This is a genomic window from Streptomyces sp. NPDC059957 (assembly GCF_042730015.1).
Classification (GTDB): Bacteria; Actinomycetota; Actinomycetes; order Streptomycetales; family Streptomycetaceae; genus Streptomyces.
In genome coordinates, this window is the sequence record NZ_JBHWMB010000062.1 from 1 (window position 1) to 51,866 (window position 51,866).

Genomic DNA, 51,866 nt, shown 5'->3' on the forward strand with positions numbered 1-51,866 from the left:
GGCTGGGAGATGCCGCTGCGCGGCAAAATCCAGCCTCGCCGGCGTTTGAGGCGCGGGGTCCGGGGCGGAGCCCCAGGGGGTCCGGGCCCGGCCCGGGGAACGGCGGAAGGGCGGGTAGGGGACAGCCCCCGCAGGGCCGCTCCGGCACGCACCGCGGCGGAGGTCATACGGTGGGGGCGTGGAACATCAGCCTTCGCTCCAGCCCCTCGCACACGAGATCCTCGCTCTGCCGCCCTCCCTCGGTCCCGTCCGGCTCGTCGGGATCGACGGGCACGCCGGGTCCGGGAAGACGACGTTCGCCAAGGCGCTCGCCGAGGCGCTGGGCGGGGTTCCCGTGCTGCGGCTGGACGATGTGGCCACGCACGAGGAGCTGTTCGGCTGGGTGGGGCGGCTGCGGGCTCAGGTGCTGGAGCCGCTCGCCGGGGGGCGGGCCGCGCACTGGGCGCCGTACGACTGGGTCGAGCGGCGGTTCGGGCCGGAGCGGGTGCTGGAGCCGGGCCCGGTGCTGCTCGTGGAGGGGGTCGGCGCCGGACGGCGCGCCCTGCGTCCGCACCTCGCGCGGCTGCTGTGGATGGAGACCCCGCGTGCGAAGTCGTGGGGGCGCGGGCGCGACCGGGACGGGCGTGAACTTTCCGACTTCTGGGACGGATGGGAGCGCGCGGAGCTCGCGCACTTCTCGGATGACCCTTCGCGCCCCTTCGCGGACACCCTGGTGCGGCAGAGCGGTACGGGATACGAGTGGACTTCCGGGGCGGCTGGGGCGGCTGGAATCACCGGTTGGGTGACAGAGGGTGATGAGGGCCCCCAGGGCTGAAGGGCCTCGGAAAGTCCCTCTTTCCGGGCGCCTCCGGGCTGCTTGACCCGGGGGCGCGGACGGCCTTACGTTCTGAAGAAGCGGCCCTCACCGGCCGCCGCGACATGGAGCCCCCGATTGTTCCCCCGTGATCGGGGGCTTCGTGCCGTCCCCGATCACGGGGAAAGTCCCGCCCGGCACTCCTCCGTCGCGGCGTCGCACGGGGCACATCCCGGCCGATTTCTCACCCTGCGTCACCGTGGACCACCCTGATACGCACCCGGCCCGTCTTCACCGCACCCTACGTAAGGTGCGTAACCGCAGGTACGATGCACCCCTGATTTCATCGGCGCAGCGACAACTCGCGTATGCATCGCGGGGGTTGCTGGGCACCACGGGGGCACGCTTGTGGGGGATGTGATGGACTTCGCCGCGCACGGCAGCAGCGCGCACGCCCCGGCCGAACTCGCCTGGCTGCGAGGAGTGGACGCCTGCACGATGGGCGCCTACCCGCAGGCCGAGGAGGAGTTCCGGACGGCCGTACGACTCGATCCCGGGATGGCGGATGCCTGGCTGGGCCTGCACGCGCTCCGCGTCGACACCACGAACGCGTTACTGCGCATGTACGCCCACCGGGACCGCTTCGGGGAACAGCGGGCCCGCCACCGGCGGACGCTGAACTCCTGGTACTGGCTGGGCTGGTGGGTGCAGCCGGTACTGGAGACCAGGCGGGACCTGCTCCTGGCCCACGCCTCGCACTGGCTGGACGGGCGCCACGTCCCCGAGCTGGACCAGGCGCTCGCGGCCCTGCCGCCCGTGGACACCGACCCGCACGTCCGGTTCCTGCACGCCTGCCGGGCCTATCTGGTCAAGGACTGGGAGCAGTTGGTCCGCTCCACCGAATCGCTGGTCGACGATCCGCTCCTGGGCATCGAGGCGGGCCTGTTCGGCGGGATGGCCCGGGTCCGGCTTGAGATGTACGGGCAGGCCGAGCCGCTGCTGTCGGCCTCGCTGATGCGCTGCCGCAGCGAGCAGCCCCAGCGCAAGGAGCTGCGGTACTGGCTGGCGCGGGCGCACGAGGGGACCGGGCGCAGTGCGGCGGCGCTGCCGCTGTACCGGGCGGTGCACCGGGTGGACCCGGCGTTCATGGACACGGCGGCCCGGCTGACGGCGATCGAGGACAGCGAGGACGCCGACGGCCTGGCCGGGTACGCGAGCGGCGCCGGCTACGAGGCCCTCGGCGGGCACGGACCGGCCCCGTCGGGCGGGGACTTCGCGGCGGTGGCGCTGGGCGGCGGCGGTCCGGTCCAGGGCATCGCCGCCGACGGGCAGCCCGACGCGGACCCGCTGACGGCGTCCGACCCGCCGGAGCCGCGGCACGGCCCGGGGGCACCGGGGCCCGGTGCGGAGCTGCCGGCCGGCGTACGGCGCAAGGCCTCGCTGCCCGCGCAGCCGGGACCGGTGGGGCTGCCGGCCGGGCCGGCGGATCCGGCGGCGCTGGCCGACGCGCTCGCGGAGCTCGAGCGGATGGTGGGCCTGGAGCCGGTCAAACGGCAGGTGAAGGCGCTCTCCGCACAGCTGCACATGGCCAGGCTGCGGACGGGTCAGGGACTGCCGGTGCAGCCGCCGAAGCGGCACTTCGTCTTCTCCGGCCCCTCGGGCACGGGCAAGACCACGGTGGCGCGGATCCTGGGCCGGGTCTTCTACGCGCTGGGCCTGCTCGGCGGCGACCACCTCGTGGAGGCCGGGCGCGCGGACCTGGTCGGCGAGTTCCTCGGGCAGACCGCCGTGAAGGCGAACGAGCTGATCGACTCGGCGATCGGCGGGGTGCTGTTCGTGGACGAGGCGTACAGCCTCTCCAACTCCGGCTACAGCAAGGGCGACGCGTACGGCGACGAGGCCCTGCAGGTGCTGCTGAAGCGGGCGGAGGACAACCGCGACCACCTGGTCGTGATCCTCGCGGGCTATCCGGCGGGGATGGACCGGCTGCTCGCCACGAATCCGGGGCTGTCCTCGCGGTTCACCACGCGGGTGGACTTCCCCAGCTACCGGCCGCTCGAACTCACCTCGATCGGCGGGGTCCTGGCGGACGCCAACGGCGACCGGTGGGACGAGGAGGCACTGGAGGAGCTGCGGAGCATCAGCGGGCACGTGGTGGAGCAGGGGTGGATCGACGAACTGGGCAACGGCCGGTTCCTGCGCACGCTGTACGAGAAGAGCTGCGCGTACCGGGACTTGCGGCTGGCCGGCTTCGCGGGTGATCCCTCGCGGGACGATCTGTCCACCCTGCGGCTGGCGGACCTGATGCAGGCGTACGGGGAGGTCCTGTCCGGCCGCGGGCCGCAGGAACGGCCGGAGCCGCCGCCGCTGTGAGCGCCTCCGGCGCCCGTCCCGCGCCGGCATCCCGCAACCCCGTGCTACGGAATGTCCGGCGGCGGGCCGGCGCAGGCCGCGAAGGCGTTGAGGACGAAGAGCGCGACGACGGCGGCGATCAGGAACCAGACCGCGGAGAGGGGCCGTCCGCCGTACCGCTCGGCCCACTGCTCGTCCGCCTCACCGGCGCCGAGCCCGCCTCGCAGCAGGACCCGGACCCGGACCGCGAACTCCGGGTCCGCCGCCGCGCGTTCCCTCAGGGCCGATTCGAGGGCCAGGGCCGCGGCCGGTGCGTGGGGTTCGCGCTCGAAGGCGGCGACGGCGCCCACCCGTTCGGCCGGCAGCCCGTCGAGGAGCACCTCGCGCAGGCGGCGCGCCACCGGGGAGGGCGCGTCGGGGTCCTCCCTCAGCAGATCCAGCACCTCGCGGGCCATGTCCCGGAGGTCCGGGTCCCGGTGCCCGACAGACCCCTCAGGCTCACCTGGCTCACCAGGCCCGTCAGACCCGTCAGACCCGTCAGGCCCACCGTGATCCTCGCGCTCGCCGTGCTCGTCCCGTTCGTCGGACCGCATGACCCCGCCCCTCCCGCGCCGCACCCCGATTATGGGGGCCCGGCACGGCCGCCGGACCCGTCGTGCACGGGTCCGGCGACGGCGTCAGCCGGTGAGTGCCCCCTCCGAGCGGAGTTCGGGCCGGCGGACGGCCGGAGCCGTGCGGTGCGCGGGGTCGCGGACCTCTCCCACCAGGGTTTCCAGTACGTCCTCCATGGCGACCAGGCCGAGCACCCGTCCGGCCGGGTCGGCGACCTGGGCGAGGTGGGTGGCGTCCCGGCGCATGACGCTGAGGGCGTCGTCCAGCGGGAGCGTGGAGCAGATCGTGGTCATGCGGCGCCAGACCCGCTGGGGGACGGCCCGCTCCCGGTCCTCCAGGTCGAGGACGTCCTTCACGTGCAGGTAGCCCATGAAGGCGCCGCTGTCGGTGCGGACGGGGAAGCGGGAGTACCCGGTGCGGACCGTGAGCTGCTCGATCTGGCGCGGGGTGACGGCCGGTCCGACCGTGACCAGCCGGTCCGGGGCGAGGAGGACGTCGGTGACCGGGCGGCTGCCCAGTTCCAGCGCGTCCTCCAGGCGCTCCTGTTCGACCGGCTCCAGAAGACCGGCCTGCCGGGAGTCCATGAGCAGGCGGCCGAGCTGAGCGGAGGTGTAGACGGCCTCGACCTCGTCCTTCGGCTCCACCTTGAAGAGCCTCAGGATCAGCGTGGCGCAGGCGCCCAGCGCCGTGGTGACCGGTCCGCAGACCCGGGCGAAGGCGACCAGACCGGGGCTGAACCACAGGGCCGTCTTCTCGGGGGCGGCCATGGCGAGGTTCTTGGGGACCATCTCGCCGATGACCAGGTGCAGGAAGATCACCGCGGTGAGGGCCACCGCGTAGCCCAGCGGGTGGATCAGGCCTTCGGGCACGTGTGCGGCGTGGAAGACGGGCTCCAGGAGCCGGGCCACGGTGGGCTCGGCCACGGCTCCCAGGGTGAGCGAGCACATGGTGATGCCGAACTGCGCGGCGGCCATCATGCGCGGCAGGTTCTCCAGGCCGTAGAGCACCTGACGGGCCCGCTTGGAGCCGGCCGCCAGAGGTTCGATCTGGCTGCGGCGCACGGAGACGAGGGCGAACTCGGCGCCGACGAAGAAGCCGTTGGCCAGGACGAGGAGCAGGGCGAACAGCAGTTGGAGCGCGTTCACCGGCCACCCACCCGTGCCAGCTCCGCAGGGGCGGCGGACGGCGAACCGAGCCGGTCGAAGCCGCGCCCGCCGAAGCCCTGTCCGCCGAAGCCCTGTCCGTCGGAGCCCGGTGCGCCGGAGCCCGCGGGAGCGGTGCGCACGAGGCGGACCCGCTCGGCGCGGTAGCGCCGGACCTGGCGCACGGAGAGCTTCCAGCCGGGCAGTTCGGCGCGGTCCCCGGGGGCGGGGATCCGGCCGAGCAGGTCGGCGACGAGCCCGGCGACGGTCTCGTACGGGCCTTCGGGGACCTCCAGGCCTATCCGGCGCAGGGTCTGCACGCGGCAGCTCCCGTCGGCCTCCCAGGAGGGGCGGCCGTCCTCGGCGGGTACGGCGGCCAGTTCGGGGCTGCCGTCCTCCGCGAGGTCGTGCTCGTCGCGGACTTCGCCGACGAGCTCCTCCACGATGTCCTCCAGGGTGACGACGCCGGCGGTGCCGCCGTACTCGTCGACGACCACGGCCATGGGCTGTTCGCTGCGCAGCCGTTCCAGCAGCGGCTGCACCGGCAGGGAGCCGGGCACCAGCATCGGGGCCACGCAGATCCCGCTGACGCTGGTGCGGGCGCGCTCGGACTCGGGCACGGCGAGGGCGTCCTTGAGGTGGACGACCCCGGTGATCTCGTCGATGCGCTCGCGGTAGACGGGGAAGCGGGACAGGCCCGTGGCGCGGGTCAGGTTGAGCACGTCGGCCGCGGTGGCCGTGTGCTGGAGGGCGCTGACCTTGACCCGGGGGGTCATGACCAGCTGCGCCGTGAGCTCGCCCAGCGAGAGGGTCCGTACGAAGAGGTCGGCGGTGTCCTGTTCCAGGGCGCCGGCCTGGGCCGAATGGCGGACCAGGGAGACCAGTTCGCCGGGGGTGCGGGCGGAGGCCATCTCTTCGGTGGGCTCCACGCCGAGCGCCCGGACGAGCCGGTTGGCGACGGCGTTGAGGCCCGCGATGACCGGCCGGAAGACCCGGGAGAAGACGTGCTGCGGGCCGGCCACGAAACGGGCCACCTGGAGCGGCCGGGAGACGGCCCAGTTCTTCGGGACGAGCTCGCCGACGACCATCTGGACGGCGGAGGCGAGCAGCATGCCGATGACGACGGCCACGCCGGGTACGGCGCCCTTGGGGAGGCCGGTCGCTTCGAGCGGCCCGGCCAGCAGGGCTGCGAGGGCGGGCTCGGCGAGCATGCCGACCACGAGGGAGGTGATGGTGATGCCGAGCTGGGTGCCGGAGAGCTGGAAGGACAGCTCCCGCAGGGCTGCGACGACCGTGCGGGCACGGCGGTCGCCCTCGGCCGCGGCGCGTTCGGCCTCGGGTCTCTCGACGGTGACGAGGCCGAATTCGGCTGCCACGAAGAAACCGTTGGCGAGGATCAGGGCGAAAGCCGCCACGAGCAGGAGTAGCGGGATGGTCATGCCGCCGCCTCCGTGGGGAGGGCGGCGCGTGTACTACCGGACGATCCGTCCATTGCTGGAGGGAGTCACTCCTCGAGTCGCAGGTGCCCACGGGCCTCGGGGTCCCGGGGCCGGTGGGAGGGCGCACGGTCGCGCCCCCACACCAGGTTAGTCATTGAGATCGCCGCCGCAATGGGACGCAGCGACGAGGTCGGCCGGGCTCAGTCGTTCTTTGAGCCGGTTCCGTGGGCTTCGGCCAGGGCGCGCAGGGCGCGGGCGTCGCCGATCGCCTGGGCCTTGGCGACCCCGGGCTGGATGCCCAGGGCGGGCAGGCTGGTGCCGTCGCTCAGGTCGAGGAACACCCAGGCGTCGCCGGGGCGGAGGTTGACGCGCAGGATCTGCGCCCACTCCAGGCGGCGGGTGGTGGTGAGGTTGACGACCGTGACCCCGGTCTCGTCGGCGACCACCTTGGGGCGGCTGAGCAGGACGAGCACGGAGGAGAGCAGGGCCGCGGTGAAGACGAAGGCGATCCGCTCACCGGGGTGCAGGGTTTCGAGGCCCAGCGCGATCGCGGTGATCGTCACGAACATGGCGGCGCCCACGCCCAGCAGGACGGCCCGGGTACGGGTCGGCCGGAAGGTGACCGGCAGGGCGGGCGGTGCGGGCTGGGCGGTGGCGTCGGCCATGTTCGTCAGGTGCCTTCGGGTGGTGCCGGATGGTGAGCCGAATCGTGTGCCGGATCGTGAGGGGCGCGCCGCGCGGCGGAGCGCCGGCGGACCCGTCAGAGGCGGCAGGCGTGGATCGAGGTGGTGAGGATCGCGCGCGCGCCGAGCTCGTACAGGTCGTCCATGATCCGCTGGGCCTCCTTGGCGGGGACCATGGCGCGGACGGCGACCCAGCCCTCGTTGTGCAGCGGGGAGACCGTCGGCGACTCCAGGCCCGGGGTGAGGGCGACCGCGCGCTCCAGGTGCTCGGCGCGGCAGTCGTAGTCCATCATCACGTAGCTGCGGGCGACGAGGACGCCCTGGAGGCGGCGCAGGAACTGCTGGGCCCGGGGGTCCTCGGGGTCGGTGTTGCTGCCGCGGATGACGACGGCCTCGGAGGTCATGATCGGCTCGCCGATGACCTCGAGTCCGGCGTTGCGCAGGCTGGTGCCGGTCTCGACGACGTCGGCGATGATCTGGGCGACGCCGAGCTGGATGGCGGTCTCGACCGCGCCGTCGAGGTGGACGACGGAGGCTTCGATGCCCTTGTCGGCGAGGTGCTTCGCGACGATTCCCTCGTACGAGGTCGCGATGGTCATCCCGTGGAAGTCCTCGGGGCCCTTCGCGGTGCCGGGGATGGTGGCGTAGCGGAAGGTGGAGCGGCCGAAGTTCAGCGGCAGGATCTCCTCGGCGCTGGCGCCGGAGTCGAGCAGCAGGTCGCGGCCGGTGATGCCGATGTCGAGCTTCCCGGAGGACACGTAGATCGCGATGTCCTTGGGGCGGAGGTAGAAGAACTCCACCTCGTTGTCGGGGTCGACGACCACGAGCTCCTTGGACTCCTTGCGCATCCGGTAGCCGGCCTCATGGAGCATCGCCGACGCCGGTCCGGAGAGTGAACCCTTGTTGGGGACGGCGATGCGCAGCATGGGGCTTCCTTTGGTGCGTAGGTGCGAAAGGGTGTGCTGGTACGGGTGGTGAACGCGCGGACGCCCCGGCAGTGTGTGCCGGGGCCCGCGCGGAACTGCTGCGGTCTGAGGACCGGTGCGGCCTAGAGGTGCGCGTAGACGTCTTCGAGGGTGATCCCGCGCGCCACCATCATCACCTGGACGTGGTAGAGCAGCTGGGAGATCTCCTCGGCGGCGGCTTCCTTGCCCTCGTACTCGGCGGCCATCCAGACCTCGGCGGCCTCTTCTACGACCTTCTTGCCGATGGCATGGACACCCTTGCCGACCAGCTCGGCGGTACGGGAGGTGCTGGGGTCACCGGTGGCCTTGAGCTGGAGCTCGGTGAAGAGCTCTTCGAAGCTCTTGGGGGTTTTGTTCGCCATGATGGTCCTCAGAATACGGGGTCGGCGGCTGCCTACTGGCGCCAGGGTTCGCTGACGGTCCGCAGGGTCATGGCGGTGGAGACGGCGGCGGTGACCGCTTCGTGCCCCTTGTCCTCGTTCGACCCCTCGAGTCCGGCGCGGTCCAGCGCCTGCTCGTCGTTGTCGCAGGTCAGTACGCCGAAGCCGACGGGGACTCCGGTGTCGATCGACACCTGCACCAGGCCCTGGGTGACGCCCTGGCAGACGTAGTCGAAGTGCGGGGTGCCGCCGCGGATGACCACGCCGAGGGCGACGATGGCATCGTAACCGCGACCGGCCAGTACCTTCGCCACGACCGGGAGCTCGAAGCTGCCCGGGACGCGCAGCACGGTGGGCTCGTCGATCCCCAGCTCGTGCAGGGCCCGCAGGGCGCCGTCCACCAGGCCGTCCATGACCTTCTCGTGCCACTGGGCCGCGATCACGGCGACGCGCAGGTCTCCGCAGTTCTTCACGCTCAGTTCGGGTGCGCCCTTGCCGCTCACAGCTCTGCTCCTCGTTGCGATTCGTGTGGTGTGTACTGCGTGTGGTGTTAGTGCGTTTGGTGTTACTGCGTGTGGTGCTGGGGGGTCTGTTACTGGTTGCCGCAGGCGGACGTGGTCGTGGGCCCGTCCAGCCAGGGCAGGTCGTGGCCCATCCGGTCCCGCTTGGTGCGCAGGTAGCGCAGGTTGTGCTCGCCCGCCTCCATGGGCATCGGCTCCCGGTCGGAAACCTTGATGCCGTGGCTGGTGAGGGCCGCCGACTTCTCGGGGTTGTTGGTCAGCAGCCGGACGCTGTGGACGCCGAGGTCGGCGAGCATCTGCGCGCCGGCCCCGTAGTCGCGGGCGTCGGCGGGCAGGCCCAGCTCCAGGTTGGCGTCGAGGGTGTCGCGGCCGCGCTCCTGGAGCTCGTAGGCGCGCAGCTTCGACAGCAGGCCGATGCCGCGGCCCTCGTGGCCGCGCAGGTAGACGATCACACCGCGGCCGGCCGCCTGGACGCGTTCCATGGCGGTGTGCAGCTGGGGGCCGCAGTCGCAGCGCTGCGACTGGAAGATGTCCCCGGTCAGGCACTCGGAGTGCATCCGGACCAGGACGTCCTCGCCGTCGCCGATCTCACCGTGGACGAGGGCCACGTGCTCGACGCCGTCGACGGTGGAGCGGAACCCGTACGCGGTGAAGTGGCCGAAGGAGGTCGGCAGGCTGACCTGGGCCTCGCGGCGCACGGTCGGCTCGGCGGAGCGGCGGTAGGCGATCAGGTCCTCGATGGAGATGATCGTCAGGCCGTGCTTGCGGGCGAAGGGGATCAGCTCGGGCAGCCGCAGCATCACCCCGTCCTCGCCGGCGATCTCCACGATGGCGCCGGCCGGGCGCAGGCCCGCGAGGCGGGCGAGGTCGACGGCGGCCTCGGTGTGGCCGTTGCGGACCAGGACGCCGCCGGGCTTGGCGCGCAGTGGGAAGACGTGTCCGGGGCGGACGAAGTCCGCGGGGCCCGAGACCCCGTCGGCCAGCAGCCGCAGGGTGGTGGCGCGGTCGGCGGCCGAGATGCCGGTGGTGACTCCGTGGGCGCCGCCGGCGTCGACGGAGACCGTGAAGGCGGTCTGCATCGACTCGGTGTTGTGCTGGACCATCTGCGGGAGTTCGAGCCGCTCCAGCTCGTCGCCCTCCAGGGGGGCGCAGATCAGGCCGCGGCACTCGCTCATCATGAACGCGATGATCTCGGGGGTGGCCTTCTCGGCCGCGATGACGAGGTCGCCCTCGTTCTCGCGGTCCTCGTCGTCGACGACGACCACCGGACGGCCGGCCGCGATGTCGCGGATGGCCTGCTCGACGGGGTCGAGCCGGAAGGTCTCTTCGGTCTCGACGCCGGGCACGGGCTTCAGGACGGGGTTCGGGGAGGTCATGCCGTTGCTCCTTCCAGAGCCGGGGCGGTGGTGGTGCGCGAACGCTGGTACCAGTCGTACGCGCCCCAGACGACGAGGGCGAAGTACACGACGTAGACGAGGCCGGAGAAGGCCAGTCCGCTGTTGAAGGCGAGGGGGACGCCGACCAGGTCGACGAGGAGCCAGGCGAACCAGAACTCGACCAGGCCGCGGGCCTGGGCGACCATCGCGACGATGGTGCCGACGAAGATGTAGGCGTCGGCCCACGGGCTCCACGACAGGCTCGGGTAGAGGGTGAACAGTCCGCCGACGGCCAGGGTCCCGGCGGCCGCGCCGGCCAGCAGCAGCCCGCGCTCCTTCCAGGAGGCGGTGCGGACGGCGATGGAGCCGTCCTGGGCGTCCTGCTTGCCGCGCTGCCAGGCGCGCCAGCCCCAGGCGGCCACGCCGATGACGAGGAGCTGCTTTCCGACCCCGCCTGCGAGATGGGCGGAGGCGTAGGCGCCGACGAGGATCAGGCCGGAGAGGAGCTGGGCGGGCCAGGTCCATATGGAGCGCCGCCAGCCGAGCGCGAGGGCGCCCAGGCCGATCAGGTTGCCGATCATGTCGGACCAGATGACCTTCTGGCCGAAGACCTCGAAGGCCTCTGTGTTGAGCCAGGTCAGGGCGCTCACCGGGGGTCCTCCGCACGGTGCAGGGGGTCGACGCCGGCGGCCAGCAGCCGCTCCACGTACTTGGCCAGGACGTCGACCTCGAGGTTGACCGGGTCGCCGGGCTTCTTGATGCCCAGGGTGGTCAGCGCGAGGGTGGTGGGGATGAGGCTGATGGTGAACCAGTCGGCGGCGGCCTCGACCACGGTGAGGCTGACGCCGTCGACCGTGATGGAGCCCTTCTCGACGACGTAGCGGGAGAGGTTCCCCGGGAGGGCGACCTTGACGATCTCCCAGTGCTCGGAGGGGGTCCGCGAGATGATCTCGCCGGTTCCGTCCACGTGCCCCTGGACCAGGTGGCCGCCGAGCCGTCCGCCGAGCTCCATCGGGCGCTCCAGGTTGACCCGGGAGCCCTGGGTGAGGGCGCCGAGGCTGGAGCGGTTCAGGGTCTCCTGCATGACGTCGGCTGTGAACTCGCCGTCACCGGTCTCCACGACCGTCAGGCAGACGCCGTTGACGGCGATGGAGTCGCCGTGCTTGGCGTCCTCGGTGACGACCGGGCCGCGCAGGCGGAAGCGGGAGGCTTCGGCGAGCTCCTCGACGGCGACGACCTCGCCCAGTTCTTCGACGATTCCGGTGAACACTCAGTGCTCCTTGAGGGCTGTGGGGGCGGAAGGGGCCGGCGCGGGGACGGCGGTGACGCGGATGTCCGTGCCGATGCGGACGGTTTCGGTGATGCGGAGCCGGAGCGCGTCGGCGAGGGTGCCGATGCCGGCGTCGGCGAGGGCGAGGGGGCCCGCGCCGAGGAGGACGGGGGCGAGGTAGCCGACGACCTTGTCCACGGCCCCGGCGGCGACGAAGGCGCCGGCCAGGGTGGGGCCGCCTTCGAGGAGGACGGAGCGGATGCCGCGCCCGTACAGCTCGCGCAGCAGGGCGTCCACGGAGATCCCGTACTTGTCGTACGGGAGCCGGGCCAGCTCCACTCCGGCGAGGTGGCGGGTGTCGGCGTCCTCGGCGACGGCGATCAGGGTGGGCGCGGCCTCGTCCAGCACCCGGGCGGTGGGCCGGATGGTGGCGTGGGTGTCCAGGACCACGCGCAGGGGCTGGTCGGCGGCGGTGAAGCCGTCGATCCCCCGGACCGCGAGGTGCGGGTCGTCGGCGCGCAGGGTGCCGGAGCCGACGACTACGGCGTCGGACTCGGCACGCAGCCGGTGGACGTCGGCGCGGGACTCGGGGGAGCTGATCCAGCGGCTGGTGCCGTCGGCGGCCGCGATGCGGCCGTCGAGGGTCGCGGCGTACTTCCACAGGATGTACGGGCGGCCCAGGCGTACGGAGGTCAGCCAGGCGGCGTTGCCCGCCTCGGCCTCCTCGGCGAGCAGTCCGGCGGCGGTGTCGATCCCGGCGGCGCGCAGGGTGGCGCCGCCGCCACTGGCCTGCGGGTTCGGGTCGGAGACCGCGTAGACCACGCGGGCGATCCCGGCGGCGATGAGGGCGCGGGCGCAGGGTCCCGTACGGCCGGTGTGGTTACAGGGTTCGAGGGTGACGTAGGCGGTGCCGCCGTGGGCCGCCGGGCCCGCCGCGTTCAGGGCGTGGATCTCGGCGTGCGGGCCGCCGGCCCGCTCGTGCCAGCCTTCGCCCACGACGGCGCCCGAGGCGTCGGTGATGACGCAGCCGACGACCGGGTTGGGGCTGGTGGAGCCGAGTCCGCGGGCGGCGAGCTCGATGGCTCGGCGCATGGCGCGGGTCCCCGCGTCGGGTGCTGCGTGCGCGGCGTGTGTCGCCACCGGGTCCTCCTGCCTCATCGGGCACGGACTCCGGGGCCTGTCGGGATACGACAGATGAAGCGGGTAGCACACGCGGGGACGCCGAGGCCGGAAACACGGTCCGTTCGACGGCACGTCCCGAGGGATGTGCCGGTGGACCGCCGACGGCGGCGTACCGGTGACTGGCCCGCCGCGCACTGCCTCCCATCCGGACTTTAACCGTCGGTCCAGGAATTTCACCTGGTCAACCGGCCGCTGGCTGCGGACGGGTCGCGGACTATAACCGCCGGTTCGGAATTACACCGACCCCGGAGTGCGCTGCTACTGGTACTGAAGCCAGTGTGCCACGGGTGATCGGCGGCCATGCGGGTGAGTCAATGTGGCCTGGGTCACACATTCGGTCGTTCTTTGGCGCGTCTATTGCGCCGTTCGGCCCACTTCGCCCCTCGGCCCCCCGCCGACGCACACACACGCACCGAACCTTGCCGGATCGCGCACTTTGGTCCAGACCTATTGACGGGTTGGTCTAGTCCTCTTAACGTTCCCTTCATCTTCCCCGGGAGACAGCCCGTCAGATGTGCGCACGTCACGGGCCAACACGCACCACGTTTCAGCCTGTTGTGTCCTGCCATCCTCCCCTCCCCAGGAGGCACAATGCTGTCCCCCACCAAGACGAGAGCCATGCTCCTGACGTCCGGCGCCGCAATCGCCGGCCTGCTGGTGGCCGGGCTCTCGGCGGGCGTCTCGCACGCCGCCGACAACGAGTCCTGTCGCCCCGACGGCCTGTACAAGACCGCGGGCGTGGACGTCCCGTACTGCTCGGTCTACGACACCGAGGGCCGCGAGAAGATGGGCGCCGACCACCAGCGCCGCGTCATCGGCTACTTCACGGGCTGGCGCACGGGCAAGGACGGCACGCCCGCCTACCTGCCCCACAACATCCCGTGGTCCAAGGTCACGCACCTGAACTACGCCTTCGCCCACGTGGGCAGCGACAACAAGATCTCCGTCGGCGCCGACAACGCGAACAACTCCGCGACCGGGATGACCTGGCCGGGCGTCGCGGGCGCCGAGATGGACCCCGCCCTCCCTTACAAGGGCAATTTCAATCTGCTGAACAAATTCAAGAAGCAGAACCCGAACGTCAAGACGCTGATCTCGGTCGGCGGCTGGGCGGAGACCGGCGGCTACTTCGGCGACGACGGCAACCGCGTCGCGTCGGGCGGCTTCTACTCGATGGCCACCAACGCCGACGGCTCGGTCAACCAGGCCGGCATCGACACCTTCGCGGCCTCCTCTGTCGACTTCATCCGCAAGTACGGGTTCAACGGCGTCGACATCGACTACGAGTACCCGACCACCATGAAGGACGCGGGCAACCCGCTGGACTGGCAGCTGGCCAACGCCCGCCGTGCCGGTCTGGTCAAGGGCTACGACGCCCTCATGAAGAGCCTGCGCGAGAAGCTGGACCGGGCCGGCGCCGCCGACGGCAAGCACTACCTGCTGACCGTCGCCGCCCCCTCCTCCGGCTACCTGCTGCGCGGCATGGAGACCTTCCAGATGCAGAAGTATCTGGACTACGTCAACATCATGTCCTACGACCTGCACGGTGCGTGGAACGAGTACGTCGGCCCCAACGCCTCGCTCTTCGACGACGGCAAGGACGCCGAGCTCGCCGCCGCGAACGTGTACGGCAGCTCCCAGTACGGGAACATCGGCTACCTCAACACCGACTGGGCCTACCACTACTTCCGCGGCTCCATGCCGGCCGGCCGCATCAACATCGGCCTGCCGTACTACACCCGCGGCCACAAGAACGTCCAGGGCGGCACCGACGGTCTGTGGGGCAAGGCCTCCGCGACCACCTGCCCGGCCGGCGCGGGCCTGACCAAGTGCGGTGACGGCGCGACCGGCATCGACAACCTGTGGCACGACAAGGACACCAACGGCGTCGAGTCGCCGGCCGGTTCCAACCCGATGTGGCACGCCAAGAACCTGGAGAAGGGGATCGTCGGCGACTACGTCACCAAGTACGGCTTCCCCGCGAACACCACGCTGACCGGCACCTACGCCCGCAAGTACGACTCGACCCTGGTCGCGCCGTGGCTGTGGAACGCGCAGAAGAAGGTCTTCCTCTCCACGGAGGACGAGCAGTCGGTGGCGGCCAAGGCCGACTACGTGATCGACCGCGGCATCGGCGGCACCATGGTCTGGGAGATGGCGGGCGACTACGGCTGGAACGCCGCCAAGGGCCAGTACGAGATGGGCGACACGCTCACCTCCCTGATGTACGACAAGTTCAAGGCCGCCTCCCCGTACGGCGCCAAGAAGTCCAACACCGCACTGCCGACGCAGGCCGTGGACATCAGGACCGAGTTCACCGAGTTCAAGCTCGGCGACTCGAACTACCCGATCACCCCGAAGCTCAAGATCACCAACAACACCACGGCCACCCTGCCGGGCGGCACGGAGTTCCAGTTCGACTACGCGACCGCGTCCCCGGCCAACGCCTCGGACCAGTCGGGCTTCGGCACCAAGGTGATCAAGAGCGACCACACCGGCAGCAACGTCGGCGGTCTGAAGGGCGACTTCCACCGGGTCTCGCTGAAGCTCCCGGCCTGGCAGACGCTCGCCCCGGGCGCCTCGGTCGACCTGGCCTTCAACTACTACCTGCCGGTCTCCACGCCCTCCAACTGGACGGTGAACATCTCCGGCACGACGTACTCGCTCGCCGGTGACCTGGCGCGCGGTGTCACCGTGGTCCAGCCGGGCGGCACCACCACACCGCCGACCACGCCGCCCACCACACCGCCGACGACACCCCCGACCACGCCGCCGACCACCCCGCCCACGACTCCTCCGGGCGGCACGTGCACCAACCCCGCGTACGTGGCGGGCACGGTCTACAACAGCGGCAACGTCGTCTCGCACCAGGGCCGCAACTGGAAGGCCCAGTGGTGGACGCAGAACGAGACTCCCGGCACCACCGGTGAGTGGGGCGTCTGGAAGGACCAGGGCGCCTGCTGACACCCCACGGGGTGACCGCACAGGTGAAGTGACGTGAGGACCCGGTGGCCCGGCGGCCACCGGGTTCTCGCGTTCCCCGGACCGGCCGGTGATCTCGTGGAGATCCTCCGACTCCCTCGGCTCAGAGGGCTGGACGGACCCGGGTGGCGGGCCACAGGGACGTCCGCCCGGCCGATCAGGCCGTGAAGAGGACGGACTGCGCCGACTCGCGGGCGGCGAGCCGCGCCCCGGTGAGTACCGCCGGGTCGCCGAGGGTGCTGGCGCGGACCTCGGTCGGGACCGGGCTCAGGGCGGTGAGGCGGCGGGCGACCCCGGCCGCCAGCGCCGGTCCGCCCGCGTGGCCGAGTTCCCCGCCGAGCACGACGCAGCCGGGGTCCAGGATCGCCGCCACGGCCGCCGCCCCGAGGGCCAGCCGGTCGGCCAGGGCATCGAGGAAGGCCGGTCCGGCGGCGCCCGCGACGGCCTCCTCGACCGGCCCGTCGAAGCCGTGGGCCGCGGCGAGCGCGGCCACCCCGGCGCGCCCCGCCAGCTCGTGGAAGCCGCCCTCGCAGTTCGTGGCCGAGGGGAGGCCGCCCGTCCCGGGCACCGGCAGGAAGCCGATCTCCCCGGCTCCGCCCGAGGCGCCCCGGCGCAGCCGCCCGTCGAGCACCACCGCGGCGCCGGCCCCGTCGCCGAGCCAGAGCAGCACGAAGGACTCCAGGTCCCGGGCCGCCCCGACGCGCTGCTCGGCCAGGGCCGCCAGGTTGGTCTCGTTCTCCACCACGACCACGGCCGGCAGCCGCCGCTGCAGCGCCGCCACCAGGTCCCGGTGCCAGGCGGGCAGTCCGGCGCTGTCGCGGAGCTCTCCGGTGCCCGGGGCCACCAGCCCCGGCGCTCCGATCACCACCGTGTGGAGCCGGTCGGCGCCCGCCTCCCGGGCCAGCTCCTCCAGCCGGTCCACCGCTTCCTCCACGGCGTCCACCGGCAGGGCCGCCTGCGCCAGCGGCCGGCCGAGGAGGTCGGCGACGACCGCCGTCGCGCTGTCCGTCCGTACGTCGAGCGCCGCGAGGTAGGCCCGCCGCGCCACGATCCCGTAGAGCTTGGCGTTGGGTCCGCGCCGCTGTTTGCCGGATTCCCCGACGACCTCGATCAGCCCGGCTCCGGCGAGGCGTCCCACCAGGTCGGCGACGGAGGGGCGGGACAGCCCGGTCAGTTCCTTGAGCTGGGGGGCCGTCAGGGGGCCCTCCTCCTGGAGGAGCTGGAGGGCGAGACGGTCGTTGATGGCCCGTGCCGTGCTCGGCGAGGCGGGGGACGGAGCCGGGGACGCGGCGCGGGCGGTGGCGGTCAGGGCCTTGGCAGGAGTCACGGCGCCCATCCTAGGAGTTCCGGGGGCTAACTATCAGGCAGGGTACCTGATAGTTTACGGGTCATGAACGGGGAATCCGACCTCAGCCCGGCGCGACTGCGCCATGCCCGCTTCGCCATCGCCGGCGTCTTCTGCGTACACGGCGCAGTCACCGGCTCCTTCGCCACCCGCATCCCCTGGATCCAGGACCACGCGCAGCTCGGCGCGGGCACCCTGGGACTGGCCCTCGCCTTCCCCGCGCTCGGCGCGGCGCTGACGATGCCGCTGGCCGGACGCATCAACCACCGGCTCGGCGCGCGCACCGCCCTGCGCGTGCTGCTGAGCCTGTGGACGCTCGCCCTCATCCTGCCGAGCCTCGCCCCGAACCTGTGGACGCTCTGCTTCGTGCTCTTCGTCTACGGGGCCACCGCCGGAATGTCGGACGTGGCGATGAACGCCCTGGGCGTGGAGACCGAGAACCGGCTGAAGCGCTCGATCATGTCCTCGCTGCACGGCATGTGGAGCGTGGGCGCCCTGATCGGCTCGGCCGCCGGCACCGTCGCCGCGCACGCCGGCGCGGACGGCCGCCTGCACCACCTGATCGCCGCGCTCGCCCTGACGCTGGCCGGGCTGATCGCCGTACGGGGCGTACTGGACCTGCGCACCGACACCGCCGGGGAAGAGGCGCCGCCGCACTTCGCACTGCCCCCGAAGTCCGCGCTGCTCATCGGCGCGATCGGCTTCTGCGCCGTCTTCGCGGAGGGCGCCAGCCTGGACTGGTCCGCGGTGTACCTGCGGGACGTGCTGCACACGGACGCCGGCCTCGCGGCCGCCTCGACCACCGCCTTCGCGCTGACGATGGCGCTCGCCCGGCTGGTCGGGGACAAGGTCGTGGACCGGTTCGGGGCCGTCCGCACGGTCCGCGTGGGCGGCGCACTGGCCACCGCGGGCGGGCTGCTCGTGGTCACGGTCCACCACCCGGCCGCGGCCCTGGCCGGGTTCGGGCTGATCGGGCTCGGCATCGCGGTGGTGGTCCCACTGGCCTTCGCGGCGGCCGCGCGCAGCGGTCCGGCCCCGGCGCAGGCCATCGCCGGTGTCGCGACGATCACGTACACCTCGGGGCTGATCGCCCCGTCGGCGATCGGCGCGGTGGCCGACGCGACCTCGCTGGTGGTGTCGTTCGGGCTGGTCACGCTGCTGTCGTTCGCACTGATCGTGGGGGCGACCGTACTGCGGCAGCGGCCGGTGGCGGCAGGGACCTCGGCCGCCAACCGGGACGAACCTGCACCTATCCGGCCGTAATATGTCGCCTGGTCACCTACGGCCTCGTAGCGTGGCCACGCTCTCGGTGCACGACGAATAACGAAGAACGAACGAAAAGCGGTGGAACATGGGCCTCGGCGTGCGCTGGACCCTGCACGGAGACGGGCGGACCCCCGCCCCCGGCGCGGTGGTGCGGCCGGACGAGCGGCTGTCGTGGCCGCGGACCGCCGGGCTGGGCGCCCAGCACGTCGTGGCGATGTTCGGAGCCAGCTTCGTGGCGCCGGTCCTGATGGGGCTGGACCCGAACCTCGCCATCATGATGTCCGGTGTAGCCACCGTCATCTTCCTGCTGGCGACCCGCGGCCGGGTCCCCTCGTACCTGGGCTGCTCGCTCTCCTTCGTGGGCGTGGCGGCGGCGATCCGGGCGGGCGGCGGGGACAGCGCGGTCGTCACGGGCGCGGTCTTCGTGGTCGGCGCGGCCCTGTTCCTGGCGGGGGTGGCGGTCCAGCGGTTCGGGGCGCGGATCATCCACGCGGCGATGCCGCCGGTGGTGACGGGCGCCGTCGTGATGCTGATCGGCTTCAACCTGGCGCCCGTGACGGCCTCCACGTACTGGCCGCAGGACCAGTGGACGGCCCTGCTGACGATGCTGTTCACCGGGCTGGCCGTGGTCTGCCTGCGGGGCTTCTGGTCGCGGATCGCGATCTTCCTCGGCCTGATCTTCGGGTACGGCATCTCCTGGGTCTTCGACCTCGTCTTCGGCAAGATCCACTCGACGGTGGGCGGGCCCGAGGCCGTGGACCACTGGCGGCTGGACCTGTCCGGGGTCGCCAAGGCCGACTGGGTCGGGCTGCCGACCTTCCACGCGCCGGCCTTCGAGTGGTCGGCGATCCTGATCGCGCTGCCGGTCGTCATCGCGCTGATCGCGGAGAACGCCGGGCACATCAAGGCCGTCGGCGAGATGACCGGCGATTCGCTCGACGACAAGCTCGGCACGGCCATCGCCGCCGACGGCGCCGCGTCGATGCTGTCCACGGCGGTCGGCGGCCCGCCGAACACCACGTACTCCGAGAACATCGGCGTCATGGCCGCCACCCGCGTCTACTCCACGGCGGCCTACTGGGCGGCGGCCGGCTTCGCCCTGCTCTTCGGCCTGTGCCCGAAGTTCGGCGCGGTCGTCGCCGCGATCCCCGGCGGGGTGCTGGGCGGGATCACCGTGATCCTGTACGGCATGATCGGCCTGCTCGGCGCGCAGATCTGGATCAACGGCCGGGTGGACCTGCGCAATCCGCTGAACCTGGTGCCAGCCGCGGCGGGCATCATCATCGGCGTCGGCGGGGTCCGGCTGAACATCAGCGACAGCTTCGAGCTGGGCGGGATCGCGCTCGGCACGATCGTCGTGATCACGGGCTACCACGCGCTGCGGTACTTCGCTCCGGCGCACCTGAAGCAGCAGGAGCCGCTGCTGGACTCGGGTACCTCCGCGTACGACGGGACGGCCGCCGAGGAGCCCGGGGACAAGCGGGGTTGACGGAGTTTCGCCCGAACCGGGGAAGCGTACGGCCAAGTTCCCCTGATCCCGGCCCGCGGCTGCGACGCTGCCTCCCATGGTCCCCATGGAAGCGGTGCTGGCGCGGATGCGCGCCCTGGACGAGCGGCTCCCCGAGCGGGACGGCGTCGCCGTCTTCAACCGGGTGTACCTCACGGTGACGCAGACCGTGCACGAGGGGATCGCGCACGGCGCGTTCCCCTCGCCCCGCCGGGCGGAAGCCCTCAGCGTCCGCTTCGCCGAGCGCTACCTGACGGCGGTGGAGGCCGACCGGGCCCCGGCGTGCTGGCGGCCGCTCCTCCAGTACCGCCGCCACCCCGGGATCCGGCCGCTCCAGCACGCGCTGGCCGGCATCAACGCGCACATCGGCCACGACCTGGCGCTGGCGGTGGTCGCCACCTGTCGCTCGCTCGGCTGCGAACCGGCCGCGCTCGAAGCGGACTTCGACCGGGTCGGTGACACCCTGGTCTCCCTGGAGGAGCACATCCGGGAGGACCTGATGCCGGGCCCGGACCTGCTGGAGGTCGCGGACCCGCTCACGCATCTGCTCGGCGCCTGGAGCCTGGAGCGGGCCCGTGCGGGGGCGTGGGCGTCGGCGCGCCTGCTGTGGTCGCTGCGCCGCTCCCCCGACCTCGCGGAGGAGTTCACCGAGTCCCTCGACGCGGGCGTCGGCCTGGTCGGCCGCTGCCTGCTGACGCCTACGGGCTGACCCCGGCGCCCTGCGGGGCTGTCCCCTACCCGCCCTTCCACCGTTCCCCGGGCTCCGCCCGGACCCCTGCCGCGTGCGGCGCCGATCCCGGGGGCCAGCCCCCGGACCCCCGCTCCTCAAACGCCGGAGGGGCTGGATTAAAGGTCAGTCCTCCGGGAGTTCTACCGGGGCTATGTCGTCGTAGACGTCGCCCGGGCCGGGGTTGGTGGAGTCCGTGGCGCCGCCGAGGTGGTGCATGACGCCCCAGACGGCGTTGAGGGCCGTCTGGACCGCGCCCTCCGCCCAGCCCGCCGTCCAGGAGATGTCGTCGCCCGCGAGGAAGATGCCGCGCTTGTCCTCGGGGAGGCGGTCCTGCATGAAGTGGGTGAACAGGCGGCGCTGGTAACGGTAGTGGCCCGGCAGGTTGGCCTTGAACGCGCCCATGAAGTAGGGCTCGTTCTCCCAGGACACGGTCACCGGGTTGCCGATGATGTGGCGGCGGATGTCGACCTTCGGGTAGATCTCGCCGAGGGACTTCAGCATGACCTCCATCCGCTCGTTCGCGGACAGCGGCAGCCACTTCAGGCTGTCGTCGCACCAGGTGTAGGACAGGCAGATGACGGCCGGCTTGTCGGGGCCGTTGTCCAGGAGGTACGTCCCGCGGGTCATCCGGTCGGTCAGGGTCATCGACATGACGTCGCGGCCCGTTTCCTCGTCCTTGTCCAGCCAGAAGGGGCGGTCGACCGGGATGAAGAGCTTGGAGCTCTCCATGTAGTGGGTGCGCTCGATCGCCGTCCAGTGGTCGATCGGGAAGAGCGTGTCGTCGCACGCGATCTTCGACAGCAGCATCCAGGACTGCGCCGTGAAGATCGCGGCGCGGTAGGTGCGGATGTCGCCGGAGGCGTCCGTGACCGTGATGCGGTTGCCCGCCGTGCGGTGCAGGCGGGTGACCGCCGGGCGCGGGGTGCCGCCGTGCAGGGAGGAGAGGGAGGTGCCCTGTGCCCAGTGCACGATCTTCTCGGGCTCGCGGTCCCACATGCGCAGCGGGAGCTGCTGCGAGCCGCCCACGATGCCGCGGTGGTGGTCGTCGGCCTCGGTGTAGACGACGCGCAGGATCTCCAGGATGGAGTTCGGGAAGTCGGTGTCCCAGCCGCCCGTGCCGAAGCCGACCTGGCCGAAGATCTCGCGCTTGCGGAAGGACTTGAAGGCCTCGGACTTGCAGAGGAACCCGTAGAAGGTCTCGTCGTCGAGCTTCTCGACGAGCTTCGCCCAGATCTCGCGGATGCGCGGGACGTCCCGCTCGCGCATCGCGGTGTTCATGTCGGAGAAGTCGGCGCCCTCCTCCAGACAGGCGTTCCACGCGGCGGACACGTCGCGGTAGACCTGCGGGAGGTCGGCGATGGTCTCGGCGTAGTGGGTCTCGCCCTTGAGGTCGACCACCGTCGAGGGGGTGGCCTCGGCGAGCGGGTTCGGGAAGGGCTCGGTGACCAGCCCGACGAGGTCGATGTAGTGCTGGAGGGCCGTGGAGGACGGCGGGAAGCGCATGGCGCCCATCTCCGCGGTCAGTTCCTCGGTGCCCGCGCCCTCGAAGCCCACCGTGCGCAGCCGGCCGCCGATCTGGTCGGCCTCGTAGACGACGGGCTTGAGGCCCATCTTCATCAGCTCGTACGCGGAGATGATGCCCGACAGCCCGCCGCCGATGACGGCGACCTCGGTGCCGTGCTCGGTCGCCGGTATCTGCCCGAGGCCCGCCGGGTGGGCGAGGAAGTCGTCGTACGCGTAGGGGAAGTCCGGTCCGAACATCGTGATCGGCATCTGGCCGTCGCTGTGCGGGACGGCGGTGGTGGGCACCGTGGACGTCATGGGGTACGACTCCTAGCGGGGTGTGGCAGGGGGGAAGGGCAAGCCGGGGGGCGGGGTGGGCGGCGGCGGTGCGTGGACCGCGGTCAGACGAGCGAGGCGTACAGGCCGGGCCGCCGGTCGCGCAGGTACGGGTTGGTCTCGCGCGAGACGCGCAGCAGTTCGGGGTCGGCCTCGCCGAACACCAGCTCCTCGCCGCGGCCGGCCCGGGTCCGGGTGGTCCCGTCGGGGCTCGCCAGGCAGCTGAGGCCGACGAACTCGAACTCGCCCTCCGGGCCCGTGCGGTTGACGTACGCGATGTACATCTGGTTCTCGAAGGCCCGTACGGGGACCAGCTGTTCGGCGACGAACTGGAACGGGTGCATCTGCGCGGTCGGCACCAGGAGGAGGTCGGTGCCGGCGAGCGCGTGCGCCCGGACGTTCTCGGGGAACTCCACGTCGTAGCAGATCATGACGCCGACGCGGAGGCCGCCGAGGTCCGCCTGGACCACCGGGGTGTCGCCGGGGGTGAAGGCCGCCTGCTCGAAGCCGCCGAAGAGGTGGGTCTTGCGGTAGTTCGCGAGCCGTTCCCCGTCGGGGCCGACGAGCTGCGCCGCGTTGTAGACGGCGTCCCCGTCCCGCTCGGGGTAGCCGTAGAGCACGGCCAGTCCGTGGCGGCGGGCGATCTCGCCGATGGCGCGGGCGGACATGCCGTCGGCCGGTTCGGCGAGCCGCGCGATGTCCTCGATCTCCAGCGCGTAGCCGGTCAGGAACATCTCCGAGGTCACGAGGAGCCCGGCCCCCGCCTGTGCGGCGCGCGTCGCGGCCTCTTCGAGCGCCTTCAGGTTGTCGGCGGTGTCGCCGAGCCGTCCGGAACTCTGGAGGAGGGCGGTGCGCAGCGGGGGCATGGGCGTACCTCTGTGGCAGGAGGGGTGGGGGTCCTTAAACGGTACGTTCGCGCGTTCGACCGGGACAAGGCGTGACCGTTGCGCGCCGCGCATCGATTCGTTGCGCATGGGCGGGCGAAGGCGGCGATTCGTTGCGTGGAGCCCGCGCGAACGGTCCGAAAGGCCTTTTCGGGGGTTCTACGAGGCCGGGCCGAAGGCCGGCCCGAAGGCCGGGTGCACGCTCAGCCTGCGCAGGTCCTCCAGGATGTCGGGGGCGTGATTGGAGACCACCCGGCCGCTCCAGCCGTCGCAGAGGGCGGGGACGGTGAGCGTGCCGTCGTGGTCGTGCCCGGCGGCCTCGTAGGCGCGGCGGAGCGCGTCGTGCCCCGCGGGGTCGGAGCCGGGCCGCAGGACGGTCAGGGCCACGGTGTCCCGCAGGCCCAGCTCGGCGAAGGCGGCGGTGACGCCGAGGCAGCTCGGACAGTCGTCGGCGGCCACGTAGAGCCGGTACCGGTGCGGTTCGGGCGAGAAGCCGGTCCCGATCCGGCCCCGGAGGACCTCGGGCTGCCGGCGGGGCCGGGCAGGGGTCTGGACAGGCGCCTGGACATGGGTCTGGGCAGGGGCCTGGACATGGGTCTGGGACATGGCTCTCCTCGGTCTGCGTGCGTACGTGCGTGCTCGGCGGGGCCTCAGGAGGCCGGGGCCGTGGCACTGCAGACGCGGAGGAGATCTATGTGCAGCCTGCGGGTGAGCCAGGAGCGGCGCAGCGGGGTGGCGGAGGCGGAGGGTGTGGTGCGCTGGTCCACCGGGCCCCCTCCCTGTCCGTTGCCCCCATTAGGCTGGCGTTCGCAGTCTCGTGGCACCGCCAGGGGCCGTCAAGACCGCCCGCACGAGTGTCTGCGTCCCATGACACGAGTGCCTGCGCCCCGTGAAAGGAAGCTCTCTCCCATGTCCCGTGAGTCCCGGCCCGGTGCGGTCCTCGACAATCCCGTGTGGGCCGCGCTCGACGGCCCGCACCGGGGCTTCGCCGAGACCGGTCCCGCCGGACTCGCCGCCCGGTACGCAGCCGGCGTATCGCCCTTCGCCGCGCTCGCCGACCCGGAGGATCCGCGGGCCTGGGCGGATCTGGCCGAGCTCGCCGGCCCGGGGCAGGAGGTCTGGGTGACCGGGCTGCCGACCCCGCCCGCGGGCTGGGAGACCCTGATGTCCATACCCGGCGTCCAGCTGGACGGCCGGGCGGTACGGGGCAAGGAGGAGCCGGAGGCGGTCCTGCTGGGGCCCGCCGACGTGCCCGAGATGCTGGAGCTGGTCGAGCTGACCCGGCCCGGCCCGTTCGGGGAGCGCACCGTCGAGCTGGGCACGTACCTCGGGATCCGCCGCGGCGGCCGGCTCGTCGCGATGGCGGGCGAGCGGATGCGGCCGCCGGGCTGGTCGGAGGTCAGCGCCGTGTGCACGCACCCCGATCACCGGGGCGAAGGGCTCGCCGGGCGGCTGATCCGCGCGGTCGTGGCCGCCGTGGAGGAGCGCGGGGACACTCCGTTCCTGCACGCCGCGGCGCAGAACACCTCGGCCGTGGGGCTGTACCTCTCGATGGGGTTCACCCTGCGCCGCGAGCCGGTCTTCATCGGGCTTCGCACGCCCGACACGAAGCATTAACACGGATTGACATTCCATCCGTTGTGGCCCGGTCCCCCCTGATCTAGCGTCGGAGGGACGACCGGAACACGAGGCGAAGGGGGTGGCCGGGCATGACCGTACGAACCGCCGGTGACGCCCTCACCCCGCGCCGTGCCGTCCATCTGCACTCCCGCGCGCACATCGACCTCCTGCGCGTCGCCGGCTCCCTCTGTCGTTCCTGATCAGCGTTCCGCGATCCGATTCGTCCTTCGCCGCGCCGTCCGATCAGGAGGCAGTTCCGCCATGCCCGTGCACCCTTCCCCCTCCCCTTCCGAGTCCCGCTCCCCCGCGCTCCACCTCGCCGTGGCCCTCGACGGCGCGGGCTGGCATCCCGCCGCCTGGCGCGAACCGGGCACGGACGCCGACCGGTTGTTCACGGCCGGCTACTGGGCCGCGCTCGTCGCCGAGGCCGAGGCCGGGCTGCTGGACTTCGTCACCTTCGAGGACTCGCTGAGCCTGCAGTCCACCGATCCGGCCGGGCCCGACGGCCGTACCGACCTGGTGCGGGGCCGGCTCGACGCGGTGCTGGTCGCCGCGCGGGTGGCGCCGCTGAGCCGGCACATCGGGCTGGTGCCGAGCGTGGTGGCCACCCACACCGAGCCCTTCCACGTCTCCAAGGCGCTCGCCACCCTGGACTACGTGAGCCGCGGACGCGCCGGGCTGCGCATCCAGATCTCCGAACGGCCCGATGAGGTGGCCCACTTCGGGCGGCGCACGGCCCCCCTGGACCCGGCCGGGCTGTACGGCGAGGCCGCCGATCACGTCGAGGTGGTGCGGCGGCTGTGGGACAGCTGGGAGGACGACGCCGAGATCCGCGACGTGGCCACCGGCCGGTTCGTCGACCGCGCCAAGCTGCACTACATCGACTTCGAGGGCCCCCGTTTCAGCGTGAAGGGCCCGTCCATCACCCCCCGGCCGCCCCAGGGGCTGCCTCCGGTCAGCGCGCTGGCCTCCGACGCCGCCGTGTACCCCTTCCTCGCGCGGTCGGCCGACATCGGCTACGTGACGGCGCGGGCCGGCGAGGTCCGCGCCGCCGTCGCCGCGCTCCCCGGCACCCCGCACCTGTTCGGCGAGCTGACGGTCTTCCTCGACGACAAGGCGGCGACGGCGGAGCGACGGCTCCAGCGGCTGGACGCCGTGCACGGGGCCGCGTACACGAGTGACGCCCGCATCTTCGCGGGGACGCCGGCGGACCTCGCCGACCTGCTGCTCGAGGGGCAGGAGGCCGGGCTCACCGGCTTCCGGCTGCGGCCGGGGGTGCTCGCCCACGACCTGCCGGCGATCACCCGAGGCCTGGTTCCGGAGCTCCAGCGGCGCGGGGCGTTCCGGCGGGCCTACGAGGCCTCCTCGCTCCGCGGCCTGCTGGGGCTGCCGCGCCCGGCGAGCCGGTACGCCGCCGCCCCGGCGGCTCCCGCCGCCACCGCTTCGCCCGCCGCTTCCCCCGCCGCCTGATTCCCCAGGAAGGACCGACAGCAGCCATGAGCAAGCCGCTCAAGCAGATCCACCTCGCGGCGCACTTCCCGGGGGTCAACAGCACCACCGTGTGGAGCGACCCGGCCGCCGGGAGCCAGATCGACTTCGATTCCTTCGTCCATTTCGCGCGGACCGCCGAGCGCGCGAAATTCGACTTCCTCTTCCTCGCCGAGGGCCTGCGCCTGCGCGAACAGGGCGGTGAGATCTACGATCTGGACGTGGTGGGCCGTCCCGACACCTTCACGGTGCTGGCGGCGCTCGCCGCCGTCACCGAGCACCTCGGACTGGCCGGCACCATCAACTCCACCTTCAACGAACCGTACGAGGTGGCCCGCCAGTTCGCCTCCCTGGACCATCTGTCCGGCGGCCGGGCCGCCTGGAACGTGGTCACCTCCTGGGACGCCTTCACCGGGGAGAACTTCCGGCGCGGCGGGTTCCTGCCGCGCGAGGAACGCTACGAGCGGGCAAGGGAGTTCCTGGACACCGCGGGCGAGCTCTTCGACGCGTGGGACGGTGGCGAGATCCTCGCCGACCCGGTCTCCGGGGAGTTCCTGCGGGACGCGAACCCCGGCGCCTTCGCCCACCGGGGGAAGCAGTTCGACATCTCCGGGCACTTCAACGTGCCGCGCAGCCCCCAGGGGCGGCCGGTCGTCTTCCAGGCGGGCGATTCGGACGAGGGGCGGGAGTTCGCGGCGGCCGCCGCCGACGCCATCTTCGGGCGCTACGGCACGCTGGAGGAGGGCCGCGCCTTCTACGCGGACGTCAAGGGGCGCCTGCCCCGGTACGGGCGCGACCCCGACGAGCTGAAGATCCTGCCGGCGGCGACCTTCGTACTGGGCGACACCGATGCCGAGGCGCAGGAGCTGGCCCGCGAGGTCCGGCTCCAGCAGGTGAGCGGGGCGACCGCGATCAAGCGCCTGGAGCACGTGTGGAACCGGGACCTGTCGGGCTACGACCCGGACGGGCCGCTCCCGGACGTCGATCCGGTGCCCGGGGAGAACACCATCGCGCTGGGCCGGGCGAGCGTGCGCATGCACCGGGATCCGGTGGCCGTGGCCCGTGAGTGGCGGGAGCGGGCGGCCGCCGGGGGGCTGTCGATCCGGGAACTGGTGATGGAGACGAGCGAGCGGCAGTCCTTCGTCGGCTCGCCCCTCACCGTCGCCCAGGGCATCGACGCCCTGGTCCAGGCGGACGCGGCCGACGGCTTCATCCTGGTCCCGCACCTGACCCCCGGCGGGCTCGACGCCTTCGCGGACACCGTCGTCCCGCTGCTCCAGGAGCGCGGGGTGTTCCGCCGCGAGTACACCGGCCCGACGCTGCGCGACCACCTCGGGCTGGCGGCGCCGCGCGCCCTCGCCCCTGCTCGCGGCTGACGGCCGCAGGGCCGCGCCCGAAGCCCGGCTCCCACCACCACCGAAGAAGGGGGAACACCATGCCCGGTATCCCGCTCGGGGTCCTCGACCTCGTCCCGGTCCCGTCCGGCTCCACTGCGGCCGGGGCCCTGCGCTCCAGTGTCGACCTGGCCAGGCAGGCCGAGCGGTTCGGCTACGCCCGCTACTGGTTCGCCGAGCACCACCTGAATCCGGGCGTCGCGGGGACCTCGCCCGCCGTCGTGCTGGCGCTGACCGCCTCGGCCACCTCCACGATCCGGATCGGCTCGGGGGCGGTCCAGCTCGGGCACCGCACGGCCTTGTCGACGGTCGAGGAGTTCGGCCTGCTGGACGCGGTGCACCCGGGGCGGATCGACCTGGGGCTGGGCCGTTCGGCGGGCGGCCCGCCGGCCCGCCGTGCCGGGGCCGAGCCGCCGGTGGCGTACACCACGGAGAACGGGCTGCGCATACCGAAGCCGTTCTCCTTCGCCCACCTGCGCGATCACCCGCGCATCGCGCTCCAGCAGCGGCTGCTGCAGCTGCCGGGGGCCACGGCGCAGGAGTACTCCGAGCAAGTGGGCGACGTACTGGCCCTGTTGCGCGGGGAGTACCGCTCGCCGGACGGGGTGGAGGCGCATGCCGTGCCCGGGGAGGGCGCCGAGGTACAGGTGTGGGTCCTGGGCAGCAGCGCGGGGGTGAGCGCGGAGACGGCGGGCGCGAACGGGCTGCGGTTCGCGGCGAACTACCACGTCAGCCCCGCGAGCGTGCTGGAGGCCGCGGACGCCTACCGGGCGGCCTTCAAGCCCTCGGCCGGGCCGGGCGGGCTGGACCGGCCGCACCTGACCGTGTCCGCCGATGTCGTGGTGGCCCCGGACGACGCCGAGGCCCGGGAGCTGGCGACCGGGTACGCGCCTTGGGTACACAGCATCCGGTCCGGCGAGGGGGCGATCCCCTTCCCGTCCCCGGAGGAGGCCCGAGCGCTGACCCGGGGCTGGTCGGAGGCGGACCACGAGCTGGTGGCGGACCGGGTGGAGACGCAGTTCGCCGGTTCGCCGGCCACCGTCGCCGACCAGCTGGAGCGGCTGCGGGACGCGACGGGCGCGGACGAGCTGCTGATCACCACGATCACGCACGAGCACGCCGACCGCGTGCGCTCGTACCGGCTGCTGGCAGGTGAGTGGGCCCGGCGGGGATGAGGTGCCGGCTTTCGCCGCGGGCCCAGGAAGAGGATGGTGGGAGGTGAGTCCCCGGCGCCCGCCATCCCGGGAGGTACATCATGCGCAAGGTTCTGGACTGCAGGGAGTACCCGAGCGAACTGAACTGCACCCTCACCATCGCGGGTGAGGAGGAGGAGCTGCTGCGGGCGGCCACGCAGCACGCCGTCGACGTGCACGGCCACACCGACACCCCGGAGTTCCGCGAGCAGCTGCGCGGCCTGATGAAGGCCGACGTACCGCAGCACGCCTGAGGCCGTGCACCGCACGCTTCGCCTCGTGCGCCCGGCGTGGCACCAGGGGTGCTACGCGGGTGCGCCCGAGGTGAAGCGGCGCAGCAGCGGGGACAGGACGAGCACGGACTTGGTGCGCTCCACGAAGGGCTCGCCCGCGATCCGCTCCAGGACCCGCTCGAAGTGCCGCATGTCCGAGGCGAAGATCTGCACGAGGGCGTCCGCGTCACCGGTGACGGTGGACGCGGACACGACCTCGGGATAGCGCTCCAGCCCCCGCCGGATGTCGTCCGGCGAGGTGTTGTGGCGGCAGTACATCTCGATGAAGCCCTCGGTCTCCCAGCCCATCGAGGCGGGGTCCACGCGGACGGTGAAGCCGGTGATGGCTCCCTCGGCGCGCAGCCGGTCGACGCGCCGCTTCACGGCGGGGGCCGAGAGTCCGACCTCGGAGCCGATGTCCGCGAAGGAGCGGCGGGCGTCCTTGGCCAGGGCGTGCACGATGCGTTCGTCGAGATCGTTCAGTCGCACTGCGCGTGGATCACTTCTCTGCTGCGGCCGGTTCTGCTGCGGCCAGACGGGAGCGGCGGATGCCGTACAGGAAGTAGATCACGAGCCCGACGGCCATCCAGCCACCGAAGACCAACCAGGTGACCCCCGGCAGCTCCGTCATGAGGTAGCCGCAGCACAGGAAGCCCAGGATCGGGGTGACCGGGAAGAGCATGACCCGGAAGGTGCGGTTCATGTCCGGGCGGGTGTAGCGCAGGATGACGACGGCGATGTTGACCAGGCCGAAGGCGAAGAGCGTGCCGATGCTGGTGGCGTTGGCCAGCTCGCCCAGCGGGATGAAGGCGGCCAGGAGTCCGCAGAAGAGGCAGACGATGATCGTGTTGACGCGGGGGGTGCCGGTCTTCGGGTCGACCTTGGCGAAGGCCCTGGGCATCAGGCCGTCGCGGGACATCGCGAAGAGGATGCGGGTCTGGCCGTAGAGGACGGCGAAGACGACGCTGGCGATGGCGACGATCGCGCCGGCCGCGAGGATGACGCTCCAGAAGGCGTGCCCCGTCACGTTCTCCATGATCTTGGCCAGGGCGGCCTCGCTGCCCTCGAACTCCTGCCACGGCATGGCGCCGACGGCCACCAGGGCGACGAGGCAGTACAGGGCGGTGACGATGGCCAGCGAGAGCATGATCGCGCGCGGCAGGTCCTTCTTCGGGTTCTTGGCCTCCTCACCGGCGGTGGAGGCGGCGTCGAAGCCGATGTAGGAGAAGAAGAGCATCGAGGCGGCGGTACTGATGGCGGTGACGCCGAGCGGGGCCAGCGGGGTGTAGTTGCCGGCCTTGATGCCCATGAAGCCGATGACGCAGAACATGACCAGGGTCACGATCTTGACGGCGACCATGATCGAGTTGATCCGGGCGCTCTCCTTGGCTCCGCGGAGCAGGAAGACCATGCACAGCATCACCACGACCAGCGCGGGCATGTTGATGTAGCCACCCTCGCCCAGCGGGGCGGAGAAGCCCTCGGGGATGGTGTACCCGATGGTGCCGTCGAGGAACTCGTTGAGGTACTGGCCCCAGCCGACGGCAACGGCCGCGACCGAGACTCCGTACTCCAGGACCAGGCACCAGCCGCAGACCCAGGCGACGAGCTCGCCCATGGTGGCGTAGGCGTAGGAGTACGAGGAGCCCGAGACCGGTATGGAGCCGGCCAGCTCGGCGTAGGAGAGCGCGGAGAACAGCGCGGTCAGGCCCGCCACGATGAACGCGATGAAGACGGCGGGACCGGCGATCGGGGTGGCCTCGCCGAGGACGACGAAGATGCCGGTGCCGAGGGTCGCGCCGATGCTGATCATGGTCAGCTGCCACATGGTGAGCGACCGCTTCAGCGCGCCGCCCTCGCCCTGGCCGCCCTCGGCGACCAGCTGCTCCACCGGCTTGCGGCGCAGGAGCGGGTGGGCGGGCTTGCGCGGCGCCTCGGGGGCGGGGGCGAGCGGTGGCGCCTGGCCATGGTCGAGCACGAGGGGACTCCTTTGTCACTGCGGGTGGGGTTTCAGGCGTCGACCGCAGCGGTCCGGAGCAGAGCAGGCCGAAGGCCTGGGCATGGGGGGGACCGCGAGCAGGCGGTCCACGCCACTCCACGTACAGCGAGTGAGCCTACGAGCTGAGTGATACCGCCCGTAATGCACCATCCTTGCACATTGGCGACTGATCGTTGCGCGGATCTGTCCTGGATGGTCCTTTGTTGCGCGGGGATGATCGATCAGTGCGCAGCCGATCCCGACCCGCATTCTTGACACTTCGTCAGATCTGCCGCAGCGTGCCGCCATGGACCTGGACGTGCTCTACGAGATCGACGTGCCGCGGCCCTGGCGGGGAGCCCACCCGCACGGCCAGCGGGCCGCTGAGCAGCGCGCTTACCGGGAGGCGGTGGAACAGATCCGGCTCGCCGACCGGATGGGCTTCCGTACCGTCTGGGCGGTCGAGCACCACTTCCGCGAGGGCCGCTCGCACTGCCCGGCCCCCGAGGTGCTCCTCGGACACCTGGCGGGGCTCACCGAGCGCATCCGGCTGGGCTTCGGCGTGACCCTGACCCCCTTCGCCTTCACCCCGCCGCAGCGCATCGCGGAGAAGGTCGCCACCGTCGACGTGCTCTCCGGCGGCCGGGTGGAATGGGGCACCGGGCGGTCCACTCCCATGGAGCAGGCGGCCTTCGGGGTGGACCGGGACAAGTCCCGCGACGACTGGCGCGAGGCCATCGAGATCGTGACCGGAATGTGGCGCGAGGAGTACTTCGCGTACGAGTCGGAGCGCTTCAGCTTCCCGCGCCGCATGGTCACCCCCAAGCCGGTGCAGGATCCCCACCCGCCCGCCTGGATGGCGGCCACTTCCCCCGGCTCCGCGGAGGTCGCGGGCGGGCACGGCCTCGGGCTGCTCTCCTTCTCGATCATGCAGCCGCTGGAGGCGATGGCCGCCCAGGTCGCCGCCTACCGGGCCGCGGCCGCCGCCCCGCGCCCGCTCACCGACGTCACCACGGACCGGGTCGCCGCCTACACCCTGGTCCACGCCACCCCGCCGCGGACCGCTGCGGGCCCCCGGGTCTGGGACTCGGTCGCCTGGTGGTACTCCAACCTGGCGCAGTTCACCCTGGAGTGGGAGCTGCCCCACTTGAGCCCCGAGGAACGGGAGCGGACCTTCCCCCTGCTCACACCGATCCTCGAAGGGAACGTTCCCGTACGGGAGTTCAGCGACGGGGACATGATCCTCATCGGGGACGCGGAGACGATCGTCACCAAGGCCAAGCGGTACGCGGACCTCGGCGTCGACCAGCTCATCTGCTACGTCCAGTGGGGGTACCTGGAGCACCGGGAGATCCTGCGGACCCTGGAGATCCTGGGCAAGGAAGTCATCCCGGAGCTGGCCCGCCACACCCCCCGCAAGGCCTCCGCGTGAGCGACGGCCGCGACACCTCCCCGGTCCCCGACACCTCCCCGGTCCCCGACACCTCCCCGATCCCCGACGCCACCCCCGACACCTCCCCCGTCCCCGACTACGCCGCCCTGCACCGCCTCGACGGCCGCGCCCTCGTCCTGCTCGGCGCGGGCAACGGAATCGGCCGCCAGACCGCGCACGCGCTGGCCGCGGGCGGCGCCCGCGTGCTGTGCGTGGACGTGGACGAGGAGCGGGCCCGCGCGGTCGCCGCCGAGACCGGGGGCGTCCCGTACGCCGCCGACGTCACGCGCCGCGAGGCCGTACGGGAGCTCTTCGCCGCGGCGCCGGAGCTGCTCGGCGGCCGCCCGGTCGGCGGGGTGGTCGACATCGTCGGCATGGCCCGGTACGCCGCGCTGCCCGAGGTGGACGACGCCGGCTGGAACTGGCACTTCGACCTGGTGCTGCGGCACGCCTGGCTGGCCGTCCAGTACGGCGGCGAGGCCGTCGCCGCGGCAGGCGGCGGGCCGCTGGTCTTCGTCGCCTCCGTCTCCGGGCTCACCGCGGCCCCGCTGCACGCCGCCTACGGGGCCGCGAAGGCCGGCCTGATGTCCTTGGTGCGCTCGGCGGCGGTAGAGATGGGCCCGCGCGGGGTACGCGTCAACGCGGTGGCACCGGGGGTCGTGTGGACCCCGCGGGTCGCCGCCCTGCTGGGCCCCGAGGGGCGCCGGCTCAACGCGGAGAACGCCCCGCTGGGCCGGGTCGCCGAGACCCGGGACATCGCGGCCGCGCTGTACTTCCTGGCTTCGCCGCAGTCCTCGTACATGACGGGCCAGACGCTGGTCGTGGACGGCGGCGTCGGCGTGAAGTTCCCGTACCCGACGGTCGGAGGCACACGATGAGCACACGGGAACCCGGACCGGACGCGTTCACGGCCATGGCGGCGACCACGGCAACGGCCACGGCCGCGCGCACGGACGGCGTCAGCGACGGCGGCGCCGGCGCCGGGCCGTGGCTGGACCCCGGCCCCTTCCTGCGCGGTGTGGCCTGGCTCGACGGCGGCCGCCCCGTGCGGGCCGACCCGGCCGACACCATGCGGCTGCCCTGGGACACCGGCGAGCGGGCCACCCTGCCCATCGGGGTGCGCCTGGAGTTCACCGCGGCCGCCGCCCGGGCGGTGGAGATCCACTACCGGGCGACCGTGCCCGGACCCACCGACGCGCTCCGCGACCTCGCGCACGGGTTCGCCCTGTGGGACCGGCACGGAGTGGTCGGCGAGCTGTACACCGAGCCGGCCGCCGAGGCCGTCGTACGCCTCGAACTGCCGGGCGGCTCCGGCCCGTTCACCATCCATCCGCCCGAGACCCAGTCCCCGCTGATCCTCGGCCTGCGCGGGATCGGCGGCCCCCTCGCGCCCGCGCCGCCCGCCACCCGCTGGGTGGTGCACGGCGACTCCATCACCGAGGGCTGGTGGTCCACCCGGCCCGCGCACGGCTGGCCCTCGGTGGCCGGGCGGGCGCTCGGCTGGGACACCGTCAACCTCGGCTACGCGGGCGCCGCGCGCGGGGAGCTGGCCTGCGCCGAGCAGATCGCCGGACTCCCCGCCGACGTCCTCACCCTCGCCTTCGGCACCAACTGCTGGTCCCGCGTGCCCTTTTCGGCCCCGCTCCTGTACGAGACCACCCGCGCGTTCCTCGAACTGGTCCGCCAGGGACACCCCCGGACCCCGCTGCTCCTCCTCTCCCCCGTGCTGCGCCCCGACGCGGAACGCACCCCGAACAAGCTGGGCGCCACCCTGGGCGCCCTGCGCGACGCGATGGAGCGCGCCACCCGGGAGCGGATCGCCGCCGGGGACGAGCGGCTGGTGCTGCTCCCGGGGCGGGAGGTGCTGGGCCCCGAGCACCTGGCGGACGGCCTGCACCCCAACGACGCCGGACACCGCACGCTCGGCCTCGCTGTGGCCACGGCCCTGAAGCGGGCCGGGTTCGACGCGGGGTGAGTGAAACAGCCCACATCGGCGGGATTGAACAGATCGGCTCCGACCAGGCGTGTCCTGCACACAGTTGCCGCCGCTCCACTCGAAGGGGGCGGCGGCGCAGGCAGGGACACAGACGTGGGAGAGATCAACATGGGCATCAAGCGCGGAACCACCCTGGCGGCCGTGGCGGTCGTCGTCGCACTCACCGCGACCGCGTGCGGCGGGAGCGACGCGGCGGGCGACGCCGCCAAGCCGGCCGGAGCGGTCGCCGCTCCCTCCCAGGCCCCCTCCTCGGGCGACGGCTACGGATCCGGTTCGGGCGCCGACGCCGGCGCGGACGGCGCCGCCAAGCCCGCCGGCCAACTGGCCATCGCCCAGGACGAGAAGCTCGGCTCCGTCCTCGCCGACAGCGCGGGCTTCACCCTCTACCGCTTCGACAAGGACACCGCGAAGCCGTCCAAGTCCTCCTGCGACGGGGACTGCGCGAAGGTCTGGCCCGTGGTCGCGGCCGGCGACGCCACCGCCGCGGCGGGCATGGACCCGGCGCTGCTGGGCGAGGTGGTCCGTACCGACGGCAGCAAGCAGCTGACGGTGGCGGGCTGGCCCGTGTACCGGTACAGCAAGGACACCAAGGCGGGCGACACCAACGGCCAGGGCGTCGGCGGCACCTGGTTCGCGGCGGCCCCGGACGGCAAGAAGGCGGCGAAGGCGGCAGCCGCGCCCAGCGGCGCGGGCCAGACCTCCGGTGTGCTGACCGTGGCCAAGGACCCGAAGCTCGGCGAGCACATCGTCGACGGCAACGGGATGACGGTCTACCGGTTCAAGCCGGACACCGCGTGGCCCATGGTTTCCAAGTGCGAGGGCGCCTGCGTCGCCAAGTGGCCGGTCGTGGCGCCGGTGGACCGGGCGAACGCCAAGGGGATCATCGAGAAGAACTACCTGGTGCTCGACCGCCCCGACGGCAAGAAGCAGCAGACGGTGAACTGCTGGCCCGTCTACACCTTCACCGGTGACAAGAAGGCCGGCGACATCAACGGCCAGGGCGTCGGCGGCACCTGGTACGCGGTGGCCCCCGACGGCAAGCTCATCACCGTGCAGTAGGCCCCTCCCCTGAGACCGGCCCCTTGAGACCGGTCCCCCGGACCGACCGACCGCGCGGCCCCCGCCTCCCCTCCCCCCGGGGCGGGGGCCGCGCACCGTTCCGCCCCGGCCGGGCGGAACCTAGACTCCGCATCATGCTGCGCGTACTGGCCGTCGACGACGAGAAGCCTCTGCTCGAAGAGCTCCTCTACCTGCTGCGCTCGGACCCCCGGGTGCTCAGCGCCGAGGGCGCCTCGGACGCCACCGAGGCGCTGCGCCGGATCAGCAGGGCGCTGGAGAGCGGCCCGGACGGGGCCGACGTCATCGACGTGGTCTTCCTCGACATCCACATGGCGGGGCTGACCGGGCTGGACATCGCCCGGCTGCTGGCCGGGTTCGCGCGGCCGCCGCTGATCGTGTTCGTCACCGCGCACGAGGGGTTCGCCGTACAGGCCTTCGACCTCAAGGCCGTGGACTACGTGCTGAAGCCCGTGCGACCGGAGCGGCTGGCCGAGGCCGTGCGGCGGGCCTGCGCGCAGTCCGGCCGGTCCGGGGAGCAGCCCGCGGCGACCGCCCCGGCAGGCGTGCCCGCGGCCTCCGGGCCCCCGGTCGCGGTGGCCTCCACCGTGACCCGTGCCGCGGACCGGACCCCCGACCAGATAGCTGTCGAACTGGGCGGCGTCACCCGCTTCGTGGCGATCGCGGACATCGCGTACGTGGAGGCCCAGGGCGACTACGCCCGGCTGCACACCGACGAGGGCAGCCACCTGGTACGGATACCGCTGGCCACGCTGGAGGAGCGGTGGGCGGCACGCGGTTTCATCCGCATCCACCGCCGCCACCTGGTCGCGCTGGCCCGCATCGACGAACTACGGCTGGACGCGGGCACCACCACGGTCCGCGTCGGCGCGGCCGAACTCCAGGTGAGCCGCAGGCACACACGGGAACTGAGGGACCTGCTGATGCGCCAGGCCATGGGCTGACCCGCCCCCGGGCCCGGACCGAGCGGCCCCCGCCGGGCGCGCGCGACGACCGTCCGGCGCGGCGGCGCACCGTTCACCGCGCCCGGAGGGGCGTACGGCGATCCGCCCGGGCCGCCGGCCGCAGCGGTGGCCGGGCCGGCCGCCCCGGCGGACCCCCGCGGGTATCGTCGATCTTCGGCCCCGGGAGGAAGCAGATGTCCGAAATCCAGGCGCTGCTCGACGCACTGACCGCACTGCCCCGCACCCGTCCGGCCGGGCCCGCCGAGGCCGAGGTGCTGCTGGCCCGCCTGCGGAGCGCGGCCGCACGCTGGGCCGACGTGCTGTACGAGGCCCACGAGGGCGTGTACGGACACCTGCCGCCCCGGGCCGAAGCGGCGCTGACGCTGGCCTTCCGGCGGGCCGAGGAATCGTACGTGGAGCTGGAGATCGCCCTGCGGGACTGCGCGGAGCACCGCGATCCCGCCTGCTGAACCGGATCCGGCCTGACCTGCGAGAGGGCCTGTCGCGCGGTCCGGACGCGTGCGTAGACTCCCGGAACCCCGACCCCGCGCAGGGCCGCGCCCCGCCCGCGCCCCAGCCGAAGGACCCCCCGGTGAACCAGACGTACGCGCTGACCGCGGTCGCCGTCGTCGTCCTGGTCACGGTGCTGGTCGGCGCGCTGGGCCTGCGGATATCCCGGACCACCTCGGACTTCTACGTGGCTTCGCGCACGGTCGGCCCGCGCCTCAACGCGGCGGCCATCGGCGGCGAGTACCTCTCGGCGGCCTCGTTCCTCGGTGTGGCCGGGCTGGTGCTGCTCCAGGGGCCGCAGATGCTCTGGTACCCGGTGGGCTACACCGCCGGGTACCTGGTGCTGCTGGTGCTGGTCGCGGCCCCGCTGCGGCGCTCGGGCGCGTACACGCTGCCCGATTTCGCCGAGGCCAGGCTCGAATCGCAGGCGGTTCGCCGGATCGCGGTGCTGTTCGTGCTCGGCGTCGGCTGGCTGTACCTGTTGCCGCAGCTCCAGGGTGCGGGGCTGACCCTGGAGATCCTGACCGGGGCCCCGCACTGGGTGGGCGGGGTGGTCGTCGCCTGTGTGGTGACGGCGGCGGTGGCGGCCGGCGGGATGCGGTCCATCACCTTCGTGCAGGCCTTCCAGTACTGGCTCAAGCTGACCGCCCTGCTGGTGCCCGCGTTCTTCCTGCTGGCGGCCTGGGCGGGGGACGGAGCCCCGCGCGCCTCCTTCGACGCCCCGGCGGTGTTCCGCGAGCACACGGCCGTCACGCTGGCCGAGGACGTACGGCTGTCCCTGGACGAGCCGCTGACGGTGACGGTGACCGGGCAGGTTGACGGGCACGCGTACGCCGGGCAGTCCGTGACCCTCGGCGCCGGACAGCATTCCGTACGGGCGCAGGCGCGGCTGGAGTTCGCCCCGCACTCCGCGGTGCCGCAGAGCCGGGCGGAGGCGGGACCGGGCGTCTCCAGCTGGTCGGAGCCTCTGTCCGGGGACCGGCCGGAGCTGCGGCTGTACGCGACGTACGGGCTGATCCTGGCCACCTTCCTCGGGACCATGGGGCTGCCGCACGTGGCGGTCCGCTTCTACACGAGCCCGAACGGGCGGGCGGCGCGGCGCACCACGCTGGTGGTGCTCGGCCTGGTCGGCGCCTTCTACCTGCTGCCACCGGTGTACGGGACGCTGGGCCGGATCTACACCCCGGAGCTGGCCCTCACCGGGGAGGCGGACGCGGTGGTGCTCGTGCTCCCGGCCCGGATGGTCGGGGGGCTCGCCGGGGAACTGCTGGGGGCGCTGCTGGCGGGCGGCGCGTTCGCGGCGTTCCTGTCCACGGCTTCGGGGCTGACGATGGCGGTGGCGGGCGTCCTGCACCAGGACGTGCTGCCTTCGCGCGGGGTGCGCAGTTTCCGGGTCGCGGTGCTGGTGGCGATCCTGGTGCCGCTGGCCGGGAGCGCGCTGGTGACGGAGGTGCCGGTGGCGGACGCGGTGGGGCTGGCCTTCGCGGTGTCGGCGTCCTCGTTCTGTCCGCTGCTGGTGCTGGGGATCTGGTGGCGCGGGCTGACGCCCCCGGGGGCGGTGGCCGGACTGGTGACGGGGGGCGGGGCGGCGCTTGGCGCGGTGCTGGCGACGCGGGCCGGGCTGGCTCCGTCGGGGTGGGCGAACACGCTGCTGGCGTGGCCGGCGGTGTGGTCGGTCCCGCTGGGGTTCCTGACGATGGTGGCGGTGTCGCTGGCCACGCGCGGGCGGATCCCGCCTGGCACGGCGGCGACGCTGGCCCGGCTGCACCTGCCGGAGGACGTGGCGGAGTCGGCCCCCGCGGCCGGCGGAGCCAGGGGCGGCGGGGCCGCGGGTGCGGGAACGGGTACGGGTACGGGTACGGGAGCGGGCCGGGTCGGCTCCGCCGCGCCCCCTGGAAAGGGCGATGCTCTGTGACCGGAGCACTGCTCTCGGTACTCGGCGCGGCCGGCGGGGCACTGCTGCTCGGGCTCGGCTGGATCGGCGGGCGTCGGCAGGCCCGGCGGGGCGAGCGCGCCCTCGGCCTCGACCTCGGCACCCCCGTCGAACGGGCGACCTTCCACACCCTGCACACCGCCTCCCTCGCCGCTCCCCCGCTGCGCGCCGGCCTCACCGAGGACGCCGCCCGCAAGGCCGCCCGGCGCCTGCGCTCCCTCCTCGGCACCGAGGCCCTGTGCCTGACGGACCGCGGACACGTCCTCGCCTGGGACGGCCCGGGCGCCGACCACCACGAGCACCGGGTGATGGCCCGGGTCGCGGTGATGCTGGACTCGGGGCGCAGCCAGAGCGTGCGCACCGAGTGCGAGCGGCCCGACTGCCCCCTCAAGTGGGCCGTGGTGGCCCCGCTGACCGGCGAGGACGGGATGCTGGGTGCGCTGGTGGCCTACGGCTCGCGGGAGTCGGCGGTGCTGGTGCGGGCCGCCACCGAGGTCGCGCGCTGGGTGTCCGTACAGCTGGAGCTGTCCGAGCTGGACCGTTCGCGGACCCGGTTGATGGAGGCCGAGATCAAGGCGCTGCGCGCGCAGATATCCCCGCACTTCATCTTCAACTCCCTCGCCGCGATCGCCTCGTTCGTGCGCACCGATCCGGAGCGGGCGCGGGACCTGCTGCTGGAGTTCGCGGACTTCACCCGCTACTCCTTCCGGCGGCACGGGGAGTTCACCACCCTGGCCGAGGAGCTGCGGTCCATCGAGCAGTACCTGGCGCTGGCCGGGGCCCGGTTCGGGGAGCGGCTCAAGCTGACCTTGCAGGTGGCGCCCGAGGTGCTGCCGGTGGCGCTGCCGTTCCTGTGCCTGCAGCCGCTGGTGGAGAACGCGGTCAAGCACGGGCTGGAGGACTCCACCGAGGAGTGCAAGATCACCATCGCGGCCCGGGACGCCGGCTCGGAGGCGCTGATCACCATCGAGGACAACGGCGTCGGCATGGATCCGGCCCTGCTGCGCCGGATCCTGGCCGGGGAGCACGCGGGCTCCTCCCCGGGCATCGGGCTGACCAACGTGGACGAGCGGCTGCGCCAGGTCTACGGAGACGGCCACGGGCTCGTCATCGAGACGGGCGTGGGCGCGGGCATGAAGATCACCGTGCGGATCCCCAAGTACCGCGCGGGCGTCCACAGCTCGACGCCGCCCGGCCGCTTCCCCCGGCGCTGACCGCGACGGCGATCGCCCGAGGATCCGCCGAGGAGACTTTCGTCACCGACCGTGACGGCTCCCCCGTGGCCGCCGCCGGTCCCGGGGCCGTCCCTTCGCACCCATTTGCACCCGTCTTTGCACCCGTCGCGGACGGGACGGGCGGAGCCCTCCGGGGCAGGCCCGAGGCCCGGCGGCGGAAGGGCCCAATGGGGTCTCGCTCACTCATATGGAGTAAGTTCCATGGTGTGGACGGAGGCTCACAGGTCCCGCGCAGCCTCCGGATGCCGGTGGGCGCGCACCGTGCACATCGATGCGACCGGGCCCACCCTGCGCTGACCGTCACGGCGGGCGCGATCGGCCGACGGCCCGACCGGCGCCACTGTGAAGGATTTGGTGAATGAGGACTGACGTGCCCCAGGGGACAGGGGAAGCCGGAGCCGAGCGCGGGTTCGAGGGGGAGGAAAGCCTCCGGGCGGATTCCCCCGGCGCATCCCCTGCGGCGGGCCGGAGCGGCGATCTTCGCGCGTTCGCCCGCGGGCTCATGATCGGCACCTCCGGCATCCTCGTGGCCGTATCCGGGGCCATGGTCGCCGTCGGGTGCTTCCTCGGGCTCTACGTGCGGCCCACCTCGGACGACTGGTGCGCCGCCTGGAAAGCCCGCGACATGGGGGTCTTCGGCATCACGTCCGACTTCTACATGACGCAGAACGGCCGGGTGGCCAACGCCTTCCTGAGCGGCGTCATCTACGGCGACGGACTGGTGGGCGCCAAGATCCTGCCGACCGTCATCGCCGTCACCTTCACGCTCGGCCTGGTCCTGCTCGGCAGCCAGTTCATGCGGTTCCTCGGCGCCAAGCCGCGGCTGCTGCTCCTGATCGCCGCCGCCCTGGTCCTCCAGGCCCTCCTCTACTTCGCCGGAACCCGCAGCTACCAGGCGCTGCTGTGGGCCCCGGCCACCATTTCCCACACCATTCCCAGCGTCATCGGGGTGTGGGCCCTCCTGCTCGGCATATGGACCGTCCGCCGGCCCAGCGGCCGCGCCCGGACGGCCGGGTTCGTGGCGACGTTCCTCATCGCCGCCGCGCTCGGCACCCTGAGCGAGCCGTTCACGCTGGTCACCGGTCTCCTCGGGGCCGGCGCCGGACTGCTGGCAGTGCCCCGCTTCGGGCTCGCGCGGACCTGGCGCCCCTTCACCTGGTGCACGGTCTGGTGCTTCGGACTCCTCAGCGGCCTGCTCTTCCTCTACACCTCCCCCGGTGCCCGCTGGCGCCGCGCCCAGAATCCGTCCAAGGAGTCCCTGCTCACCCCGGAGGGCATGCGGGCCACCCTCCACGACTGGCAGCTGATGTGGGACTCCGTGACCGGCCAGTGGGCCTATCTCGGTGCCGCCGCCGTCGGCGTCCTGATCGGCCTCGCGGTCGGTATGCGCACCTCCGCTTCCGCTTCCGCTCTGCCGGAGGGCCTGCGCACCGTTCCGCGGCTGACGCGGATCGCCCTGTGGGTGCTCCCGGTGCTCGTGGTGGTGCTGGGTTCGTTCGCCGTGGCGGCGGGCCTGCGCAGCGGCTACGGCCCGACCGGCTGGACCTACGCCCGGACCTGGACGAACTACCTGGTCCCGATGGTGCTGGCGCTCTGCCTCTACGGGGCCCTGCTCGGGCAGTGGGCCGGCCGGCTCCTCGCGAGCCGGACGGCCACGACCCGGTTCGTGCCGGTCGCCGTCGTGGCCGCGGGCGCCGTGGTCCTGGCCTCGATGGCCGTGCTCGTCCCGAGCGTCCAGAAGCTCACCACCACCACGGTCACCCGGTCGGTGGCCTGGGACGCCCAGAACGCCCGCATCCAGAAGGAAGCCCGACAGGGTTCCTCCGACGTCGGGTACCGCCCCCTGCCCATCGGGAACCTGGCCGAGCCCTTCTACACCAAGAACTACAAGCGGGACTGGGTCTCCGCCTGCGTCTCGAAGTGGTACGGCATCGACCGGGTCCACCGTCGCTGAGAGGTTCCTGTCGTCATGGCCCGGGGACAGCGGGCCATGACCTCGCCCCGACCGCAGGAGAGACCTTGTACACCAAGGACATGTACCTCACGGACCCGCCGGACTGCGCGTGCGGTGTGGACTACTTCGACTCCATGGCGCACCGCCCCGACTGTCACTGCTACGCGGGGCCGAGCGCGCACGCGGGGCCGGACCCCCGGGACGATCAAGGCACCCGTACTCCCGGAGCCGGGGCAGCCCGCCTCTGAGCAGGTCCGAGCCGACGGGCCATGGAGCGGCTGCCCCATCACGTTTCCCTAACGAACCGACTTGCCCAGAATTGCCATCGCGCATCGCCAGCCGCCGACACTCCCCGCCTGTGACCATAGTGTGACTCATAGGGAGATATGTTTGAGGCAATGCCGTCGAGGAGAAGGTTGAGGTTGCTGTGCCGGACATATCCGTGGTCGTGATCGTTTTCAACGATGCCGACCGGCTGCCGGCTGCGGTCCAGTCCGTACTGGAGCAGACGCTGCAGAGCGTCGAGGTCGTGATCGTCGACGACTGCAGTTCCGACCGCTCGTTCGAGGTAGCCCAGGAGCTGGCCGCAGCGCACCCCGGGAAGGTCCGCGCCTTCCAGCTCCCGGAGAACAGCGGCGCCGGCGGCGAGCCCCGCAACGTCGGCATCCAGCACGCCACGGGCCGGTACGTCATGTTCCTCGACAGCGACGACGTCCTGGAGCGCAACGCCTGCAGGAACCTGTTCGAGTCGGCGGAGGAGACCGGGTCCGACATCGTGTCCGGACTGTGCGTCCGGCTGCACAAGGACACCCGGAACCAGAAGCGCGACGAGTGGTACTCGTGGATCTACTCGGCCACGCGCACGCTGGAATCCGTCACCGAGTTCCCCGACCTGTTCGTCTGGGACACCCTGTCGACGAACAAGTGCTACCGCCGTGACTTCCTCCTCGAGAACGACCTGCGCTTCCCCAAGGGGATGCTCTACGAGGACCTGATGTTCATCGCCGACGCGTACCTGGCGGCCAAGCGCATCACGCTGGTCCCCAACCAGGTCTACTTCTGGCACGTGCACGAGCAGGCCGCTGAGAAGTCGGTGACCAACAGCCGGCACGAGATGGCCAACTACATCCACCGGCTGGAGATCCACCGCCGTATCGACGCGCTGCTGGAACGGCACGGGCTGGACGACCTCAAGCTCGCCAAGGACGTCAAGTTCCTCAAGCACGACCTGGTGCTGCACCTGCGGGACCTGCCGTTCCGCGACGAGGCCTACCGCCTGGAGTTCGCCAAGCACTCCCAGGAGTACCTCAAGGGCATCGCCCCGGCCGCCTACGAGAAGGTCCTGCCCATCCAGGCCATCTGCGCCTATCTGCTCAGCCAGGGCGACTGGGAGCGCCTGATCCCGGCGGTCGACAGCCTCACGAACCGCGTCAAGATCTCCTCCCCCCTGGCCGAGCACGAGGGCCGGATCTACTGGTGCGACGAGTACCTCGACGACGACTTCGCCCGCAGTGTCCTGGACGTGACCGACCTCGGCTACCACCAGAAGCCGATCGGCCAGATGTTCCTGCGCAACGAGCTCACCGGCCTCACCGCCGACGGCACCACGATCCGGATGACCGGCCGCATCACCAACCCCCTGGGCGTGATCGCGGCGGGCGCCCGCCTCGAGGGCGAGCTGCTGTTCAGCGCCCGGCGCCGCAGCCTGCAGTCCTTCGCGTTCCCCGTGCAGGTCATGCGGCACGACGGCGATTCGGTCCACTGGGAAGCGGAGGCGGACCTCACCAAGGACCTGCGCCCCCTGGGGATCATCGACACCGTCTGGGACCTGCGCCTCTCCATGGACGTGAACGGTGCCCGTACGACGACCCGGCTCACCGTGGGCGACGTCGACCTGTCCGGCGGCGTGCTGCCCGTACGCCCCCGCCTGACCCGCATGGTGGCCGATCACCTGGAGCCCCACGCCTCCGCGAAGGGGCACCTCGCCTTCCGCCTCGTCACCGAGAACCAGACGAACGAGCGCGTCCTCGAACTGATCGAGCGCGGTGTGCGGGGCAAGCCGGGAGCCCTGGCCAAGTCGGGGTACCGCAAGGCGAAGTCGGTGCGCAAGACCCTCACGTCCACCGAGACCAAGCTCCGTCTGTACCACGAGGTCTTCAGCCGCCTGCCCATCAAGAAGCGCACGGTCGTCTTCGAAAGCATGATCGGCCGGCAGTACAGCGACAGCCCGCGCGCCATCTACGAGGAGATGCGGCGCCAGGGCCTCGAATTCGAAGCGATCTGGTCCTACCGCGGCAGCCCGAAGGGGTTCCCCAAGGACGCCACCCTGGTGCGCGCCTGGTCGCTGCCCTACCTCAAGGCACTCGCGCAGGCCGAGTTCTGGGTGGACAACCAGAGCTTCCCGCTCAAGCTGACGAAGCGCCCCGAGACCACCTACATCCAGACCTGGCACGGCTCGGCGCTCAAGCGCATGGGCTTCGACCTGCCCGAGCTCAAGGCCGCCACACGAGCCCGGCAGGACGCACAGCAGGCCGGCCTGGACCGCTTCGACCGGTTCCTGATCAGGTCCGAGCACGACGTCCAGACCCTGGCCAAGGCCTTCCGCCTGCCGGAGAAGGCCCTGCTGCGGGTGGGCTATCCGCGCAACGACGCGCTGGCGCAGGCCCGTCAGCGCGAGGCCGACGGCGCAGCGCGCGAGCGGGGCCCGCTCGCGGCCGAGCTGGGCATCCCCGCCGACAAGAAGGTCCTGCTGTACGCCCCCACCTTCCGCAAGGCAGGAGGCCGGCAGGCCCACTTCGAGCTGCCCTTCGACGTGGAGCGCTTCGCCGACGAGTTCGGTGACCGCTTCGTGCTCCTCGTCCGGGCGCACTACCTCAACCACGTGGTCCTGCCCCCCACCGTGCGCGGCCGGGTCATCGACGTCTCCGCGCACCACGATGTGACGCCCCTGCTGAACCTGGCCGACGCGATGATCACGGACTACTCCTCCGTGATGTTCGACTACGCGCTGCTCGACCGGCCGATGCTCTTCTTCACGTACGACTACGAGGCGTACGTCCACGAGGACCGCGGCACCTACTTCGACCTGCTGGAGCACGCGCCCGGTCCGGTGTTCAACACCGAGGACGAGTTCCACGAAGCGGTGAGGTCCCTGGACGCCCAGGCATCCGAGTACGCCTCGAAGCGGGAGCAGTTCGGCGCGCGGTTCGGCGAGTACGACCAGGGCAATGCCAGCCAGAGCATCATCGATCAGTTCTTCGCGCACTGGAGGCGTTAATGACCCAGCAGACCGCAGCCACGACCCGGGACATCTTCTTCGTCTCCAACAGCGTGAACGAGCTGGGTGGCATCACCAGCTGGTCCCACCAGATGGCCCGCCTCTTCAGCGGACGGGGCCACCGGGTCCACGTCCTGGGCGTCACCCCGCCGCCCGCGGGGCGCAGCCAGGAACTCGGCGACAACCTGCCGTACCGGACCACCACGCTCTACGACGCGCACCCTCCGAGCCCCAAGGCCCTTCGCGGGCTCAAGGGCAAGCTGAACCTCGCCGAGCAGCGCCGGCAGGCCGCCCGTGACGCCGGCATGCGCGAGCAGGCCGCGAAGCTGACGGAACTGTTCCGGGCCGCCCGCCCCGGTGGGATCGTCATCGTCACCCAGGTGTGGGCCATGGAATGGGTGGCGCTCGCCGACACCGCCGGGCTCACCGTGATCGGCATGAGCCACGAGTCCTTCGAGACCTGCCGCGCCTCTTCGCGCTTCCAGCGTGTGAAGCGGCTCTACAAGGACGTGGACCGCATGCTCACGCTCACGCGCGAGGACGCGGACCTCTGGATACGCCAGCGGTTCGACAACGTCGGCTTCATGCCCAACCCCCTGCCGTTCTTCCCGGACGAGCCGTCCGCCCGCGAGACCAAGACGGTGGTGAGCATCGGCCGGCTGCACGAGGAGAAGGGGGTCGACCTGCTCCTCGACGCCTGGGCCCAGGTCGCACCGGACCACGCGGACTGGACGCTGCGCATCTACGGCGCGGGCGAGGAGCAGGAGGCGCTGCACAAGCAGAGCGCGGCGCTGGGCATCGAATCCTCCGTGGAGTGGATGGGCCGTACCAGCGACGTCCCGGGCGCCCTGCGCGACGGTTCCGTGTTCGTCCTGAGTTCCCGTGGCGAGGGCTTCCCGCTCGCTCCCATGGAGGCCATGGCCACCGCCGTGCCGTGCGTCGCCTTCGACGTCGCCCCCGGAGTCCGGGAGATCATCACCGACGGCCGGGACGGACTGCTCGCGTCACCCGGCAACACCGCTGAACTGGCCCGCCAGATCGGCAAGTTGCTGGCGGACAAGGAGCTGCGGGACAGCATGGGCGAGGCTGCCCGCGAGAACATCCAGCGCTACTCGACCGACCGGATCGTGAGCCGCTGGGAAGGCCTGTTCGCCCTTCTGGACCAGTAGCCCCTCCTGCGCGCGACCTGAAGGGGGCCACCGGCACATCGCCGGTGGCCCCCTTCGGCGCTCACGGCCGGCGGTGGCCGTGCCCGTGGCCGGGGTTCAGTCCTGGGACGGGGTCAGCACCACGAAGTCGGCGTTCGACGGGTCGAGGCAGACGGCCAGCCGGCCGACGCCCTCGGCGTCCACGGGCCCCATCTGCACGCTGCCGCCGCGCGCGGCGACCTCGGCGACCGCCGCGTCGCAGTCGGTGACGTGGAAGACCGGGTGCCAGTACGGCCTTCCGCCGGCCACGGCCAGGTCCTCCGCGGAGAGCTCCATCAGGCCGCCCTGCATGCGCCCCTCGGGCAGCCCGGCGGGGGTGATCAGGGTGTACGTACCGCCGCCGCCCGGCATCTGCATATCGCTGAACTGCCAGCCGAAGACGCCCCCGTAGAACTCCCGGGCGGACGTGGCGTCGCTCGTGTACAGCTCGGTCCAGGACAGCGAGCCCGGCTGGTCCACGAGGTCGACGCCCTTGTTCTCCCCGGGCTGCCAGACGGCGAACTGGCCCCCCAGCGGGTCGCTGTACTGCGCCATCGTGCCCCACTCGTCGAGCACCCGCGGCTCCACCCGTACGGTGCCGCCGGCGCTGCGGACGGCGCTGGTCGTGGCCTCGGCGTCGGGGACGCTGTAGTAGATCATCCAGGCCGGGCGGGCGCCCTCCTCGGTGAGCTTGCCCAGTCCGGCGACGATCTTGCCGTCCTTCCGGAACATGCCGCCTTCCATGTCCTCCCCCGTGCCCTCACCCGGGTCCTCCCCCGCGCCCATGGGCTCGTAGTCCCACCCGAGGACGGCGCCGTAGAAGGCCGCGGCGGCGGGGACGTCGGGTGCGCCGAGGTCGAGCCAGCAGGGGGAGCCGGGGACGAAGTCAGTGGTGATCATGACGACTGCCTTTCGCGGATCGAGTACGACCAGCGTGGCACCGGACACCTGCCCCCGCCCGTCGGTCCGACGGGCGGGGGGAGCCGGGCGGCGGCGGGGCACGGCCGCTACGGGGCGACCTCTCCGAAGGCGCGGCGGGCGAAATGGGTCAGCGCGTGCTCCTCGCGCAGTTCCCGGAGGCGCCGGAGGGCCGGGGCTCCGTAGAAGCGCTCCAGCAGGTCCGTGTCGAAATCGTGGGTGCCGTAGAGGTACGGACGGCCCTTGGCCTCCGCGCAGGCCTCCAGCAGCTCCCGCAGGACGCGCCGCGTCTCGGAGATCCCCCGGGAATCGGCGGTTGCGGCTGCCGTGAAGATGCCGATCAGGTACTGGACGGGGGCGTCCACCACGGGTGCGAGGACGAAGGGGGTGGCGGATTCGGGGCGCTTGATCACCAGGAAGTACAGGGCGACCAGGGTCTCGGAGAACGGATACTCCTCGAGCATCCCCTCCACCTTCTTCGTGAAGAGCTTGAAGCCGTCCTCGTCGAAGATGTGGTCGACCCACATGTTCGCGTGGGAGTCCTCTTCGAGCAGGTGGTGGAGGGCCTTCGCGGTTTCCCCGTGGCTGAACTGCATGTAGTCGGGGACCAGGAACTCCTGCGCCGGGTCCGCGGGCGCGGGTGCGTCGTCGGTGAGCGATACGTGCGAGTACCAGGACGCCCGGTCGTACATGCCGAAGAAGCTCGACACCCACGGCTCCTGTACGCCGTTCAGCATGAACTCCGTGAGGTCGGCCAGTCCGGTGTGCTCGACCCTGGCCGCGCGGGTGACGGGCTGGTACGGCACCGTCCTCAGGACCACCTTCTTGATGAACCCCACCTGTCCCAGGCCGCCCAGGGCGTACCGGAACAGCTCGGAGTTCTCCCGCTCGGAACACCGCATCGAGCGGCCCGTTCCGTCGACGAGCTCGATCTCGTGCACCTGGTCGCTCTGCAGTCCGGAGCGGCAGGAGGCGAGGCCGAAGCCTCCGATGGAGAGGTTTCCCCCCACCGTGATGTCGAGGTAGCTCGGGAGGACCGGGTTGGAGCGGCCGTGCCGGTTCAGCCACCTCTCCAGTTCGAGCCAGGTGATCCCGCTCGGGGCTTCCACCAGGTGTTCGTCCCCGACGAAGCGCGGAACGGCATCGGGGCGGTAGTTGTCGATGACGACCCCGGGGGACAGCGTCTGGGTGTTGGTCGAGCGGCCGGCTCCCCGGACGGTCATGTCCCGGCCCGCCTCCGCCGCCTCGCGCATGGCCTCCGCGACGGTTCCGTGCTCGTCCTCCCGCACCACTTTCCCGGGAGGAACGACGGAGGTCCGTCCGAAGTCCCGGCTGAATGTGTCCACCTGGCCCGACCTTTCCACGGCAACAAAGGGAAGGAGCGGTGGACATCCTGTGCCCCCGTGCTAGAGCACGGCTCGGACCGGGGCCGGACAGCACTGCGCCGGGGCCCCCACGGGGACCCCGGCGCAGTGGTGACGGTGCGACTAGCTCCAGCTGGCGTGCAGCGGCTTGCCCTCGGCGTAGCCCGCGGCGGACTGGATGCCGACGACGGCCTTCTCCTCGAACTCGGCGAGCGAGGCCGCGCCGGCGTAGGTGCAGGAGGAGCGGACGCCCGCGATGATCGAGTCGATCAGGTCCTCGACGCCCGGACGGGCCGGGTCCAGGAACATCCGCGAGGTGGAGATGCCCTCCTCGAAGAGACCCTTGCGGGCGCGGTCGTAGGAGGACTCCTCCGACGTGCGGTTCTGGACCGCGCGCGCGGAGGCCATGCCGAAGGACTCCTTGTACAGGCGGCCGTCGGCCGACTGCTGCAGGTCGCCCGGGGACTCGTACGTACCGGCGAACCAGGAGCCGATCATGACGTTGGACGCACCGGCGGCCAGCGCCATCGCCACGTCGCGCGGGTGACGGACGCCGCCGTCGGCCCACACGTGCTTGCCGTGCTTCTTCGCCTCGGCCGCGCACTCCAGCACCGCGGAGAACTGCGGGCGGCCCACGCCGGTCATCATGCGGGTGGTGCACATGGCGCCCGGGCCCACACCGACCTTGATGATGTCGGCGCCGGCGTCGATCAGGTCCTTGACGCCCTCGGCGGCGACGATGTTGCCGGCCACGATCGGGACCTGCGGGTCGAGGGCGCGGACGGCCTTGATCGCGCTGATCATCGATTCCTGGTGGCCGTGCGCGGTGTCGATGACGAGCGTGTCCACGCCCGCGTCGAGCAGCTGCTTGGCCTTGGCCACGAAGTCGCCGTTGATGCCGACGGCGGCGGCGATGCGCAACTTGCCGTTGGCGTCGGTGGCGGGGGTGTACAGGGTCGCGCGCAGTGCGGCCTTGCGGGTGAGGATGCCGACGAGCTTGCCGTCCTTGTCGACGGCGGGGGCCAGCTTGCGGTGGCCGGCGTCGAGCTTGGTGAAGGCCTCGCGGGGGTCGATGTCGGCGTCGATGAGCAGGAGCTCCTTCGACATGACCTCGGAGAGCTGGGTGAAGCGGTCCACGCCGGTCAGGTCGTGGTCGGTGACGACGCCCACCGGGCGGCCGTCAGCGTCGACGACGACGCCGGCGCCGTGCGCGCGCTTGGGCAGCAGCGACAGCGCGTCGGCGACGGTCTGGGTGGGAGCCAGCGTGATCGGGGTGTCGAGCACGAGGTGGCGGGTCTTCACCCAGGAGATCACGTCGGTGACGACGTCGATCGGGATGTCCTGCGGGATGACGACGATGCCGCCGCGGCGGGCGACCGTCTCGGCCATCCGGCGGCCGGCGATGGCGGTCATGTTGGCCACGACCAGCGGAATGGTGGTGCCGGTGCCGTCAGGCGCGGAGAGGTCGACGCCCTGCCGGGAACCGACCGCGGAGCGGCTCGGCACCATGAACACATCGTCGTACGTCAGGTCGTACGGCGGCTTCAGGTCATTGAGAAAACGCACGTGCTGAACATCCCAGTCGTTCGGAGGTGACCCCGACAGGGCAGTCGAGGAACGCACGTACTTCATTCTCACACGACCTGGAGTTCACACCGCCCCGGCGAAACGTCCATGACATGTGGGGCCGGATGGTCGCTTCCTACGGGACCTTGGTCCTCCGGCCGGGTACCGGCGGGGCCGCCCGGCGATGGACGGGGCCGTGGTTCCGGGCCAGGGGAAGAATCGTTCCTCCGTACCGGACGGCCGTGAACTCGGCGGCGATGGCCAGCGCGGTCTCCTCGGGGGTTCCCCCGCCGAGGTCCAGGCCGATCGGTGAGCGCAGCCGGGCCAGTGCGGCCGCCTCCACGCCCTCCGCCCGCAGCCGCCGCGCCCGGTCCTCGTGAGTGCGCCGCGAGCCCATGGCTCCCACGTACCCGAGCGGCAGCCGCAGCGCGAGCGTCAGCAGGGGGACGTCGAACTTGGCGTCGTGGGTCAGGACGCACACCGCCGTACGGGGATCCAGGCGGCCCGCCTCCCATTCCGCGGCCAGGTGCCGGTGCGGCCAGTCCACGACCACCTCGGCGGCCTCGGGGAAGCGGGCGGCCGTGACGAAGACGGGCCGGGCGTCGCAGACCGTGACCCGGTAGCCCAGGAAGGCGCCGATCCGGGTGAGGGCGGCGGCGAAGTCGATGGCCCCGTAGACCAGCAGCCGGGGCGGCTCGGCGGCCGATTCGACCAGGAGGGTCAGGGGCTGCCCGCAGAGCCCGCCCGCGGTGCCCAGGTCGGTGGTGCCGGTGCGGCCGGCCGCGAGCCAGCCCCGGACCCGCTCGGCGGCGGCCCGGTCCAGCTCGGCGCCCCCGCCGAGGCGGCCCTCGTAGGAACCGTCGGCGTGTACGGCGATGGCCCGGCCCGCCTGTTCCGGCGGCCCGCAGACCACCCGGGCCAGCGCGGAGCGGGCACCGGCGCAGGCCGCGTCGAGCACGGCGCCGATGACGGGCCGCACCGGGTCGTGCCGGCGCACCGGGGTGATCAGGACGTCGAGGACTCCGCCGCAGGTCAGTCCCACCGCGAAGGCGTCGTCGTCGCTGTATCCGAAGCGGTGCACGCCGCCGTGCCCGGAGGCGAGCGCCTCCAGGCACAGCTCGTGCACGGCCGATTCCACGCAGCCGCCGGAGAGCGAGCCGAGCGCGGTGCCCCCGGCATCGACGGCCAGGGAGGCGCCCGGACCGCGCGGCGCGCTGCCGCTGACGGCGACCACCGTGGCCACGGCGAAGTCCCGTCCGG

General features: G+C 72.2%; 45 protein-coding genes and 1 riboswitch. Of the genes, 24 read left to right on the plus strand and 21 right to left on the minus strand.

The features are described from left to right. Positions 1-178: 178 nt before the first annotated feature. Positions 179-814, plus strand: a complete 636-nt coding sequence (locus tag ACFWBW_RS31545) for a uridine kinase (protein ID WP_385379716.1) — start codon at positions 179-181, stop codon at positions 812-814. Between the two features lie 399 nt (positions 815-1,213). Further along, positions 1,214-3,166 carry an AAA family ATPase gene (locus tag ACFWBW_RS31550; protein ID WP_385379719.1) on the plus strand — a complete coding sequence of 651 codons (1,953 nt, stop codon included), beginning with the start codon at positions 1,214-1,216 and terminating at the stop codon, positions 3,164-3,166. Positions 3,167-3,210: 44 nt separating this feature from the next. Here ACFWBW_RS31550 and ACFWBW_RS31555 read toward each other — a convergent pair whose 3' ends face one another. From ACFWBW_RS31555 to ribD, 11 genes are all read right to left on the minus strand, one after another. Further along, positions 3,211-3,600 (minus strand): hypothetical protein, encoded by a 390-nt coding sequence (locus ACFWBW_RS31555; RefSeq protein WP_385379722.1) that lies wholly within the window; start codon positions 3,598-3,600, stop codon positions 3,211-3,213. A 222-nt stretch (positions 3,601-3,822) separates the two neighbouring features. Beyond that, on the minus strand, positions 3,823-4,902 hold the full coding sequence (locus ACFWBW_RS31560) for a hemolysin family protein (protein WP_385379724.1): 1,080 nt from the start codon (positions 4,900-4,902) through the stop codon (positions 3,823-3,825). Continuing rightward, positions 4,899-6,338: a hemolysin family protein gene (locus ACFWBW_RS31565; protein WP_385379727.1), complete on the minus strand. Its 1,440-nt coding sequence runs from the start codon at positions 6,336-6,338 to the stop codon at positions 4,899-4,901. Before ACFWBW_RS31565 ends, ACFWBW_RS31560 begins: the two co-directional genes overlap by 4 nt. Before the next feature lie 200 nt (positions 6,339-6,538). After that, on the minus strand, positions 6,539-7,003 hold the full coding sequence (locus ACFWBW_RS31570; RefSeq protein ID WP_385379730.1) for a PH domain-containing protein: 465 nt from the start codon (positions 7,001-7,003) through the stop codon (positions 6,539-6,541). Between the two features lie 95 nt (positions 7,004-7,098). After that, positions 7,099-7,947: an ATP phosphoribosyltransferase gene (gene hisG / locus ACFWBW_RS31575; protein WP_385379733.1), complete on the minus strand. Its 849-nt coding sequence runs from the start codon at positions 7,945-7,947 to the stop codon at positions 7,099-7,101. A 122-nt stretch (positions 7,948-8,069) separates the two neighbouring features. After that, positions 8,070-8,348, minus strand: coding sequence for a phosphoribosyl-ATP diphosphatase (locus ACFWBW_RS31580; protein WP_385379737.1), 279 nt, complete (start codon positions 8,346-8,348; stop codon positions 8,070-8,072). Between the two features lie 32 nt (positions 8,349-8,380). Then, on the minus strand, positions 8,381-8,869 hold the full coding sequence (gene ribH, locus ACFWBW_RS31585; RefSeq protein WP_327307789.1) for a 6,7-dimethyl-8-ribityllumazine synthase: 489 nt from the start codon (positions 8,867-8,869) through the stop codon (positions 8,381-8,383). 89 nt (positions 8,870-8,958) lie between these two features. Next, complete coding sequence (locus tag ACFWBW_RS31590) at positions 8,959-10,263, minus strand: bifunctional 3,4-dihydroxy-2-butanone-4-phosphate synthase/GTP cyclohydrolase II (RefSeq protein WP_385379741.1); 1,305 nt, start codon at positions 10,261-10,263, stop codon at positions 8,959-8,961. After that, the gene (locus ACFWBW_RS31595) at positions 10,260-10,913 is read right to left on the minus strand and encodes a nicotinamide riboside transporter PnuC (protein WP_385379744.1); all 654 of its coding nucleotides are present in this window, start codon (positions 10,911-10,913) and stop codon (positions 10,260-10,262) included. Before ACFWBW_RS31595 ends, ACFWBW_RS31590 begins: the two co-directional genes overlap by 4 nt. After that, positions 10,910-11,533 (minus strand): riboflavin synthase, encoded by a 624-nt coding sequence (locus ACFWBW_RS31600; protein WP_385379747.1) that lies wholly within the window; start codon positions 11,531-11,533, stop codon positions 10,910-10,912. Before ACFWBW_RS31600 ends, ACFWBW_RS31595 begins: the two co-directional genes overlap by 4 nt. Then, the gene (gene ribD, locus ACFWBW_RS31605; protein WP_385379750.1) at positions 11,534-12,691 is read right to left on the minus strand and encodes a bifunctional diaminohydroxyphosphoribosylaminopyrimidine deaminase/5-amino-6-(5-phosphoribosylamino)uracil reductase RibD; all 1,158 of its coding nucleotides are present in this window, start codon (positions 12,689-12,691) and stop codon (positions 11,534-11,536) included. Between the two features lie 151 nt (positions 12,692-12,842). Next, positions 12,843-12,973: riboswitch (FMN riboswitch) on the minus strand. 333 nt (positions 12,974-13,306) lie between these two features. Here ribD and ACFWBW_RS31610 point away from each other — a divergent pair. Continuing rightward, positions 13,307-15,679, plus strand: coding sequence for a chitinase C-terminal domain-containing protein (locus ACFWBW_RS31610; protein WP_385379753.1), 2,373 nt, complete (start codon positions 13,307-13,309; stop codon positions 15,677-15,679). A gap of 175 nt (positions 15,680-15,854) precedes the next feature. Here ACFWBW_RS31610 and ACFWBW_RS31615 read toward each other — a convergent pair whose 3' ends face one another. After that, positions 15,855-17,033 carry an ROK family transcriptional regulator gene (locus ACFWBW_RS31615; protein WP_385379756.1) on the minus strand — a complete coding sequence of 393 codons (1,179 nt, stop codon included), beginning with the start codon at positions 17,031-17,033 and terminating at the stop codon, positions 15,855-15,857. Positions 17,034-17,087: 54 nt separating this feature from the next. Between ACFWBW_RS31615 and ACFWBW_RS31620 the strand changes: the two genes are divergently transcribed. The 3 genes from ACFWBW_RS31620 to ACFWBW_RS31630 all read left to right on the plus strand — a co-directional run bounded on the left by ACFWBW_RS31620 (position 17,088) and on the right by ACFWBW_RS31630 (position 20,524). After that, positions 17,088-18,305, plus strand: coding sequence for an MFS transporter (locus ACFWBW_RS31620; protein WP_385379759.1), 1,218 nt, complete (start codon positions 17,088-17,090; stop codon positions 18,303-18,305). An 88-nt stretch (positions 18,306-18,393) separates the two neighbouring features. Then, the gene (locus ACFWBW_RS31625) at positions 18,394-19,797 is read left to right on the plus strand and encodes a uracil-xanthine permease family protein (protein ID WP_385379762.1); all 1,404 of its coding nucleotides are present in this window, start codon (positions 18,394-18,396) and stop codon (positions 19,795-19,797) included. Positions 19,798-19,882: 85 nt separating this feature from the next. Continuing rightward, positions 19,883-20,524 (plus strand): DUF5995 family protein, encoded by a 642-nt coding sequence (locus tag ACFWBW_RS31630; RefSeq protein WP_385379833.1) that lies wholly within the window; start codon positions 19,883-19,885, stop codon positions 20,522-20,524. A gap of 144 nt (positions 20,525-20,668) precedes the next feature. Here the strand turns inward: ACFWBW_RS31630 and ACFWBW_RS31635 are convergent, their stop codons facing one another. The 3 genes from ACFWBW_RS31635 to ACFWBW_RS31645 form a co-directional block, all read right to left on the minus strand. Beyond that, on the minus strand, positions 20,669-22,366 hold the full coding sequence (locus tag ACFWBW_RS31635) for a flavin monoamine oxidase family protein (protein ID WP_385379765.1): 1,698 nt from the start codon (positions 22,364-22,366) through the stop codon (positions 20,669-20,671). An 83-nt stretch (positions 22,367-22,449) separates the two neighbouring features. Continuing rightward, on the minus strand, positions 22,450-23,250 hold the full coding sequence (locus ACFWBW_RS31640; RefSeq protein ID WP_385379768.1) for a carbon-nitrogen hydrolase family protein: 801 nt from the start codon (positions 23,248-23,250) through the stop codon (positions 22,450-22,452). Positions 23,251-23,427: 177 nt separating this feature from the next. After that, a complete protein-coding gene (locus ACFWBW_RS31645; RefSeq protein WP_385379771.1) occupies positions 23,428-23,874 on the minus strand; it encodes a hypothetical protein in 447 nt (148 codons plus the stop codon). Positions 23,875-24,177: 303 nt separating this feature from the next. On the opposite strand from ACFWBW_RS31645, the gene ACFWBW_RS31650 reads away from it, so the two are divergent. The 6 genes from ACFWBW_RS31650 to ACFWBW_RS31675 all read left to right on the plus strand — a co-directional run bounded on the left by ACFWBW_RS31650 (position 24,178) and on the right by ACFWBW_RS31675 (position 29,217). Beyond that, complete coding sequence (locus tag ACFWBW_RS31650; RefSeq protein ID WP_385379774.1) at positions 24,178-24,885, plus strand: GNAT family N-acetyltransferase; 708 nt, start codon at positions 24,178-24,180, stop codon at positions 24,883-24,885. 92 nt (positions 24,886-24,977) lie between these two features. Continuing rightward, complete coding sequence (locus ACFWBW_RS31655) at positions 24,978-25,088, plus strand: putative leader peptide (protein WP_323182381.1); 111 nt, start codon at positions 24,978-24,980, stop codon at positions 25,086-25,088. 61 nt (positions 25,089-25,149) lie between these two features. Then, on the plus strand, positions 25,150-26,358 hold the full coding sequence (locus ACFWBW_RS31660) for an LLM class flavin-dependent oxidoreductase (RefSeq protein WP_385379777.1): 1,209 nt from the start codon (positions 25,150-25,152) through the stop codon (positions 26,356-26,358). 26 nt (positions 26,359-26,384) lie between these two features. Further along, a complete protein-coding gene (locus ACFWBW_RS31665) occupies positions 26,385-27,752 on the plus strand; it encodes an NtaA/DmoA family FMN-dependent monooxygenase (RefSeq protein ID WP_385379780.1) in 1,368 nt (455 codons plus the stop codon). Between the two features lie 59 nt (positions 27,753-27,811). Then, the gene (locus tag ACFWBW_RS31670; protein ID WP_385379783.1) at positions 27,812-28,945 is read left to right on the plus strand and encodes an LLM class flavin-dependent oxidoreductase; all 1,134 of its coding nucleotides are present in this window, start codon (positions 27,812-27,814) and stop codon (positions 28,943-28,945) included. An 80-nt stretch (positions 28,946-29,025) separates the two neighbouring features. Beyond that, entirely contained in the window at positions 29,026-29,217 is a 192-nt protein-coding gene (locus ACFWBW_RS31675) for a DUF1059 domain-containing protein (protein WP_385379785.1), read from the plus strand. Between the two features lie 51 nt (positions 29,218-29,268). Here ACFWBW_RS31675 and ACFWBW_RS31680 read toward each other — a convergent pair whose 3' ends face one another. Further along, complete coding sequence (locus ACFWBW_RS31680) at positions 29,269-29,724, minus strand: Lrp/AsnC family transcriptional regulator (protein ID WP_243334460.1); 456 nt, start codon at positions 29,722-29,724, stop codon at positions 29,269-29,271. Positions 29,725-29,734: 10 nt separating this feature from the next. Then, positions 29,735-31,213 carry an amino acid permease gene (locus ACFWBW_RS31685; RefSeq protein WP_385379788.1) on the minus strand — a complete coding sequence of 493 codons (1,479 nt, stop codon included), beginning with the start codon at positions 31,211-31,213 and terminating at the stop codon, positions 29,735-29,737. A gap of 307 nt (positions 31,214-31,520) precedes the next feature. On the opposite strand from ACFWBW_RS31685, the gene ACFWBW_RS31690 reads away from it, so the two are divergent. The 12 genes from ACFWBW_RS31690 to ACFWBW_RS31745 all read left to right on the plus strand — a co-directional run bounded on the left by ACFWBW_RS31690 (position 31,521) and on the right by ACFWBW_RS31745 (position 46,740). Next, positions 31,521-32,645: an LLM class flavin-dependent oxidoreductase gene (locus ACFWBW_RS31690; RefSeq protein WP_385379791.1), complete on the plus strand. Its 1,125-nt coding sequence runs from the start codon at positions 31,521-31,523 to the stop codon at positions 32,643-32,645. Continuing rightward, positions 32,642-33,523 carry an SDR family oxidoreductase gene (locus tag ACFWBW_RS31695; protein WP_385379794.1) on the plus strand — a complete coding sequence of 294 codons (882 nt, stop codon included), beginning with the start codon at positions 32,642-32,644 and terminating at the stop codon, positions 33,521-33,523. The genes ACFWBW_RS31690 and ACFWBW_RS31695 overlap by 4 nt, the downstream gene beginning before the upstream one ends. Then, positions 33,520-34,620 carry a GDSL-type esterase/lipase family protein gene (locus tag ACFWBW_RS31700; RefSeq protein ID WP_385379797.1) on the plus strand — a complete coding sequence of 367 codons (1,101 nt, stop codon included), beginning with the start codon at positions 33,520-33,522 and terminating at the stop codon, positions 34,618-34,620. The genes ACFWBW_RS31695 and ACFWBW_RS31700 overlap by 4 nt, the downstream gene beginning before the upstream one ends. Positions 34,621-34,749: 129 nt before the next feature. Further along, on the plus strand, positions 34,750-35,700 hold the full coding sequence (locus tag ACFWBW_RS31705; RefSeq protein ID WP_385379836.1) for an SCO0930 family lipoprotein: 951 nt from the start codon (positions 34,750-34,752) through the stop codon (positions 35,698-35,700). Positions 35,701-35,834: 134 nt separating this feature from the next. Beyond that, positions 35,835-36,662 carry a LytR/AlgR family response regulator transcription factor gene (locus ACFWBW_RS31710; RefSeq protein WP_385379800.1) on the plus strand — a complete coding sequence of 276 codons (828 nt, stop codon included), beginning with the start codon at positions 35,835-35,837 and terminating at the stop codon, positions 36,660-36,662. Positions 36,663-36,856: 194 nt separating this feature from the next. Further along, complete coding sequence (locus ACFWBW_RS31715; RefSeq protein WP_385379803.1) at positions 36,857-37,132, plus strand: hypothetical protein; 276 nt, start codon at positions 36,857-36,859, stop codon at positions 37,130-37,132. Positions 37,133-37,254: 122 nt separating this feature from the next. After that, entirely contained in the window at positions 37,255-39,087 is a 1,833-nt protein-coding gene (locus ACFWBW_RS31720) for a cation acetate symporter (protein ID WP_385379806.1), read from the plus strand. Further along, positions 39,084-40,319 (plus strand): sensor histidine kinase, encoded by a 1,236-nt coding sequence (locus tag ACFWBW_RS31725; protein WP_385379809.1) that lies wholly within the window; start codon positions 39,084-39,086, stop codon positions 40,317-40,319. Before ACFWBW_RS31720 ends, ACFWBW_RS31725 begins: the two co-directional genes overlap by 4 nt. Positions 40,320-40,698: 379 nt before the next feature. Further along, positions 40,699-42,294 (plus strand): DUF6056 family protein, encoded by a 1,596-nt coding sequence (locus ACFWBW_RS31730; protein WP_385379812.1) that lies wholly within the window; start codon positions 40,699-40,701, stop codon positions 42,292-42,294. 65 nt (positions 42,295-42,359) lie between these two features. Next, positions 42,360-42,542 carry a hypothetical protein gene (locus tag ACFWBW_RS31735; RefSeq protein ID WP_385379815.1) on the plus strand — a complete coding sequence of 61 codons (183 nt, stop codon included), beginning with the start codon at positions 42,360-42,362 and terminating at the stop codon, positions 42,540-42,542. Positions 42,543-42,721: 179 nt separating this feature from the next. After that, the gene (locus tag ACFWBW_RS31740) at positions 42,722-45,571 is read left to right on the plus strand and encodes a CDP-glycerol glycerophosphotransferase family protein (protein WP_385379818.1); all 2,850 of its coding nucleotides are present in this window, start codon (positions 42,722-42,724) and stop codon (positions 45,569-45,571) included. Continuing rightward, positions 45,571-46,740: a glycosyltransferase gene (locus ACFWBW_RS31745; protein WP_385379821.1), complete on the plus strand. Its 1,170-nt coding sequence runs from the start codon at positions 45,571-45,573 to the stop codon at positions 46,738-46,740. The genes ACFWBW_RS31740 and ACFWBW_RS31745 overlap by 1 nt, the downstream gene beginning before the upstream one ends. Before the next feature lie 96 nt (positions 46,741-46,836). Here ACFWBW_RS31745 and ACFWBW_RS31750 read toward each other — a convergent pair whose 3' ends face one another. The 4 genes from ACFWBW_RS31750 to ACFWBW_RS31765 form a co-directional block, all read right to left on the minus strand. Further along, positions 46,837-47,658, minus strand: a complete 822-nt coding sequence (locus tag ACFWBW_RS31750; protein ID WP_385379824.1) for a VOC family protein — start codon at positions 47,656-47,658, stop codon at positions 46,837-46,839. A gap of 107 nt (positions 47,659-47,765) precedes the next feature. Continuing rightward, complete coding sequence (locus ACFWBW_RS31755) at positions 47,766-49,022, minus strand: FAD-binding protein (protein ID WP_385379827.1); 1,257 nt, start codon at positions 49,020-49,022, stop codon at positions 47,766-47,768. A gap of 141 nt (positions 49,023-49,163) precedes the next feature. Continuing rightward, entirely contained in the window at positions 49,164-50,672 is a 1,509-nt protein-coding gene (locus ACFWBW_RS31760) for a GuaB1 family IMP dehydrogenase-related protein (RefSeq protein ID WP_266910514.1), read from the minus strand. A gap of 70 nt (positions 50,673-50,742) precedes the next feature. Next, a partial coding sequence (locus ACFWBW_RS31765; protein ID WP_385379830.1) for an XdhC family protein occupies positions 50,743-51,866 on the minus strand: 1,124 nt, incomplete at its 5' end.

What these genes read in the sequence shown, in the direction of transcription:
- ACFWBW_RS31550 (WP_385379719.1), top strand. Translation starts at nt 1,214, where the DNA reads ATGGACTTCGCCGCGCACGGCAGCAGCGCGCACGCCCCGGCCGAACTC.
- ACFWBW_RS31555 (WP_385379722.1), bottom strand. Translation starts at nt 3,600, where the DNA reads ATGGCCCGCGAGGTGCTGGATCTGCTGAGGGAGGACCCCGACGCGCCC.
- ACFWBW_RS31565 (WP_385379727.1), bottom strand. Translation starts at nt 6,338, where the DNA reads ATGACCATCCCGCTACTCCTGCTCGTGGCGGCTTTCGCCCTGATCCTC.
- ACFWBW_RS31570 (WP_385379730.1), bottom strand. Translation starts at nt 7,003, where the DNA reads ATGGCCGACGCCACCGCCCAGCCCGCACCGCCCGCCCTGCCGGTCACC.
- hisG (WP_385379733.1), bottom strand. Translation starts at nt 7,947, where the DNA reads ATGCTGCGCATCGCCGTCCCCAACAAGGGTTCACTCTCCGGACCGGCG.
- ACFWBW_RS31580 (WP_385379737.1), bottom strand. Translation starts at nt 8,348, where the DNA reads ATGGCGAACAAAACCCCCAAGAGCTTCGAAGAGCTCTTCACCGAGCTC.
- ACFWBW_RS31590 (WP_385379741.1), bottom strand. Translation starts at nt 10,263, where the DNA reads ATGACCTCCCCGAACCCCGTCCTGAAGCCCGTGCCCGGCGTCGAGACC.
- ribD (WP_385379750.1), bottom strand. Translation starts at nt 12,691, where the DNA reads ATGAGGCAGGAGGACCCGGTGGCGACACACGCCGCGCACGCAGCACCC.
- ACFWBW_RS31610 (WP_385379753.1), top strand. Translation starts at nt 13,307, where the DNA reads ATGCTGTCCCCCACCAAGACGAGAGCCATGCTCCTGACGTCCGGCGCC.
- ACFWBW_RS31615 (WP_385379756.1), bottom strand. Translation starts at nt 17,033, where the DNA reads ATGGGCGCCGTGACTCCTGCCAAGGCCCTGACCGCCACCGCCCGCGCC.
- ACFWBW_RS31620 (WP_385379759.1), top strand. Translation starts at nt 17,088, where the DNA reads ATGAACGGGGAATCCGACCTCAGCCCGGCGCGACTGCGCCATGCCCGC.
- ACFWBW_RS31625 (WP_385379762.1), top strand. Translation starts at nt 18,394, where the DNA reads ATGGGCCTCGGCGTGCGCTGGACCCTGCACGGAGACGGGCGGACCCCC.
- ACFWBW_RS31630 (WP_385379833.1), top strand. Translation starts at nt 19,883, where the DNA reads ATGGAAGCGGTGCTGGCGCGGATGCGCGCCCTGGACGAGCGGCTCCCC.
- ACFWBW_RS31635 (WP_385379765.1), bottom strand. Translation starts at nt 22,366, where the DNA reads ATGACGTCCACGGTGCCCACCACCGCCGTCCCGCACAGCGACGGCCAG.
- ACFWBW_RS31640 (WP_385379768.1), bottom strand. Translation starts at nt 23,250, where the DNA reads ATGCCCCCGCTGCGCACCGCCCTCCTCCAGAGTTCCGGACGGCTCGGC.
- ACFWBW_RS31645 (WP_385379771.1), bottom strand. Translation starts at nt 23,874, where the DNA reads ATGTCCCAGACCCATGTCCAGGCCCCTGCCCAGACCCATGTCCAGGCG.
- ACFWBW_RS31650 (WP_385379774.1), top strand. Translation starts at nt 24,178, where the DNA reads ATGTCCCGTGAGTCCCGGCCCGGTGCGGTCCTCGACAATCCCGTGTGG.
- ACFWBW_RS31655 (WP_323182381.1), top strand. Translation starts at nt 24,978, where the DNA reads ATGACCGTACGAACCGCCGGTGACGCCCTCACCCCGCGCCGTGCCGTC.
- ACFWBW_RS31660 (WP_385379777.1), top strand. Translation starts at nt 25,150, where the DNA reads ATGCCCGTGCACCCTTCCCCCTCCCCTTCCGAGTCCCGCTCCCCCGCG.
- ACFWBW_RS31665 (WP_385379780.1), top strand. Translation starts at nt 26,385, where the DNA reads ATGAGCAAGCCGCTCAAGCAGATCCACCTCGCGGCGCACTTCCCGGGG.
- ACFWBW_RS31670 (WP_385379783.1), top strand. Translation starts at nt 27,812, where the DNA reads ATGCCCGGTATCCCGCTCGGGGTCCTCGACCTCGTCCCGGTCCCGTCC.
- ACFWBW_RS31675 (WP_385379785.1), top strand. Translation starts at nt 29,026, where the DNA reads ATGCGCAAGGTTCTGGACTGCAGGGAGTACCCGAGCGAACTGAACTGC.
- ACFWBW_RS31690 (WP_385379791.1), top strand. Translation starts at nt 31,521, where the DNA reads ATGGACCTGGACGTGCTCTACGAGATCGACGTGCCGCGGCCCTGGCGG.
- ACFWBW_RS31700 (WP_385379797.1), top strand. Translation starts at nt 33,520, where the DNA reads ATGAGCACACGGGAACCCGGACCGGACGCGTTCACGGCCATGGCGGCG.
- ACFWBW_RS31705 (WP_385379836.1), top strand. Translation starts at nt 34,750, where the DNA reads ATGGGCATCAAGCGCGGAACCACCCTGGCGGCCGTGGCGGTCGTCGTC.
- ACFWBW_RS31710 (WP_385379800.1), top strand. Translation starts at nt 35,835, where the DNA reads ATGCTGCGCGTACTGGCCGTCGACGACGAGAAGCCTCTGCTCGAAGAG.
- ACFWBW_RS31715 (WP_385379803.1), top strand. Translation starts at nt 36,857, where the DNA reads ATGTCCGAAATCCAGGCGCTGCTCGACGCACTGACCGCACTGCCCCGC.
- ACFWBW_RS31730 (WP_385379812.1), top strand. Translation starts at nt 40,699, where the DNA reads ATGAGGACTGACGTGCCCCAGGGGACAGGGGAAGCCGGAGCCGAGCGC.
- ACFWBW_RS31745 (WP_385379821.1), top strand. Translation starts at nt 45,571, where the DNA reads ATGACCCAGCAGACCGCAGCCACGACCCGGGACATCTTCTTCGTCTCC.
- ACFWBW_RS31750 (WP_385379824.1), bottom strand. Translation starts at nt 47,658, where the DNA reads ATGATCACCACTGACTTCGTCCCCGGCTCCCCCTGCTGGCTCGACCTC.
- ACFWBW_RS31760 (WP_266910514.1), bottom strand. Translation starts at nt 50,672, where the DNA reads ATGAAGTACGTGCGTTCCTCGACTGCCCTGTCGGGGTCACCTCCGAAC.